General features: G+C 42.5%; 37 protein-coding genes, 2 tRNA genes and 1 pseudogene. 13 read left to right on the top strand and 27 right to left on the bottom strand.

Features of this window, described 5'->3' with window-relative positions; all coding sequences use genetic code 11:
• A partial coding sequence (locus tag T489_RS13880; RefSeq protein WP_051622154.1) for a transposase domain-containing protein occupies positions 1-243 on the top strand: 243 nt, incomplete at its 5' end.
• A gap of 256 nt (positions 244-499) precedes the next feature.
• Here T489_RS13880 and T489_RS13875 read toward each other — a convergent pair.
• The 7 genes from T489_RS13875 to T489_RS0112605 all read right to left on the bottom strand — a co-directional run bounded on the left by T489_RS13875 (position 500) and on the right by T489_RS0112605 (position 7,701).
• Positions 500-1,369, bottom strand: a complete 870-nt coding sequence (locus tag T489_RS13875) for a YecA/YgfB family protein (protein WP_037320169.1) — start codon at positions 1,367-1,369, stop codon at positions 500-502.
• An 8-nt stretch (positions 1,370-1,377) separates the two neighbouring features.
• The gene (locus T489_RS0112635) at positions 1,378-1,863 is read right to left on the bottom strand and encodes a hypothetical protein (RefSeq protein ID WP_031580364.1); all 486 of its coding nucleotides are present in this window, start codon (positions 1,861-1,863) and stop codon (positions 1,378-1,380) included.
• A 737-nt stretch (positions 1,864-2,600) separates the two neighbouring features.
• Complete coding sequence (locus T489_RS0112630; protein ID WP_031580363.1) at positions 2,601-5,159, bottom strand: HD domain-containing protein; 2,559 nt, start codon at positions 5,157-5,159, stop codon at positions 2,601-2,603.
• A 625-nt stretch (positions 5,160-5,784) separates the two neighbouring features.
• Positions 5,785-6,174, bottom strand: a complete 390-nt coding sequence (locus T489_RS0112620) for a hypothetical protein (protein WP_031580362.1) — start codon at positions 6,172-6,174, stop codon at positions 5,785-5,787.
• Positions 6,167-6,397, bottom strand: coding sequence for a hypothetical protein (locus T489_RS0112615; protein ID WP_157608275.1), 231 nt, complete (start codon positions 6,395-6,397; stop codon positions 6,167-6,169). The genes T489_RS0112620 and T489_RS0112615 overlap by 8 nt, the downstream gene beginning before the upstream one ends.
• A 62-nt stretch (positions 6,398-6,459) precedes the next feature.
• Positions 6,460-7,155, bottom strand: a complete 696-nt coding sequence (locus tag T489_RS0112610; protein WP_198020488.1) for a S1 family peptidase — start codon at positions 7,153-7,155, stop codon at positions 6,460-6,462.
• A 366-nt stretch (positions 7,156-7,521) separates the two neighbouring features.
• Positions 7,522-7,701 carry a hypothetical protein gene (locus T489_RS0112605; protein WP_031580358.1) on the bottom strand — a complete coding sequence of 60 codons (180 nt, stop codon included), beginning with the start codon at positions 7,699-7,701 and terminating at the stop codon, positions 7,522-7,524.
• A 227-nt stretch (positions 7,702-7,928) separates the two neighbouring features.
• On the opposite strand from T489_RS0112605, the gene T489_RS0112600 reads away from it, so the two are divergent.
• A complete protein-coding gene (locus tag T489_RS0112600; protein ID WP_051622149.1) occupies positions 7,929-9,488 on the top strand; it encodes a glycoside hydrolase family 36 protein in 1,560 nt (519 codons plus the stop codon).
• A 29-nt stretch (positions 9,489-9,517) separates the two neighbouring features.
• On the opposite strand, the gene T489_RS15565 is transcribed toward T489_RS0112600, so the two are convergent.
• The gene (locus T489_RS15565; RefSeq protein ID WP_232218328.1) at positions 9,518-9,838 is read right to left on the bottom strand and encodes an excisionase; all 321 of its coding nucleotides are present in this window, start codon (positions 9,836-9,838) and stop codon (positions 9,518-9,520) included.
• A 423-nt stretch (positions 9,839-10,261) separates the two neighbouring features.
• Between T489_RS15565 and T489_RS0112590 the strand changes: the two genes are divergently transcribed.
• A complete protein-coding gene (locus T489_RS0112590; protein ID WP_084155531.1) occupies positions 10,262-12,034 on the top strand; it encodes an AAA family ATPase in 1,773 nt (590 codons plus the stop codon).
• Positions 12,035-12,121: 87 nt separating this feature from the next.
• On the opposite strand, the gene T489_RS0112585 is transcribed toward T489_RS0112590, so the two are convergent.
• The 11 genes from T489_RS0112585 to yfcE all read right to left on the bottom strand — a co-directional run bounded on the left by T489_RS0112585 (position 12,122) and on the right by yfcE (position 28,896).
• Positions 12,122-12,298, bottom strand: a complete 177-nt coding sequence (locus T489_RS0112585) for a DNA polymerase I (RefSeq protein ID WP_232218326.1) — start codon at positions 12,296-12,298, stop codon at positions 12,122-12,124.
• 53 nt (positions 12,299-12,351) lie between these two features.
• On the bottom strand, positions 12,352-14,187 hold the full coding sequence (locus tag T489_RS15725) for a PKD domain-containing protein (protein ID WP_031580353.1): 1,836 nt from the start codon (positions 14,185-14,187) through the stop codon (positions 12,352-12,354).
• 51 nt (positions 14,188-14,238) lie between these two features.
• Positions 14,239-18,765 carry an alpha-amylase family glycosyl hydrolase gene (locus T489_RS14510; RefSeq protein ID WP_051622145.1) on the bottom strand — a complete coding sequence of 1,509 codons (4,527 nt, stop codon included), beginning with the start codon at positions 18,763-18,765 and terminating at the stop codon, positions 14,239-14,241.
• Between the two features lie 1,413 nt (positions 18,766-20,178).
• On the bottom strand, positions 20,179-20,967 hold the full coding sequence (truA, locus tag T489_RS0112565; protein ID WP_031580350.1) for a tRNA pseudouridine(38-40) synthase TruA: 789 nt from the start codon (positions 20,965-20,967) through the stop codon (positions 20,179-20,181).
• Positions 20,968-21,203: 236 nt separating this feature from the next.
• Positions 21,204-22,550, bottom strand: a complete 1,347-nt coding sequence (locus T489_RS0112555) for a hypothetical protein (protein ID WP_051622143.1) — start codon at positions 22,548-22,550, stop codon at positions 21,204-21,206.
• 280 nt (positions 22,551-22,830) lie between these two features.
• On the bottom strand, positions 22,831-23,415 hold the full coding sequence (locus tag T489_RS0112550; protein ID WP_031580348.1) for a GtrA family protein: 585 nt from the start codon (positions 23,413-23,415) through the stop codon (positions 22,831-22,833).
• 23 nt (positions 23,416-23,438) lie between these two features.
• On the bottom strand, positions 23,439-24,464 hold the full coding sequence (locus T489_RS0112545; protein ID WP_031580347.1) for a glycosyltransferase family 2 protein: 1,026 nt from the start codon (positions 24,462-24,464) through the stop codon (positions 23,439-23,441).
• Positions 24,465-24,567: 103 nt separating this feature from the next.
• Complete coding sequence (locus T489_RS14505) at positions 24,568-25,191, bottom strand: hypothetical protein (protein ID WP_031580346.1); 624 nt, start codon at positions 25,189-25,191, stop codon at positions 24,568-24,570.
• Positions 25,192-25,395: 204 nt separating this feature from the next.
• Complete coding sequence (folE, locus tag T489_RS0112535; protein ID WP_031580345.1) at positions 25,396-26,043, bottom strand: GTP cyclohydrolase I FolE; 648 nt, start codon at positions 26,041-26,043, stop codon at positions 25,396-25,398.
• A gap of 359 nt (positions 26,044-26,402) precedes the next feature.
• Positions 26,403-28,247, bottom strand: a complete 1,845-nt coding sequence (locus T489_RS0112525; protein ID WP_031580343.1) for an ABC transporter ATP-binding protein — start codon at positions 28,245-28,247, stop codon at positions 26,403-26,405.
• 94 nt (positions 28,248-28,341) lie between these two features.
• Positions 28,342-28,896, bottom strand: coding sequence for a phosphodiesterase (yfcE, locus tag T489_RS0112520; RefSeq protein WP_031580342.1), 555 nt, complete (start codon positions 28,894-28,896; stop codon positions 28,342-28,344).
• Positions 28,897-29,235: 339 nt separating this feature from the next.
• Here yfcE and T489_RS0112515 point away from each other — a divergent pair.
• Positions 29,236-29,312, top strand: a tRNA-Met gene (locus T489_RS0112515).
• A 398-nt stretch (positions 29,313-29,710) separates the two neighbouring features.
• Positions 29,711-29,787: transfer RNA gene (locus T489_RS0112510), tRNA-Met, on the top strand.
• Between the two features lie 100 nt (positions 29,788-29,887).
• On the opposite strand, the gene T489_RS0112505 is transcribed toward T489_RS0112510, so the two are convergent.
• Both T489_RS0112505 and T489_RS13865 read right to left on the bottom strand, forming a co-directional pair.
• Positions 29,888-30,772 (bottom strand): IS3 family transposase, encoded by an 885-nt coding sequence (locus tag T489_RS0112505; RefSeq protein WP_232218329.1) that lies wholly within the window; start codon positions 30,770-30,772, stop codon positions 29,888-29,890.
• 14 nt (positions 30,773-30,786) lie between these two features.
• Positions 30,787-30,978, bottom strand: a pseudogene (locus T489_RS13865) (transposase); the annotation flags it as partial.
• 540 nt (positions 30,979-31,518) lie between these two features.
• Between T489_RS13865 and T489_RS0112495 the strand changes: the two are divergent.
• Positions 31,519-31,755, top strand: coding sequence for a hypothetical protein (locus T489_RS0112495; protein WP_157608274.1), 237 nt, complete (start codon positions 31,519-31,521; stop codon positions 31,753-31,755).
• 204 nt (positions 31,756-31,959) lie between these two features.
• Here the strand turns inward: T489_RS0112495 and T489_RS0112490 are convergent, their stop codons facing one another.
• A complete protein-coding gene (locus tag T489_RS0112490) occupies positions 31,960-33,060 on the bottom strand; it encodes an FAD-binding protein (protein ID WP_037320159.1) in 1,101 nt (366 codons plus the stop codon).
• A 1,159-nt stretch (positions 33,061-34,219) separates the two neighbouring features.
• Between T489_RS0112490 and T489_RS0112470 the strand changes: the two genes are divergently transcribed.
• On the top strand, positions 34,220-35,155 hold the full coding sequence (locus tag T489_RS0112470; protein WP_031580338.1) for a hypothetical protein: 936 nt from the start codon (positions 34,220-34,222) through the stop codon (positions 35,153-35,155).
• A gap of 133 nt (positions 35,156-35,288) precedes the next feature.
• Here the strand turns inward: T489_RS0112470 and T489_RS0112465 are convergent, their stop codons facing one another.
• The 4 genes from T489_RS0112465 to T489_RS0112450 are packed head-to-tail and all read right to left on the bottom strand — an operon-like array spanning position 35,289 to position 37,105.
• Entirely contained in the window at positions 35,289-35,798 is a 510-nt protein-coding gene (locus tag T489_RS0112465) for a GNAT family N-acetyltransferase (RefSeq protein ID WP_031580336.1), read from the bottom strand.
• A gap of 26 nt (positions 35,799-35,824) precedes the next feature.
• The gene (locus tag T489_RS0112460; RefSeq protein ID WP_037320175.1) at positions 35,825-36,346 is read right to left on the bottom strand and encodes a flavodoxin; all 522 of its coding nucleotides are present in this window, start codon (positions 36,344-36,346) and stop codon (positions 35,825-35,827) included.
• Between the two features lie 42 nt (positions 36,347-36,388).
• A complete protein-coding gene (locus T489_RS0112455; RefSeq protein WP_031580334.1) occupies positions 36,389-36,736 on the bottom strand; it encodes a hypothetical protein in 348 nt (115 codons plus the stop codon).
• Between the two features lie 57 nt (positions 36,737-36,793).
• The gene (locus T489_RS0112450; RefSeq protein ID WP_031580333.1) at positions 36,794-37,105 is read right to left on the bottom strand and encodes a hypothetical protein; all 312 of its coding nucleotides are present in this window, start codon (positions 37,103-37,105) and stop codon (positions 36,794-36,796) included.
• A gap of 254 nt (positions 37,106-37,359) precedes the next feature.
• Between T489_RS0112450 and T489_RS0112445 the strand changes: the two genes are divergently transcribed.
• The 4 genes from T489_RS0112445 to T489_RS0112430 all read left to right on the top strand — a co-directional run bounded on the left by T489_RS0112445 (position 37,360) and on the right by T489_RS0112430 (position 41,738).
• Entirely contained in the window at positions 37,360-39,000 is a 1,641-nt protein-coding gene (locus T489_RS0112445; protein ID WP_031580332.1) for a chorismate-binding protein, read from the top strand.
• Complete coding sequence (locus T489_RS0112440; protein ID WP_031580331.1) at positions 38,994-39,554, top strand: anthranilate synthase component II; 561 nt, start codon at positions 38,994-38,996, stop codon at positions 39,552-39,554. The genes T489_RS0112445 and T489_RS0112440 overlap by 7 nt, the downstream gene beginning before the upstream one ends.
• A gap of 93 nt (positions 39,555-39,647) precedes the next feature.
• Complete coding sequence (gene nudC, locus T489_RS0112435; RefSeq protein ID WP_031580330.1) at positions 39,648-40,517, top strand: NAD(+) diphosphatase; 870 nt, start codon at positions 39,648-39,650, stop codon at positions 40,515-40,517.
• Positions 40,518-40,781: 264 nt separating this feature from the next.
• Positions 40,782-41,738 carry a DMT family transporter gene (locus T489_RS0112430; RefSeq protein ID WP_051622136.1) on the top strand — a complete coding sequence of 319 codons (957 nt, stop codon included), beginning with the start codon at positions 40,782-40,784 and terminating at the stop codon, positions 41,736-41,738.
• A gap of 158 nt (positions 41,739-41,896) precedes the next feature.
• Here T489_RS0112430 and T489_RS0112425 read toward each other — a convergent pair whose 3' ends face one another.
• A complete protein-coding gene (locus tag T489_RS0112425; protein ID WP_031580328.1) occupies positions 41,897-43,897 on the bottom strand; it encodes a 2-isopropylmalate synthase in 2,001 nt (666 codons plus the stop codon).
• Positions 43,898-45,157: 1,260 nt separating this feature from the next.
• On the opposite strand from T489_RS0112425, the gene T489_RS0112410 reads away from it, so the two are divergent.
• Both T489_RS0112410 and T489_RS0112405 read left to right on the top strand, forming a co-directional pair.
• Entirely contained in the window at positions 45,158-45,493 is a 336-nt protein-coding gene (locus T489_RS0112410) for a hypothetical protein (RefSeq protein ID WP_031580326.1), read from the top strand.
• A 114-nt stretch (positions 45,494-45,607) separates the two neighbouring features.
• Complete coding sequence (locus tag T489_RS0112405; RefSeq protein ID WP_031580325.1) at positions 45,608-46,801, top strand: zinc ribbon domain-containing protein; 1,194 nt, start codon at positions 45,608-45,610, stop codon at positions 46,799-46,801.
• Positions 46,802-47,544: the final 743 nt, after the last annotated feature.

Genomic DNA, 47,544 nt, shown 5'->3' with positions numbered 1-47,544 from the left:
TTCACGGAGAACGGAGCCGATGTCAGTGCCGGATACTACACAATCATCCAGACAGCGATAGCCAACGGTCTGGCTCCGTACAAATATCTTGAATGGCTTCTTACGGAAATCAGTTCGGTAAGACCGAAGAACGTACTCAGCAACATGAGTCATCTTCTGCCGTGGTCAGACAAGGTTCCCGCATACTGCAGGTCAAATAATCTGGAAGACCTGCGTAAGGCTGAAACAGCTTCCGAGGACTAAACCTTTACAATATCAAAAACTCACTGTGGTAGTAGCACAGTGAGCTTCAATTTTAAATAACCCTATTTGCTTACACGCATACGTTATATTCCTGAAGAAGCTGCTGAATGATCTGACGTTTCCCCTCAGTCATTTGGATTCGGTGGACGTTCTTCTTTTCTTTAACCATAATGAAAAACTCCTGATTATATAAGTTAAATTATATCTCAGGAGTTTTTACGATATTTTTTGCTATACGTAATTTACAGAGTTTGGTTCACACGCCAAAAAAGTGTAATCTAATTTTATACTCAGGTTTAACAATATAGTTAATATATTTGAGAAACATTTCTTTTCCACAACATTTTTTGAATTTTAAGCCACTTCCACATGGACATTTTTCGTTTCTTTTTGTTATACATCCTTTTGATATATATTTATATTGTGGATTAATTTTAAACATTTGAAAATAAGGCAGACCTAGTTTTAAGAATTCATCTATTTTTTTAAATTTTTCAACTTCTGTTATGCTTTCTTCAATAAACTCAAGAACACACCTTTTATTTTCAGGGTGAGTGACAATACTTATAGCGGACAATGTTTTTATTTCCTCAATATGAGCTCTAGCAATTTTTCCCCAATACAGATTTCCTTTAATATGATCACACTCTAGATTCTGCATTGATTTTCCACAAATAGAACATTTTGATTTTTCAATTACAATTTCCGGACTTGCAAAAAATGTATATGGGTACAGTGATTCATACACTAATAACAGTTTTAATATCTCGGTTACTTCCAATCGTTCTTCTGCAAAACGCCCTATATGACGAACGTCATCAATGCAATCTTGCAAAAGCACCCATGAATTTGCATAATTTTTCTTCTTTAATGCATTAAAGTATAACATTAAATGACAGAACAACATGAAATAACATTTAAACACATAATTTGAGTTTGCTAATTGTTCATCATTGTTTTGCTTTGAAAATGACTCAATTTCATTAAAAGCCACTTGACAAGATTCAAATTCTTTAAACGCATCGTCAAAATTATTTAATAATAGTCGTTCCTTTAGGCAATTTAATTGTTTAAAAATATAGGTTACCTGACGAAGTTCGCGATGTTTAATAAAATATTGTAACATTATGAAACTCACATTTTATTCAAATCAATTTTATCAAAAGACTTTTTAAATGCTTTGGCATCTCCATTATAGTGTAATGATTTATTTTTCCCTTTTGATTTTATAATAAATGTCATATCAACTTTGGCATCTTCATTTTCACGCCCTTTCATTCTATCATGTATGTAGTTTGCAGCCATACTTACTGCCAACGGGAGTAAAACATTGGAACTAACCCAAATGATAGGCATCCAAATATCAAAGGAATGAAGTGAAAGTTCACTTACATCGCCACTATCCAAAAGCTTATAAGAATGATTAAAATCTTTTTGCCTGCAATATTTTATAAAATTAACAGATTCCTTAGCATAATAACATGAACCATCTGTATATTTACTAGGTATCGCAATAAAGTCAATATTATCTATATTGTTTTTAATTTCTGGTGATAGTGGTTGATTCAATTCAAATAAATTGGATAATTCGATATCAGTATCTTTTATGTATAATCCCATATATATCTCTCTATTCTTTGCCAATTATCAATCAAAAATAATAAAGGTAGCCTTTTAGGTGGTTTATATCTAATAATTTGTTTCTAATATAAACTCATTTATATTTCAGTATAAACAAATATGCAGTACATCTGAAATTGTTAATTCAAAATCATTATCTTAAAAAAGGTTGGCTTGAGTAATGTAGTTTTAATAAAGTTCTCAAATAAATCAATTATTTACCCTAAGTTAATACTAATTGCGCACCAATCATATAATTTTATTTAACGAATCTTCATCATACACAACATAAATAATAATTAATTTTTTGATTATATCTTTAATTATTGTATTGATAGCAAAATACTATTCTTATATCGATACCTTCTAATTTGCATTGCAAGAACTTTTTGCACAAATTTGATAAGGTGGAATGCTTTCATATATCCTAACCACTCGTGATCATGTTCAATCTGTTCCAAAAGATATTCACGTCAGAGGTTCTTATCATTTGGAGGATATTAAATAAATATCGATGTTCATGTTAGTTTGGGTTCTGTACTATGTGCCAGTTGTCCCGTTTAGTAATCAGGTTTGGATATATTCATTTAGCTGTTCTCCCTTTTTAAATAATTTTCTACCTTTTCTTTGAGTCTGAGCTATTATTTCTTATCATGGTTGTGATGGCCACAGGATGGTTCTCATGTCCTTATGTACAATGCCAGAAAGGATAAGTTAAATGACTAAACTCATTCATTTCATTTTGAAAACGTTAAAACTAGAGCTTTTCTTTTTCCTTCAAAACGCGAAACTGTTTTATTGTCTTCTTCAGATGAAGATACTTTGAATCCCAAGTCATTACATACTTTATTAATACACCACAGCAAGTTTGTATGAAAATTTGTATCATCTTGTTTGACACTTAAGAATCCGCTATTCATTATCGGAATAAATAGTGTCTCATCTTTTGACACTTGTTGAATACTACGTTCTACATCCAAAAAGTTATCTGCTCTGCTATTGCTGCTTATTGAAGATAAACCAATGATGAATTTCTTATTATCCTCGGCTAAATTAACAATCAATTCCTTAAAATTGCACCGTAAATAATTACTACTATCACCATCAAAAACCAACATCAACATGTCATCTGTCATATCTATACCGTATTTTCCTAGTACGTATGGCAAAAATAGTCTATCATTATCAGAAAGCGAGCCATTTTTTAGAATACATAATTGTTCATTCGCCCACCTAGAAAGGTTTATGTTTCCAACTTTAGCGTCTCTTCTTGCTGTGTCTGTTTCATATATCAAGCAACCAACATAATCACTATTACCACAATCAATGTTTGATAGACCACCTACAGAAGAAATATCAAAGTATGAAGACTGATTATTCCAAAATGTATTTATTGCGGCGATACCATAAAATGAGCCATCAATATCAATTCTTCTGAGCCTCTGATAGTTTGCCTCTATATATGCCAAATATGAATTGCTATCTCTATATCTAGCATAAGTTATATCTTTTAACCATTCTTTTAATTCATCACTTCCTTCACGAATTTTATTTATATCTAAATGAACTCTTGTTTCCTCGTTTCCTAGTTCTTTATAATAAACATCAACATCAATTCCTGCAGCAATACGTGAAATTATTGAAGCATATGGAACGTCAAATGAAATCGATCCTATAACAGATGGCTTCATAGTATATTTCTTTTTCCACTCAACTTTTTGAGGATCTAAGAGAAATCTTACTATCGTTGATGTGTTAGATACTCCTCTCTTATGTGAAACAATCGGGCTTAAACATAATCCATTCAAAAATTTAAGCACTATATTATCATTTAGTGATAAATCAAATTTTCTACTTTCAACAATTACGATTTTTGCTACCATAAATATGGAGTAGAACCCTATTCCAAATTGACCAACAGATTTAAAACCAGACGAATTCAATCCAGAATATTCCTGTTTGGATAAGTCCGAGGACCAAAAACTACAACCAAAATTTAAAAAATAGTCCTTTATGGTTGATATTGACATTCCCACGCCATCGTCGATAACCGAAATCCATGTTCCGTCTTCTTTTTCTTCTATTTCTATGAGAATTTTTCCATTAAAATCACCATCTATATATCGTCTTGCAACTATTGCATCCCTTGAATTCTGTATTAGTTCTCGAAGCACTATCTCTAGTTTGTGCTCTTTTCCATACAGTTTTTCTCCTCCAAGATTTTTTATTAGTTTCTCAACATTGCTAATATGAACAAATGCATCGTATGGCTCCCAACCTTCTGTTTTAATATACTTTCTCAATTCCTCTTTTGAATCTGCCCCGCTAACACCCTTCGCTTGAAATTCATCAATACTCTTTTTTTTCAATAATTCATTAGACGTCTTAAGTTCATGATCCAAAATACGAACTACATCGTACGCAACATTCCATGCTGCGAAATCTTCTTCTTTAAAATTTATATTAGACTTTATAATTAGCTTTTCTTTATCGCCTAAATCTATATCAATTTGAGAAAGTCTATTTTGCGCGACCCAATGATTTTTTGAAACTCCATTCAGTTTTAACAATCTTAGTAAATAGTCTGGAGCTCTCCCATCATCAATATGTCCTGCATCAGCACATCTTAATATACATGCAAGTTTTAAGGGATTTATTCTCCATTCATTCGGATATTCGGATGTCGGTGGTACCTGTATATCAAATTTCTTATCCACATCTTCAATATTCCAATGGTGACTTCCTGCTATTTGACTAATAATCGTTCCATAATGTTCACGAAGTGACTCATTCTCTATCAAATAAAAACTTGAGCCATCACTCCTTTTAAATAACTGATTATGCAAATCCTCAGCTTTTTTGGCATGTAATAATCTAATTGCCATAAAATCTGTTTCAAACAGTTTTTCATTTTCTTCTAACGAATCGTCTTTTCGGTAATCTTCATAATAATCTTTCCATTCTTTTAAGGATCTCAAATGCTTAATACCACCTATAGCATCATAAGATAAAACTGCATCATGCATAAGAAATGCACAACCAAGGACAAACGCTTCTAATGGAGAAACAGGGTATTTATCACCTACAATTACACTTGCCACTTGCCAAAGTCCATCAGCATGAGTTATGTCATGTACTGTAAGATTAGGAAAATCATCACGTATCTTTTTCAAAACGAAGCTGGCATTTTCTCGTGATTGAATAAACGCAGATTTTAATTTTTCTCTAAGATTAATATGACCATAGTTTTCATTTGCGATTGATTCTTTCCATAATTGCGTATCTTGAAAATTCATCTTTCTCACAGCCTTATACTATTACAATAATTCTACTCGATTATGTGATTTATATTTCACTATGTCCAGAGTCTACGCATGAATAATTGCTTTACCTCCAAAAACGATATTATTCTTAACCATAACAAAATTATTTATATTAAAAATATATTGTGCAACAGAGTCCAAATACATAAAAATTCCTTAACGTATAAAAATAATAACTAAACTTAATCCTCTGCTATTAAATTTTATATTTTGCCACGGGACATAAATGTAAACAATTAGCAAATTTTTCATTATCTTTCAATTATTTAGTTATCATAAAGGTGTATAGTTGTATCGTCGATAAAGAATGGTCTGACTGTAAGTGATTTGTCTTAGGTATTTACAACTATTCTGCCCATCGTATTTCTTTTAACCTTTACATATCAAGGGGGAGGATATACATTTCAACTCGTATCAAAGTCAGCGTAATACTAGATATAACAGATGCTTTTGGCAGTGTGAATTCAATTATTGTTATCAATTTTATCTTGCTTCACAAAATAATCAAGCAACCTTGGTCTTTTAGTTTCTCGTAATAAGATTTAATTACAATAATTAGCATAAAAACCGTTAAAACCAGCTTAAAAACTATATACAGCTAATCAAACAAATCATCCGAGTCCTCTTCGTCCTGAATTCTTCTCCGGAGCTTTTCATAATATGCTTTTACATTGTTGTATTCCTGCATCATGAAGAAGTCATCAGACTCTACCAAACGTCTTACATTCGGGAATTTTTCCGGATGCTGACGAACGGCACTTATAGGAAGCTCAACTCCCATGTAGACATCAGTTCCCGTAGGATCACACGGAACGCAAAGCTCTGTGTAGATTTCCTTATTCAATGCTTCAATGGAAATATCAACGTCACCAGAATAAACCACTCGGTCTAACAAATCCGGTTTAATCAGATTATGAATTTTTTCGTACAGAAACGGTTTCGAATATCCCGAAGGAGGGCAATCCAGGTTGGTGGCGCAGTCATACATAGTACAGATATCCAAAAACCGACTCGAGGAATGACCAGTATGCCTCTCTGCCTTTTCCGGCCAGAAGCTTTTCGAGATACGGCATAAAGATAAAACGCTCCACCTTATTTGGAATCATGTCGTAAAGCATGTCAAAGGTCTTGTCATAGTTACGGGCACCATTGGTATCAAAGAACTTGCCCACGTTGATAAGCTTAGTATCAAACCCCGATGCAAAATACACCGCCGTGAAATACTCCTGGAAGGAACGGTGTATGAAGTAATATTTCTCTCCCTCCTTGTACATTATACCGAAAGATTTTTTAGTATTGATTCAAAAGCAAGTAATTCTCTGGCATGTATAGCTACGCCTAAATTATTTGGGATTTTAGATTCTGCTTTTACTGTTTTTGTCGCCGGAATATCAACAATTTTTAAATCTCCCGAAATAGAGTGCTGGGCAGTAGCATAAACTATTCCGACTAATTTTAGTCTAGAACCTGGAATTAATGCATTGTTTTGATAGTAATACCCCTCATTAAATATAAAGACAGGTGAACCACTAGAACCAGGAAAAATAGCAGCATCTATAAGAAATATTGGTTTGTTTTGAAAATTATATTGCAATGCCGTAGCAGTTATTCCTTTTCTTACTATCGGTTTGTTGTTATGAAAATCCCAAATACCATCGGGATAACCGATAACAGTAATATCTTCTATATTTGAAAAAGAAGTTATTATTTCCTGTTGATTTGGTATATAACTCTTTGATAATGCTGCACGAAGTAGTTGTTTATGTGAGTTTTCTGCTTGTTTACATAGGTTTGCTATTGGCATAATAGCTAAATCGATATTTTGTTTTGGATGCAATATCCATTGAGATTCAAAATTATCTATTGTTATTGAGATATGCTCTTTATTTTGATTTGAAGAATCAATCGAAGAGAAACACAAAGTACCTGTGATAGAATCTTTAATTACATGCTTGTTTGTAACAATCACTGGTATATGCTCACCTGCGGTCTGGTCTTCACAAAAGTTGAAAAAGTGCAATATGTAGTATTTTTGTACACTCTTTTCTATTTTTACCTGATCATAAATTCTTGTTGTAGCGGATCAGGTTTTCAACCAGACGGATCATTTTTTCGTGGATGATGGCGGATCGTATTTTCTAAATTTCAAGGATCGGATTTTCCACAGTGGCGGATCAGCCTCATGAGAAACCGGTGAAATAAAAAAAACTGCCTGAGATTTCTCAAACAGTTAACATCTATCTGTGGCTGGTGTCACAGCCAAGTTAGTTTGTCATCAAAACAGTCCACTAAATTGTCAAATTCTCAGCTCTAAAATTTTCCTGAGTAAAAGATCCTAATTTTGCCAGTTGTTGTTGCTCTCTTCCTTTGTCAAAACCTTCTGATTTATAACAATAGTTCCCTTCTTTCTGATTTTGCCATTTTCCCTGTAAGAGATACCTGGTACCTTAGCGTATTTATAGTTACCTTTGGTCTGAAAAGATAATTTTATACCTGATGAAGTTGTCTCTGTCATAATGTAGTTACCAAATACGTTGGTATAACTACATTATGACAAAATTCAGGTGTACAATAAAGGGGTAATGTTTGGAAAACCAAGGTATAATAAGGAAAAAGGAGTAGCACTGTGCTACTCCTCACGAATTGTAGTTACCAAAAACTACAGGGAATTTAGGCTTAACAATATGAATTAATTTGTCTGCATCCCCTATCTCTCGTTGTTATCAAATAGAGGATTTTCTTATGAATAACATAATTGAAGACATATCAGATATCTTATCAGACAATAATTTTAGCTTTGATATTGATAATAACGAATTTATTTTTGATGAATTTAATGTTAAACAATCTGAATTAGTGCTTTTTAAAACAAAAGTTACTGATCCTAACACTCCATTTTACGCAGAAGGTTTTCAAATGCTCTGTTGTTATAGTGGAACCTTTGCTAATCCAACTTGTATTGCTAGATGTCCTGACAATTCATCAGTATATAGAATAACAAATGATCTTGGATACACAACTGTTTATAACTATATTGCATATAAATCAAATAACAGTTGGATTTTAGTTGGATTCTCTACTTGTAATAAGTTTCAAGGTTTCTTTAGAGTATATCCAGATGGAACTTTAGAAGCGGTAATGGACACTGAAAATTTTAAAGGATATAGTTCTCTCGAAAATCTTGTAATTATTGAAGACACCTCTTTATTTGCGATAAAATGCAAATTTGCTAAATATATAAACAACAATCTTTCCATTCAGATTCCTAATAAAACTCCAACAGGCTGGTGTTCATGGTATAGCTATTATGCGGATGTAAACGAGCAATTAGTAATTCAAAACCTTAATGAATTAAAAAATTTTGATTCTTTAGACTATCTACTAATAGATGATGGTTACCAAAACCACATGGGAGATTGGCTAGACTTTTCTGCATCCAAATTTTCATTAGGCTTAGAGGAGCTTGTCCATAAAATTAACAATACTGGAAAGAAAGCTGCTATATGGATAGCCCCTTTTATTTGTTCCACTGAATCATCAATTTTTAAAAACCACCAAGATTGGCTAGTAAAAGATAAAAATGGAAATCCTCTTTGCTCCTCAACTGTAACCTACGAAGGATGGAGAGAAGCACCTTGGTATATGTTAGATTTTAGTAATCCTGAAGTTTGTGAATATATCTATAATGTTGTAACCTTCTTTTATAAAAAGCTTAACATCACCTACTTTAAACTTGATGCCTTATATTGGGGAGCTATTAAAGGTAGTTACTTTAAATATAATCAAACAAGAATTCAAAATTACCGAAAATGTCTTGAAATCTTTAGGAAAGCCACAGATAACAAAGCATATATTCTTGGTTGCAACGCACCAATGTGGCCATCTATAGGTCTTGTCCATGGAATGAGATGTGCTGATGATGTTGAAAGAAATAAACAACGCTACACCCTAAACTTTCATGTTTTATTACACAGACTATGGATGTCTAGAATGCTTTGGCACGTAGATCCCGATTGTATATGCATAAAAGATATAACTAATCAGTCGTGTTCCCCTGAAATATATAATTACCATTTTAGTGGAATGCAATTATTCACAGACATTATTATGCTTGGAGATCCTTTATCCTCATATTCAGAGGAAGATAAACTAAAAATTGAGAAATTAATACTTAGCGCCAAGACCATTAATATTGAAGAACAAAGCGATGATTTAAAGCAAGTTGTATTTACAACTAATGATCAGAAATTCCGCATTACATTTGATTTAGTTAATCATTCTTGTGATGTTGTTAAAATATAAAAAAAAGCATGCCCGGGATCTTTAGAAATTCAAAATAATTTCTGTTCAGTTTGATCTTCATGAATTACGGTGCAGCGGATAATCTGAACTAAAAGAATCAATTTCCGGCCTTCATAAAATTTTACAGTTCTTTTTTTGTGGCCGTACCTGACGGAAAAGTTACCGATGTTGCACTCAGCAAGACGTCTCAGTCTCTTAACGCCAATGTGGAAATACTGACCTGCCTCGTTAAGTGATAAGGTGTAACGCTGATTCATCGGGATCTCATTCTTTCTTGAGCCGTCCTGTTCCGTTACGGTATTCTGATTATTTAATTCCATTGAATTGCCTCCGATATAGGTTTTAAACATTAAAATTTCCTCCTTCGATTGACTGTATAGTCCCGTACAATTTCGGGTATAGCAACTACTTAATCCAGACAAAATGCCAGATGCATCAAATAGTTGGAGAGAACAATAAATCGCTTCCTGCCACGCATAACCGCGATAAGCCAAAAAACGTTGTTTTCACTATGTAGCCACGGCAGAGGGGAAAATCTGACGTTTTTGAAAAAATTTTTTGTAAAAAGTTAAGTGTTGATATTTTGGACGTGTCATCGATAGATACTTTATGCTTATATTCTTATCAAAAAGTAAGATGTTGGCGGTTGACGATTAAGTACGTTATGGGATAATGACAGTGATAGAGCCTTTCTGCGCTTCAATCACTTCGTGAACAGCGGACCGGGGAAAGGCCTTTTTAGAGGTGATGGTCAGATTCAGAGGTGGAACGGTATTTTGAAGTATATTGGTATCGGAACTGAATTTTTTCATGAGCTTATTGAAAATAACTGCTATTACGTAGATAAGACTCCGCTCATCAGAACCGTGTTTAAGGAATCAGCTACCAATGCCTTTCTCATTATGAGACCGAGACGTTTTGGTAAAACGCTTACCATGTCCACCTTCTATGACTTTCTTTTTCTGAATATCGAAAATCCCGGTGATGTGTCACTTCAGGAGAAATGGTTCAAGGACACCAAGATCTTTGAGGACAAGGAATTCTGCAGTGAATACATGGGGAAGTTTCCGGTAATCTTTATGTCTTTTAAAACCATCGTTCATCAGAATTTTAATGATGCGTATAATCAGTTTGCTACTCTGATATACAGATTGGCACTGCAGTTTGAATATCTGTCTGCCAGTAAGGAATTATCCGACAAACAGAAAGAACAGTATGCCAATCTGAGTAATTATGAAAAGCTTACAGACAGAACCAATAAATCTTATCTGACCGGATCCCTTCAGACGCTTTCCTGTCTTCTCGAAGCACATCATAAGATAAAACCGATAATTCTGATTGACGAATATGATGTGCCTATTGCCAAAGCAGCTTATCATGGCTACTACGATGAAATGATAGATCTTATCAGTCCTTTTTATAACGACACCTTAAAAACAAATACGTATCTGGGCAGAGCAGTGCTTACCGGATGTTTAAGGGCGGCAAAGGAAAGTATTTTCACCGGGCTCAATAATCTCATGGTATGCTCGATTCTTGATTCCGGAAAAAAAGACATATCCCAGGGAATCGGTTTTACCAAAGAAGAGACTCACGAAGTTTTGTCATATTACGGTTTCACTGACTATTATGATGAAGTAAAAAATAATTACGACGGATACCATTTCGGAACAACTCACATGTACTGCCCATGGGATGTAATGTCCTTCTGCAATGACAATTATGAAAAGCTGAGTGAAAACAAAAACCTAATTCAGGCCGGCAACTATTGGATAAATACCAGCGGTAACGATGTTATCGAAGAATTCATGGGCTTTATCGAGCCTGAAGACGTTGATCTGATGCAGGACCTTCTGGATGGTAAATCAATAACCGCAGAAGTAAGAGCGGCGCTGTGCTACGGTGATTTGCAGAACCATGACATAAATGACTTCTGGACTCTGCTGCTTTATACCGGGTATCTCACCTTTGATCCTACATACCGTTCATCAAAAAAGAATGAATACAGCCTGTACATTCCTAATGAAGAAATAAGAGACTGTTTCAGAGATAAAATTCTTGCGTTTTTTAAGACCAATTCCGTCATGAAAACAAGCACAGGTGAACTGGTAAAAGTTTTGTTTGAAGGTGATGCCGAAAAAGTTCAGGATAACCTTAACACGCTCCTTGGCAAATACGTTTCAATCAGAGATTTTTCAGTCAATGCTCCGAAGGAAAACTACTATCACGGCTTCATGAACGGATTATTGGTAAACGGCACGTCTCTCATTGCAGAGCAGAAATCCAATTTTGAGTCAGGAAACGGCTATATCGATTTGATAATCAAGTCTCTAAAGAACAGAGGCGTTATCGTAATTATGGAACTTAAGCAGACTTCAGATGAAAACGAAGATAAAGTGCTTATTGCTCAGGATGCCGTTGAGCAGATAATTCAAAAGAAATATGCCGATCCGTATATTAAAAGGAATGACATAAAAGCAGTTCTTACATATGGCATATGCTTCTGTAAAAAAGAATGTGCTGTTGTAGGGAAAAAGCTGAAATAAAATGTTCAATCATGGCAATCGAGTCAAAGACAACTTGATCGGTAGTGACCGACCAAGTTACCGACTAAGATCTCGATTAAGTGATTGTTAATCTTTCTTATAGAACTCGGTGATGTAGCCTGCAGCATCAAGAATGAGCCCGTCAGCCCATGGTGGTGTACGTCCCATCTGTTCACATACAGCATCGAGGCTCATTCGAGGATTGGCTTCAATAACTAGCTCATCGTGAATATGCACGCAGTTCATCTCGTGTGGACAGCTCACAAAAAAAAAACCGGGCACGCCCGGTTTTTAACTGGAATTATGATTAGGTGACCTTAAAGGGTACAGTCAAGTTTGACATCATCAGGATCCTTTATCGTAATGCTGACTGATTTTGATCCGGATTTTGTCCCGTCACTAACAGTCAGAACCACTGTATATGTCCCGAATTCAGTATAGGTGTGAGAAGGATTCTTTTCAGTAGATGAGGCTCCGTCTCCGAAGTTCCACATATATGAAATACCATCATCACCGTCATCTGACTTAACGGTAAACTGTACTGTTCCGTTATCCTTAATTTCATATGAGAAATCCACGGAAGGAAAAGGTCCCGGATCAGGACTGACGCTGACGTGAATGCTCTCGGTTACCGCATCTGAACATTCCTTACCGTCACATGCTGTCAGAGAAACCCTGTAATCACCGGATACCGCATACTGATGGCGTGGTGATAATTCCACTGATTCCGCCCCGTCTCCAAAATTCCATCTGTAGCTGAGTACATCTCCGGCATCCGGATCAGTTGACTCATTTTTAAATTCTACCAGACCGCCTGATAAATCATTGACGGTGAATTTGGCGACTGGAGGATTGTTCGGTTCCGGAGGCAGAGGTCCCGTTATAAAAATATTCATTTTCTTTACATCCTCATACTCCTTATCCTTTACCGTCAGTTTAACGGTAAAGGTACTGACGGATTCGTAGGTATGAACAGGATCCTGCTCCTGAGATGTTGTTCCGTCACCGAAATCCCACAAATAGCTGAGAACGTCTCCGTCAGGATCAGATGAGGCATTGATGAATGAAACTTTCAGCCCGTCAGTACTCACAATGAATTCGGCAACAGGCGGATGATTGCCGGGCTGAGGATTATCCTCACAGCTTACGGCAACATTTCTGGAAGTCTCATTCTTAAGAACAGAGTCGGTAACTACAAGTGTAACTCCGTATGTTCCCGACTTCATGTAATCATGAACCGGATTCTTCTCGGTAGATGTCTGACCGTCACCGAACTTCCAGACATAACTTAAAGTCTTTCCTTCAGCTGCAGTGGATTTATTGGTAAAGGTTACTGAACACTTATCCGTAACATAATCAAAACCGGCTGCAGGATACGGGCCGGGCGCAGGTTCCGGAATCAAATCATGGAACGGACTGGAAGTATCGTCGGCTCTGTAATTCTCAAGAACCTTCTCTACTATGGCATCATAATCACCAGACTGATTCACGGCTTCGGCAAGAACCTTATAGGCATTACGGATCAGTGTTCTGAGCAGAACTCTGTCAAGATTATCGGTATCCTTTGAACCGAAACCCAGTCCTGAAAATGAATTCAGCAGGACTTTAAGCACGGCGGAACCGTTTGGATCAAGTGCTGCGAAGTCAGTGTTTTCAGGAGCACCGATGGTATCTGCAAAATCGCTCTGTCCCAGAATTCTCTGAATATTGGAAACGGCATTAAGTTCCAGTGGAGTATAAACAACCTTTCCGTTATTTTCAGACTTTGTTTTCTGTCTGTTAAGCTGATACTTCAGTACTTCCTCGGTTGATCCGTCAGTCGGATAGGCAAGCACGATACCGCCCTGCGCGGTCTCCCTGCTGACCGTACCGGTATTCCATTCAATAAGGGCGAAACCTCCGGCATCCGTCTGACGTTCAGTAGCCTCACCTGCACATGAATTATCGAGATCTGTATCCAGACAAACCGTATATACGGATGAACCGGCAGACTGTAATGCCTTTGCGGAAGTCTGGTTCAACTGGCCGTTTACATGAACCTCCAGTGAATATTCGGTAACGTCACCGGGTTCCTGAGATGATGAACCGCCGCCGCAGGCAGTAACTGCTGCTGATGTCAGAAGTGCGACGGTTAACTTGTTAAGATTAAACATTTTTTACCTCTTTAAAAAGCCGGAGGATATTCCCCCGACTGTTTTTGTGTATTACTGTCTGTACCAGATGGTTACAGCTGAGCCTTCAGCAACACTGGTTCCCTGAGTACCGTCTCCATTGACCGTTACTCCGTGAACCTTCTTTGACCATCCGTCAACACCGGATATTTCAATGTTGTTACCGCTGTTGATAACCATCTTGATGGTGTTCCATGAATCACCTACGGCTCCGCCGTTGATGGTAACAACAACCGCACCGTTAACATCCTCACCGGTTATGTTCTGCTCAATCTGCTCCCTGGTGGTCATACGGAATGCAGGATGAGCCCTGCGCATGGCAATCATATCCCTGTAGTAATTGAAGGTACTCATGTTCTGAGACTTAAGATTCCAGTCTATATCATTGGATCCGTCCGTACTGTTATATGAATTTTCATTCATATTCTTGGTACGTCCGAATTCATCACCTTCATGAAGGAACGGAATACCCTGACTGACTAAAACCACCCCGTTACCATATGACTGCAGACGTTTGGCGTAGTCACCGGAAATTCCCATTTTGGTAATCTTATCAGCCCAGATTAAATTATCGTGAGCGGTAATGTACTGAACAGCCTGTTCAGGATCTGCCGCAAACAGCGGAGTCCAGGTATTGGTGCTGTTGCCTACACCTCCCTTAATACCGGCCATTACGCAACCAAAGTTTCCATCAACATCACCAACGTCAGAATAAGTTTGGTTGAAGAGGAAGCCGCCTGCCGCACTGTCACTGCTGCCCTTGAGACATTCACGGTATTTACCGTTAAACACGCCCACGTGACCGCTTGCGGCATTTCTGATTGTTCCAAGTCTCACACGGGTGCTTTCTGAAGGATCGGTGGCATAACCGTTCCACGGTTCACCGTAAATCAGGAAATTACGGCCGGGATACTTGTTGTTCAGGTATTCACCCCATTCTTTGAAATTATCGACATCAAAAATACCGACCAGGTCAAAACGGAAGCCGTCGATATTGTATTCGGAAGCCCAGTACTCAAGTGAATCACGGATGAAACGGCTTACCATGGCATTCTTCGGATCGGTGGAGTTACTGCAGCCTGACAGGTCAATTGCAGTATAGTACTTACCGGTAATTCTGCCGAATACGTCCTTGCTGTAGGTATGGTTATATACCACATCCATAATTACACGAATGCCGTTTTTGTGGAATTCATTAACCATGGTCTTGAATTCCTTAACCTTCTGCTTGTAGTTTTCAGAACCGAATACGGAAGTGTAGCGATCTTCAGGAACGTTGAAGTTTACGGGATCATAACCCCAGTTGTAGCATGATGAATCCTGTGAATCCACATCTGAACAGGTTCCGAAATCATATACAGGCATAAGCTGAACATGAGTTATTCCGAGTTCCTTAAGGTGATCAATACCTGTTTTCTGCCCCCCGGCATTTGTTGTTCCGGTTTCAACCATGCCTAAATAACGGCCACGGTTTTCATCGGAAACTCCGGAACTTCTGTCGATGGTAAAGTCACGTACATGAACTTCATAAAGTACGGCATCCTCTCTGTTCCTGAATTCAGGACGCGGAGCCCAGCCGTCCTTCAGATCGGTATCACGCATGTTCATAACAATATTCTTATTGCTGCCTGCGGCAAAACCTTCTCCCTTATAGTCGGTTTTAGGCACCATTTTGCCGTACGGATCGCGGACATCACTGCCGTTTACCTTAAACTGATATTCCTTTCCGTCAAGATCACCGTCAACAGTTACTTCATAAACATCGGTATATCCGCTGATATTGGTCCTGCTCATCGCATATGTCTGACCGTCAACGGTTACGCTTACGTTGGCTGAATCAGGAGACCAGATTCTGAAAACAGTGGCTGATTTGGTATATTCGGCACCGAGGAACGGATATGCATAGTCACTGTTCTGACAGTTACCGGTTGTTCCGTCGGTATCACAGTACTTTCTGGTATCGGATGCACACTGTGAAGGATCCTTTTCACAGGGATCCTCCTCGCACAGTGAAGGATTTTCAGCACACGGATCCGGCACGCAGCCGTCGGAATCCGAATCACAGTCCTGGTGCACATCAGTTACACTGAGAACCCTGGTCTCTTCATTGAAACTGATAATATAATTTCCTGCCGGAAGGGTTATAAAGCCGCCTGAAGCAGTCAGAGCCTCACCTGCACTGCCGCCGAGGAAAATACACTGATCCCTGGATAACGGCAGTGCTTCAAGCTTGAATTTGGTGGTATCACTGAATTCAAATGTTCCCTCCCATTCTGAAGCTCTGCCGCTTTTTGCAAGTAAATCAGTCCCGTAATTATTGTGGGAACCTCTCAGGGCAACCTTTGCGTATTTACCCGGAACAGTCACTGTTACGTCCTGAGTATGAGTATCTGTATTACCGGCTGAATCCGTAACCTTTAAGGTAACCGTATATTTACCTGCAGCCTCATAAGTCACGTCCGGAGATTTTTCAGCAGAGGTCATGCCGTTACCGAAATTCCAGCTGTAGGTCAGCTCATCATCTTCAGGATCGGTTGAAGTATTGTCAAAGGAAACAGAGAGACCGTTAACCGTCGAAGTGAATGATGCGACAGGAGGCTGATTGCCGCCGGCCTGAGTGAAGGAGTACTCCATGGTTCTGTCATTGATGGAAAGAATATAATTTCCCACCAATGAAACCGGTTCATCTCCGGTGGCTGATGTATTTACGGCAAGTCTGCCGGCAACTCCGGATGAACCGTAAACGGTACCGTCCCATGAACAGCCGTCGGTAACCTTAAAGCGCTGAGCGCCGTCGGTATCCCCCTTGCCGTCAAGAGTAAGGCCAAGGGTCCAGAAACCTGTTTTACGGTTATAGGTCAGAGGTTCCTGAGTCCACTTGTTTGAAGTGCCTACGTAACAGAGTTTACCCTTTGTCTGCTCAATATCAGCCTGACAGCCGGCATCATTCGGATTCAGGACACAGGCGCATTCTTCATTTGATGAATGAGAATTACACCAGCTTACGCACACCCCGTTAACCGTAGTTTCATCCTTACATACGCAGGCTGCTCCTGTCGGATCGCTTTCGCACGGAGAAACGCCCTTTCCGCACCACTGTTCATCGGTACAGATAGCCACGGCCGTTTTGGCCGGTATGGTAAAGGTAACCTTTCCGCCGCTTACGGTAACATCAGAGCCGCATGGATTGTTCTTAGGATCCGGTGCTCCCAGGATATCGCAGTACTCTCCGTCAGGTACTTCAACCGTGAAGGTATGGGTTACGGCATTACCGGTGGTATTCTGAGCGTAGAACCCCCTGCTTCCTCTGTTAAACCATAAAGCTCCGTCATCAAAACCCTTGGATGTAACTCCGGTACCTCTGGTGGCTCTGGCAAATCTCGGAGAATTGAGAACAAACGGTACACGGTGCTGACACAGCCAGCCGCCTTCACAGCGGGGCGCCCCCTGCGGACCCGCCTGGTCATGGGTATCATCGCTTATACGGAAACCGTTGTCGTCTTTTACCGGGAACTGATATCCGGAATAAATCTGTCTTACCTTGCCTAAAGGCCATACGACGAGCCATGACTGGGCCAGATGATAATCAGGATTGTTCTGAGACTTGATTGAATAACTGCCCGCAGATGCACGGCCCCATTCATCATCATGATTATTAATAAATACTTCCGCGTCTTCGGCATCAACATGAGACAGTCCGAAAGTAAGCGCCTTGGCATAACCGCTGCCGTTGAATGTTTCCTTGATTCTGTCAACATAACTGAAATCAGTTACTACGGCATTATCAATCCAGGCATACTTGTCCGGCTGAATGTCATCAGCCTCATTGCCGGGATTGCCGATAACCTCCATGTAAATCGGAGGTCTCTTTCCGGCTTTGGCCGCGGTTTTTTCCATAATGGCATTGATGTCATCGTATTTGATGTGTTTTGCGGCGTCTATACGGAAGCCGTATATTCCCATGTCCAGAAGACTGACGAAGTAATCAGCTATCTTATCCTGAGTACTGCTGTTATCCGTTGCATGATCCGGCATACCGCTCAGATCGCAGTTTCTGACTATCCATGCATTGTCATAACGGTTTCCGATGGAGCAGTTGTTGTGATGGAAGTCCTCACTTGTAAATCCGTCCGGATAGTTATAGGCACTGAAGGAGGAACCGCCGGTACTGACGCCGTCACTTGCTCTCTGATTGATTACGGCATCGGCAAACACCCTGACACCTGCATCGTTACAGGTCTTTATCAGGGCTTTAAGCTGCTGTTCACTGCCTGCGGTGGTATTAAAATTCTTGAAATTTACCGGCTGGTATATTCCCCACCATTTACCGTCAACCTTCTTATGCTCCGCCGCCTGGGAAATCTGCACACCGTCGAATCCGGCAGGTCCGAGATACTCAGTACATTCTTTTGCTATATTTTCATAAGTCCACTGAAACGGCTGAATTATAACCATTTCACCTTCATAATTCCTGGCATGGGCCACGTTTGCGGCCAGTGCCAGTACAGCAGAAGACACGGCAAAACTGAGAAGTTTTACCTTAAAATTATTTAAGATCATTAATAATTACTCCGTCTATCCTTAAACAAAAAGAAAAATTGATGAATATCAAACAAAATCTCCACTTTTTTACATCAATTTAACTTTTTACGTTTTTAAGATAGCATAAAACGTTTTCATGAATATTGATCTGTATCGCATTAATTTTAGACAAATCAAAAGATTTTAGTACATTTTCAGCCGTAATATACTAATTTAACATATTTTTGAAGGCTTATTGATATAAATAATATATAATCACTGATATGATTTCACTTTATTTTTACACGCGTTAAATCATGTGTTTCAGATCATGATTCTACAGTGAAAAATATTATCAGAATGGATAAAAATTCAGCAGACCGCACAAAAACTCTTCAAAAAAAAAGCTGTTTCACCTATTGATTATTAAAAATAATTAAACTCGAAAAAATAAAAAATATTCGTCATAATTCCGTCTGCGTACCTTTGAACATAAAAACTTTTTCTGTACAGATTTTGAACAGTGCAGACATGCGGCATGATGCTGATGTCATGAAAACGCTTTTATCAAAATTATTATTTTTATATATTTATTTCATATTTAAAAATATATAATCGTGATGATTCAATTTTTTCTGATGAAAATCCCCTGCTTCCCGCGGTTTCTGCTGGAGTACCGGAGCTGTTTCGGCATAACGGCGTATCAGGTATGTTTTTCCATGCTTACGTATCATGTCAGGTATAAGTTTCAATCCCGGTGACCGGGAAGGTGAATAATGAGAAGGGGGAAAAAGCCTTTATTTTCAGGGGATTGAGAGTATTTCCCTCAGCGTCCCGTCCTCCGCTGGGAGATGAGGTTCCGGCACTCCGGCATTCAGCAGACCGGACTGTGCGGAAGAACCATACGTTTGTGTTTTTACGTATCCGGCAGGGACAGAGATTATTTCTGTCGGAAACATGTTTCGGAATTCTGCGGATACGGTACTGCCGTTTTTTTTTCAAAAGCAGTGCCGTTTTTCTGATTTTTTTTCGGGAAAGCTCGTAAACCGGATGTGAAAACGCCTGTTTCAGGCAGCGTTCGAGATGTTTACGGGGACTGCATAAAAGAATAAATTTTATCAATATCGATTTTTAAAATTCGTGCTCCGGATTCGTAAAAAATCGTATTTTTATCAATATTTTTTGAGATGTATCAAGGTTTTAGGCTTATTCACACTTTTGGGGTATAAAGTTGTGAATTAAAATAAATCAAGCTTTTTTATTATTTTTTCGTTCAAAAATACACCAATCAGACATTTTTTTAGCTAACTTTTTCATCACTGTCTGAAACCGGCTGTGGTTAACTTTTTACGTACCTGTAACTCCGGTGGCCGGTTCAGGCAGTGATTTATAACATTATCATAAATGTGATTAAACTGTGTAAAGCCCTTCCGGGCCTTGATTTAAGCTCGTTTACAGAAGAAGGAACGGACCGAGATTGGTGTTTTTCGGCATACCGAAATCCTCTGGATAAGTCACATCCACAAGATAAAGTCCGTCCGGCTGGGCGGTAGGCCCCGCCTTGGTTCTGTCCAGACCGGCAAACACTTCAGCCATCCATTCCACCGGCTGTCTTTCATACCCCACCTCAAGCAGGGAGCCCACGATGTTTCTGACCATGTGGAGCAGAAACGCGTTGGCGGTTATGTCGACAATCACGTAGTCCCCGATGCGGCTTACCTCAACTCTGTGAACATTGCGCCAGGGAGTTCTGCTTTCGCATCCTGCCGCCCTGAAGCTGGTAAAGTCATGTTCGCCGACAAGACACTGAGCCGCCTCGTGCATGGCCTTTTCATTAAGAATGCCGTGATAGTAGTGGGACACCTTTCCGGAAAGAATTCCGGGACGGCTGCGGTTGTTGAGAATGACGTAACGATAGCGTCTCGCCGTTGCCGAAAATCTTGCATGAAAATCATCGGTGGTCTGCTTCACCCATTTGACGCTGATATCCTCAGGCAGAAAAACGTTGGTTCCCAGCATCCAGGCATGTTCCGGCCTTACCGCGTCCGTCATGAAGTTTACCACCTGTCCGGTAGCGTGAACACCGGCATCGGTACGCCCGGCGCAGAAGGTTTCAATTTCGGTTCCGGCCACTCTGCTTAAGGCCTTCTCAATTCTTTCCTGAACGCTGTCAAAGTTTTTCTGACGCTGAAACCCCTTATATGCCTGTCCGTTGTACTCTATTCCCAGAGCTATGTTCATTACAGAAATCCTTTTGATGATTATCATGTTAGCCGAAAAAGGCTGAAATTACCGGCTAAATATACCACAAAAACCGGCAACAACAAACCGGCAGAAACATTATGACGGGAACATTACAGCCTGATATCAGGCCGGCTGATAAAAATGTTCCGTCATCACATTAAAAAACAGGGGCTTTTCAGAACATCTGAAAAGCCCCCTGTCAGATCAATAACACCTGAAAGTCCGTCTGCAGATTAAATCACGAAGAACTTGTAGTGTCCCCACGCCATGGCAAAGAACACGCTGAACAGGGCAAACACCACCGGCAGAAGACATCTTGCCGTACTGCTGTTTCTGGCAATGAGCGTAAAGGTCAGCAGACACGGAAGCATGCAGAACATGTATCTCGGGAAGGCGTTAACCCCGGTCATTATCGGAATCAGAATGCTGATGGCGAAATAAAGAGCCTCGGCATAGTACTTTTTCCTGAACAGGTACCATACGAGCGGCAGACTCAGGATAATCACGATACTGAAGTATTCCTTGTAGCCGCCGGTCATCAGCCCGTCTATCACGTATTTTACCGGATTTCCCATGGAACGTCCCCACGCCCACTGGATGTGCATGAAGGCAAAGCTGTCACCGGTAAGGTTATACAGATAGTTCTGATAAATGAACATAGGCAGAGGCACGCACATGATACCGAGTATCAGCTTCAGATTGTTTCTGTTGAAGGTAAAGAGATTTCTGAATCCGTATTCCATGATTCCTGCAAGAAGCAGCGGGAACACGAACATCACGCCCACGTTTCTGGTGGCCGTCATGCCCATGGCCACAAGCCCAGCCATCAGAAAGTTCTTTCTGCTGAGGAAGGTAAACGCCAGAATGGAGAATACCAGGAAAAGACTCTCGGAGTAAGGAGCCATGAAGTAGATTGAATACGGCAGGAAACAGAGCAGCACGGTGGAAATGTCACGTGCCGGACGTGAAAAACCAAGCACCTTCAGATAGTTGTTCCAGAGGAACAGCGCCAGAAGGAAAGCCAGATTGCTCACGGCAAGCAGCCCCGCCAGATAATTCTCGCCGAATACCATGGCAGCCAGACGGCCGGTCATCGGATACCCCGGCAGGAAAGCCCAGTTGGCGGCGTGTCCCGTAGTAAGATTCTGCGGAACCGGAGCGTAGCCGTCGCGGGCCACGGTTTCAAACCAGCCGCAGTCGAACTGACACATGATGTTCATGGTGTCGGTCACCATACTGCTGAATACCGGTTCGTGGATATAATTGATTTCCGGAGGATAATGCACGTTCCCCAGATAGATAATGGAAAACAGCACCAGTCTGGACAGTAAAAAGAGCAGAATAATCCATAAGGACTCGCTTACCCTTCTGTTCAGAATGTCTGTTCTGAAAAATCTTCCCCAGCTGAATCCCCTGTTGAGATTATCCGGGGATGAAGTCTGATCCTTTCCGGAAAACACACCGGAATAACTGTTTTTTGTATAAGAACAATCCCATGTTCTGTTCCACCCGTACACGGGAGTGGAAACCGCCCTGGAATTACTTCTGTATGTTTTTTCATTATTTATATTATTATGCATGTCAATGAGCCGGTTTTACACTTCTACCACTTCAAGTCTAATATCACGCCCGGAACATGCCGGAACGCTACAGGTTTATCTTATTCATTATGTATGTATAACGTTTTTATGAATACCGATAAACAATGTTCTCTTGTCTTTATTGTTATTTGTTATTATCCGAAACTTTATTTTTATCTAATCTTTTATTGCCGTTATCTGCAGATACTCTTCCGCGGTTCTTTACGGATAACGGTTTTATATGTCCGTCCGACACGGATTCGGACACATTCGCAGTTTTTTATCTGTCTTTCACGCCGCTTAATCCGTCGCCGTTCCGACTCTTTTCCGGGAGATCATCCTCCCCGATGTCCCTGGCCTTGCTGAAAACCCAGAACTTTGAACCAGCATATGTCGATGCTGTAACAATCACCATGGCGGTGATTACCGGAACGTATCCGTACAGACCAAGGCCGTTCTTCATCAGATTTATCAGCAGAGCCCTTAAGAACAGAGTGGCCACCGACAGAATCATCAGTCTGATGAAAACTGAAGCCGAGCCCTTCTTTCTGAAGGTTACCCTGGTGTGACCGAAGAAGGACACCAGGAAGGCAGTGGAAAAACTTACTGCCGATACAATCTCTTCAAAATAGGTGCCTACGCTCCCGCAGAGACCTGCCGCATCATATGAGATGCCGGCCAATCCCGCCAGCATTCCCAGAAAAGAGCCGACGCCTTCAGGCTTTACCACCTGAAACATCAGAACGGTCACGGCCAGATCCACCAGAGTCGCGAGACCGCCGATAAACGCGAATCTGACGATTCTCCAGAATTCCCCGCTTCTCAGAATGGCGGCTATTCCGCCGTTACTCATGGTTAAGCTCATTGCCTGTCTCCGAAATAATGCGGCTACTGTCTGCTTTCGTTGATGTCCGCAGCTTCTTCCGACAGTTCAACTTCCTTTGTCTCGCCGTGGCTTACGGAAGATTTGGAGTTGCGGTAGATATTTTCCAGAATATATACCGGTCTGTTCTTGACCTCGATAAATATACGGGATACGTATTCACCGAGAATACCGATGGAAATCAGCTGTACGGAGCCCAGGAACAGGATGGCGCACATGGTTGAAGCATAGCCCGGAACGTTATTACCGAGAATCAGGGTCTTGCTGATGATGTATACCATGTAGCAGGAAGCGATTACCGCCAGCACCCCGCCGATATAGCTCCATATTCTGAGAGGCATGCTGGAGAAGCTCACGATACCGTCGAGAGCGAAATTCCACAGCTTCCAGTAATTGAACTTGGAGGAACCCTCATGTCTTTCCGGTCTTTCATAAGGAATGCCGTAGGATGAGAAACCGGCCCAGGCGAAGATGCCCTTCATAAATCTGTTTCTTTCAGGGAGCTGATTTATGGCATCGATAACCCTGCGGTCAATCAGACGGAAGTCCCCCGCATTCACCGGAATGTGCACCTTGTTGGTCATCACGTTGAACACTCTGTAGAAGGCGCCTGCGGTGAGTCTCTTTAAAGGAGTATCCTGAGAACGGTCAACCCTGATGCCGTATACCATGTCGTATCCCTTGTCCAGCCAGGCCTTCACGAATTCGATAATCAGTTCCGGAGGGTCCTGAAGATCCACGTCGATAGGAATCACCGCGTCGCCTGAGGCATGCCTGAGACCTGCGGTCATGGCAGCTTCCTTGCCGAAGTTGCGTGAAAGGTTAACCAGAGCCACGCGGGAATCCCTGGCGATCAGCTTTTTGATAATCTGTACGGTATCATCCTTGCTGCCGTCATTCACGAACAGGATTTCGTAGTGACCTTCAATTTCATGAAGAGTTCTGGTAACTTCATCGTAGAAACTGTTTATTGATTCATGTTCGTTGTAAACAGGAACCAGCAGAGTTATAAAATAATTATTTCTGTCCATTTTTTTATGCCAAAAAAACAAAAAACACCGAATCAGTGACTTACCGTCGCCTCCGGCTTAAATCCGAACCTTAAAAATCCGGATTTTCCAAAAACATCATCCGTTACCGGACTTCAGGTTCCGGATAATCTTCAACAGTTATTCTGCTCAGGCTGTACTGTCCGTAGTATTCCGGAACTGATTTTTTTGCGGTTATGGCCAGAGCGTAGATGCTTACAGGCAGAGAGGTGCTTACGGGCACGCGGTTTACCGTTCCCGGATTGTCGTCTATGAACTCCGGTTCAACGGGAATGTAAATCTCATAGCTGCCGGGTTCATCCAGATAGGCGGTTGAATGACTTCCGACCGTAATCATGGTATGCCCCATTTCCGACTTCAGACGGAAATACACGTAAAGTCTGTCCGGGTTCTTGTACATCTTGAAGATAAGAGCCGTACTGTCGCTGAAGTTCATGCCTGAACCGTCACTTTCCGGAGCTGAAACACCGCTCTTTTCCAGAAAGTACGGACGTTCAATGGTAGTGTCATATACATGACCGGGAATAACATACATGCTCTGATACTTGTTCCAGAATCTCAGCTTCTTGTCCAGATAATAGTACCTGTAGGAATCGGATACCTTTCTGTGACGGTTCAGATCAAGTACATACACGTAATACAGCCCCATGGCCAGTATCACGATGAGCATCCCGGCCGCATAAAGGAAACCGGTCTTTTTATTTTTCATACACGTAAATCCAAATGTTCCGCCTGTACCATGTTCCGTTTTTTCTTATAAACACACGTCGGAACTCTCATGCAGGTCTTTCTTCTTATAAACTATCGTAAATAGCCACAGACCTCTCGGGGCTGTGGCAGTTCATAGTCTTTATTATTCTTTAATTTATTGTTTTTATGATTATTTCGTCTTCGCCGGATTCATGACCTGGCATCAGTCGGTCAGGAATTCATGACGGGAAGCCTGATTAAATTTAAAGTAACCGCCCAGTGCAGTTGTGGTGGTTTCGCTTGTGGCATCCTGCACCCCGCGTGACTTGACACAGTAGTGAGTTGCGGTAATGGTAACGGCCACATTCTGAGTATCAAGCAGGGTCTGAAGCGCAACAAGAATCTGCTGGGTCAGACGTTCCTGAACCTGCGGTCTGCGGGCAAAGAACTGTACAATACGATTGATTTTGGAAAGACCGATAATTTTTCTTGAAGGCAGATAAGCCACCTTGGCCTTACCGTCAATGGTTACAAAATGATGTTCGCAGGTACTGGTAAGGGTGATATTGCTTACCTTTACCATTTCATCGACCTTCATCTTGTTGTCAATAACGGTGATTGAAGGAAAGTTGGCATAATCAAGACCGGAAAAAATTTCATTCACGTACATTTTGGCTATACGGTATGGAGTGCGGTTTAAGCTGTCGTCAGAACGATCGAGACCAAGGATGTCCATTACGGCACCCATGTGCTTTTCAATTTCGGCTCTCTGTTCGTCATGAGACATTTCAACTGGGATACGCGGAGTTTCAAGCCCCTGTGCTATAAGGGCATCACGTACCATTGCAGCTTCTTTGCTTATTTCACTCATCTCAGTCTCCGAAGTTATCGTTTTAAAACTGGTGTTATTGTACTCCAAAACAGGAAGCATTTCACAATTTTTTATAGAACCTGAAAGATAACAAATAAATCATCTTCAAGTGTTGTAAAACAAGGAAAAATCAATATGAATCTTTTAAATATTCAGCAGCCGTTTTCACGACATGCGGTACTTCTTTATCCATCAGCGGACATCAGTGATTACGAGGGAATTCCATTTCCGCGTCACAGAGACAGAACACCGCCGTACCGCAGGCATTGGTCCGAAACGCGGTTCAGACTGTCAGAGCCTCAATGACTGATTTCTGACAGGAAAAAGAACAAGCGATTCTCAGTGCGGTTCCGAAAAAATCATTTAAGGCCGAGGAAACCGTCGGTCTGCTTCTGCCAGAGACGGGCATAAACCCCCTTCTTCTCCAGAAGTTCCCTGTGTGTCCCCTGCTCGATGATTTCCCCGCCTGACAGAACGATAAGACGATCCATGGAGGCAATTGTTGAAAGTCTGTGGGCTATGGCGATAACGGTTCTGTTTTCCATAAGTCCTTCCAGATTGTCTTTAATGGCGGCCTCCACTTCAGAATCAAGAGCGGATGTGGCCTCATCCAGAATCAGAATAGGCGCGTTTTTAAGAATCACGCGGGCAATGGCTATTCTCTGGCGCTGTCCGCCCGAAAGTCTTACGCCGCGTTCGCCCACCTGAGTGTCAAAACCGCTGTTGCCCTGAGAGTCGCTCAGAAGCTCGATAAAATCCGTGGCTCTGGCCTGATCGGCGGCGGCTCTGACCAGTACCTCAAGCTCCTCGCCCTTGGTATCGGCCGATCTGCCGTAGGAAATGTTGTCCCTGACGGAACGGTGAAGCAGAGAGGTATCCTGAGTCACCATGGCTACCGACTGGTGAAGCTCGTCCTGAGACATGTTTCTGATATCAACACCGTCAATGGTTATGGAGCCAGAATTAACCTCGTAAAGCCTCAAGAGCAGGTTCACCAGAGTTGATTTACCGCTGCCTGAAGGTCCGACGATACCGATGCGCTCACCTTTTCTGATGTGCAGATTGAGACCGTTGAACACCCTGACCTTCGGATTGTAGGCAAACACCACGTCCTTAAAACAGATGTCGCCGTTAAGATTGTTTGATTTCACAGGTGTTTCCGGATCATTTATGTCTATAGGACGGGAAAGAGCCTCGATACCGTTGAGAACATTACCGACATTTTCAAAAAGCATGCCCACTTCCCACATCACCCACTGGGAAAGATTGGCTGTCCTTATGGCAAGTCCCAGAGACACGGCAACGGCTCCGACCGGCACGACCCCCTGAGACCAGAGTCTTACGGAAGCCAGAACCAGGGCAGAGATCAGCAGATAGTTGATAATCTGCACACTGACATTGAATCTTGTAACCATGCGCATCATGCCGTATTCGGAATCGACGCATGCCTGCATGTTTCCGCGGGCATAGGATTCCTCGCGGGAATACTGGGAAAAGAGCTTCACGGTCTGGATGTTGGCATAGCTGTCCACGATACCGCCCACCATCAGGGATCTCTTTTCGGCATTGTCATTGCTTAAACGGCTGAGGCGGGGAATGAAGTAATACATCAGGAAGAGATAAACGGTGAACCAGACCAGCATTATCAGCATGAGATAAAGGTCGGTTTCGGCCAGAACCGCCATCATGGTGACAAAATACACCAGAATATGCACGATGACGTTGGCAAACTTGAGTACGGTGTCCCTCAGACTGAGTGCGGTCTGCATCAGTTTCTGGGATACCCTTCCGGAAAACTCCTCCGCAAAATACGAAAGACTCTGTCTCAGGAGATAACGGTGCATCCTGTAGCGCATGCGCATCGGGAAATTGACTCGTACGGTCTGATTAAGAAGGAGAGCATGCAGGGTAATGCAGGCCGGAAGCAGAATCAGGGTCATGGTACCGAACAGAATGAACACGCCCCGGTGTTCGGCAAAGACGGCTCCGGGTTCAGTTTCTGAAAGGATATCCACGAAAAGACCGATGAAATAGAAGAGAAAGGCCTCCCCCGCTCCGATGACGGCAGCCAGTACGGAGATTACCAGAAGGAACCATCTGATGTCTCTGGCAAAAAACCAGACAAACCTGAAAAAACCTCTTGGCGGTTTTTCCACCGGATCTTCTGAAAACGGAGATATTAACTTCTCAAAAAAATTAAACACTTCTCAGCCTTCCATAATCATTTCATCAGCCTGCCGTCTCCGGCAGTTCATCTCAAATCCGCAGCCGTCAGCTTTCCGTCTGCGGCATGGATTTTCAGAATCTGATTTCCTCAACAACGTTATTGTTCAGATCCCTTAACGAAATTCCGTTATCGTCAATCACCGCCATGCTCCTGTCGCTGCCCCCGCGCGGAAAGGTTATGGATCCGGGATTGAGAATGTAAATGCCTCCGCGACTCTTTTTGAGTACCGGACAGTGCGTATGACCGCTCATGAAGATGTCTCCTTCTCCAAGACCGATGTACTCGGCATCGGTTTCGTCATAGCGGTGTCCGTGAGTCATGAAAGCCTTGCGTCCGTTGATGACCAGGGTATTGTAGGTGGCGTCTATCGGAAATTCCAGCAGATTGGAGTCCACCTCGCTGTCACAGTTGCCTCTCACGGCAATAATCTTTTCCTTTACCGAATTCAGCAGTTTTACGATATACATCGGATCATAATCTGACGGCAGTCCGTTGCGGGGACCGTGGTTCAGAAAATCCCCCAGAAAAATCAGAAAATCGGCATTATTGGCCTCAGCCACCTTCAGCGCCATTTCCAGATTGTCGGCATTACCGTGAACGTCGGATATCACTGCGTATGTAGTCATCTTGTAAATCTCCTCATATCGTCCGGTTAATTATAGCTTATTTGTAAAAATTTGCCGTCTGAATATGCTGATTTTATCAAAGAAAAAAAATTATAAAGAAATTCCTTAATTCAAAAGGAAATTGTCTGAAAACAGAGATTGCTTTACCGGACAGCCGGATTCATTTTACGCCACTCCGACAGGTGCCACACCTGTCATAACATCTGAAACACCTGCAAATTGTACACATCATGTTCAGATTGCTCAAATATAAGGCGTTTAAGCACCAGAACGGACTTTTTTTTCTAAATGGGTTGCAATTAGGTTTTTTTGTGTTAACATTATGCCTGTTTCGTTTAACGCGGGGTGGAGCAGTCTGGTAGCTCGTCGGGCTCATAACCCGAAGGTCGTTGGTTCAAATCCGGCCCCCGCAACCATCTGTCTCAGCGACAGTCCGGATTATCAACAGAATCTCACTTTTAGTATCAGGTTATTCACAATATTACTGACAGCTGTCATTTATCATTTTCCGTCCCGGTGCATAACGTTTTTTCATGTGTCCCTGTATCTCTTTCCGGAAATGTTCTCAGACTGAGAACCTGCCCAGTCCTGTAGATAAGTATGGTGTCTGCGGATGAACTTCAACTGAGTAATAAAAACACATTCTGAATCTTTGACGATCCTGACTGATTATTTCTGTTTTCCCGTTTCGCCCAAGCCTTGAATACCAGTGTTTTCGTATAAAAAATCGGCAAAAATACATAAATTCGGATTTTTTTTTATAATTTCTTGCAAATACAGAAAAAAGTGTTATTATAAGCACACTTCAGTTTGACGCGGGGTGGAGCAGTCTGGTAGCTCGTCGGGCTCATAACCCGAAGGTCGTTGGTTCAAATCCGGCCCCCGCAACCATCTTTATTGAAATCCCCTTTTAATCCTTTGAAAATCCCCATGCGGGATGGAACAGATGTTAGATAGCGGAATAATTTATCCCCTAAGATGTTGCCTAAAATCAATATGAAACCCTGTTTCTGTATTGATAAGGAGACAGCATCCCCAATGATGAATGCGGTCTGAAGCCATTATAATACGAAATCCAGTTGATTATCTTCTTTATTCCTTCACTTTGTGACGAGAATTTTCTGTTTACAGGTAAACACTCCCGCTTTAATGTGGCCCAGAATGATTCTGCTACCGCATTGTCCCAACATTGGCCTCTTCTGCTCATTGAACATCTGCCCCCCTTGGATTTCAGAAGTTCCTGAAATTGGTAAGAGCAATATTGAGAACCCTGGTCATAATGAAAGATCTTGCCTACAGTCGGTTTTTCTTCCTTAACGGCCATCAGTAAGGCACCACAAATCAAGTCAGTATCCATGGTTGCACCAAACTTATAGCCGACGAGACAGCGGGAACATAAATCTACGACTGAGGCCAGATAAAGCCAGCCTTCATCCGTAGGTATGTATGTAATATCACCACACCATGCTTCGTTTACTTTGAATGAATTGAATTCCCTGTTTACCAGATTTTCTGCCATGGCAAGGTTATGATTACTGTCCGTAGTAACGACGTACTTACGGTGGTATTTATGGTAGAAGCCGTTTTTTCTCATTATCGAAACAAGACGTTTATGAGAAACCTTAAAGCCTTTTCTGTTCAATTCATGGTGCAGCCTTACTGCACCGGGAACCTCACCATTTGAGGCCCTAACAACTTCTTTAACAGCAATGACAACTTCAAACTCAGTATGAATTACACCATCCCGATGTTCTTTGTCGTCATCATTTAACCATTTATAAAAGCCACTGACACTGATTTCCAACAGTTCAACCGCTCTTCTGATGGTTATGTTGGTACCTCTGCCTATCAGCCTGTCGTCTTTGCATTTCTTTATGAATGCGTACTTTGCTACAGGCTCTTTGCAAAGAACGCTGCAGCTTTTTTTAGGAATTCATTCTCCGCCTTTGCTTTTGCCAATTCTTTCTTTAAGCGGATGATTTCCCCAACTTCTGAAATCTGTTCACTGCTCATATTGTTTTTGGCTCTAATGCACCATCTGCTTAATGTTTGAGCATTGATCCCTAATTCTTTTGCCACCTCTGAGTAACTCCTGAATTAACTCTGTCAACAGCTGTTTTAATAAATTCCTGTGAATAATGGTTTTTCTTTTTCATAATTGTCCCTCTATTCAATATTTTAATATAAAGGGATAATTAATTCCGCTAAGTGATCCTTAGTTCAAGCATGACTGCTTCACTGCATTCCGCTCAACACGTTTATTAAGTCAGGTTGGGATTAAACTCTTTAATGACGGTGGTTATCTTCTCACTCTCACGAATCATGATGATTGTTACATTAACGCTCCGGCTCATGGCAAACAGAGCTCTTTCAATTTACAAACATTAATCTAATCACATACATAGAAATATTAATTGCGATTTATTTGTAATCTATTACAGCATTGATTATAATTTAATCAGAATCTCTATTGTTTGGTACAGGGTTATAAATACGCCCCAGGAATTATTAACAGTGACAGAGGTATGGGACATGATCGGATTAATACTGTTTATAATCATAATATCTCTAATTCTTCTATTCATTTCATGGATAATGTCAAGTCCGGAGGGAATTTGTACCGTGGTTACTATGCTTATAGGCACCCCGCTGTACCTGATATGCGGTAAGGACGTCGGGTTTGAGGCATGCGTCATAATATCCATGATGGGACTAATCGGATTATTCTCAGTTATTGTCCTGATACTCTGGATAGTGGAAAAGATATTCATACCGTTGTGGAACTGGTTCTGTGATATAAACGGATGGAAAAAACGCAAGTTTACCAAGAAGGATCCTTTTGGCTTAGATGCTTTATAAAGAGAAAACCCATCCGGCTCCGTGTTTAGACAGGTAATGCGGTGAGTTAACCAAACTCCGTAAATTGCATGTATCTTAAAATGTCTGAAAAACTCCCGGTACATAATTTAACAAATAAAATCGGGAGGTTGTCATTCGGTTAAAGAAAATCGTCCTGATTCCTCACGCCCTAATCCCGTGCTGTTTATTTTAAGGATAACAGCCTTACTCAGCTTTGCCGTTCTTTCCTGTTTTTCCCGGTTTAGCGGTAATCATGCTGATGGCACCCAATCCTGAAAGCATAATGACTCTTCGCAGAAATGCTCCCATGATAAAATGCCTCTTTATCATTTTTACGGCAAGTTTAAGTCTCAGGGAAAAGACTGCTTTTCTGTAATCCTTTACCGATACCTGCTTTTGATGGTTAAACAGCTCTCCGAGCTTATAGGCACTTTCAATGGCGTAACTTATCCCCTCAAGGGATGACGGGCTGATGAAGCCCGCAGCCTCACCTATAAGAAAACAGTTATCCCGGCCATAGCATAACTGCTTAAGGGATGAAGGACTCAGCACCAGACAGGCTTCGGTCTTTACCGGATTGTCGAACTCATAACCGTAAGCTTTAAGCCTGCGTTTCATCTCTTCAAATTTTTCCCGGGCATGTTTCATTGGATAGGCTCCCCCGAAAACATAATACTCATTCTTATTGAGTCCCCAGGCATAGCTGTCGGTAAGGTCTCCGTCAAAAATCAGAGAATAAGACGGATCCCCTGCTCTGGCAGGAAACCACTGCTGTATGGACATGTAGGTTTTAATTCGGTGTTCGGGGAACAGGAATTTTCTTACCATTGAGCCGGCACCGTCAGCACCGATAACATATTTTGCCCTATATTTTATTTCCTGATGATTCTCGAGGACGGTGATTTCGTAGCAGTCGTCTGTTTTTACCAGAGACCTGCATAAAACGGAATCGTGTATGTCGACATATTCTGGAATCATGGACTTAAGCCACAGGTCAAAACGGTGCCTGTCCATGTTTATGTAGAGCCTGCGATAATTCCTGACACTGTCATGTTTAAGATCAATGACCTTTGCTGAAAACAACTGGGTAACCAGAACATCGTCGGGAAGAGTCAGACCGTATTTGGCAAAGCATTCCTGCCCGTAGTGTGAAAGCATTCCGGCACACGGTTTTTTAAAGCTGGCTTCTCCGTCATTCTTCTTATCAAAAGCTATGATTTTAAGATTATCGGGAAGTAGTCTTGCCAGGGTGGACCCCGCAGGTCCCAAACCTATAATGGCAATGTCATATAATGGCTGCTCCAATTTAAAGTCCTGTTATGTTTGCGTAATTTCCAGCATAAGCCCGCGAAGGTAACCCGACCACGGAAAAGTGCGAAGCCTGTTATGGCAGAAGCATTCTCGGGTAATACTCCATTCTACCATTAAAAAACGCACCGGGATGCGGACATAGCAAAACGACCTGTACACTACTGATTATTTTTAGGATTTCATTTGCTCTCTTTATGGCAAAGGTTCAAAACTTATAACCTAATCCAAAGCATGTCCAGAAAAGCTACTACTCATGACAACATCATGATTGAGATATTCTTTGGAAGAATGAAAGTTGAAATGTTTTATGGAAAAGAAAGAGGCTTTTATGCCTGAAATCCGGAAAACAGCAGTATGCATTCTGCGGATAGAACCGGCGTGACTCATCCGTTTATGGTAAAAAAGCCGGAAAATGAACCTGAAGATAAAGCAGAGCATTAACATAACACTGCCTGCACTGCAGACTGACCGCCCAACCGAATTTTCCTTACGGACATGAAAGACTGTTAAAGAGAGCCGCGGATCTCCGGAAAATACTACTACGCACAATGGAAATCGGCGCAGCTCCCTTTAAATTTCAGGTGCTGCCAAAGACCTCAGGCAGAAGAAACAGCTCCGCAAACCTGAAGCCCGCATGCTTCATTACTGAATAACCGGCATATACGTTCTGCCGTGACATTCCGGAAACGGAACCGCATCATGTTCAGAAAGCGGCTGAATCAGTCCGGGTATAAACCGGTTCAAAGTCAGAAAACGTGGCAGAACCAGATTAAAATATAAAGCCGCCTGAAAAACAGCAGCGATACAATAAAAAAACCGGGGAAAACAGCGGTACCAAGGAGAGTATCGGAGAGGATACCGCCTTTCCCCTTGACTCTTTATTCTATGAAAAATCACCTGCCGTTTTTTGCAAAAAACGTATCAAATGGCCTTATTAAATATTAAATTTATCCTTGAATTTTCAGGCATTTACGTAAAAACAGCCTTCTCTTCCGACAGTCTTTCTGACGAAACACCTGTTCTTCTGAATAACCGTATCCGGTTATCATAAAATCCTCACGGATAAAAACGCATGTTTATTCCGGAATGAGATGTCTATATAATGAGGTCTCGGCTCTGAGAAACAGAATACGGCGGACGGAGGAACATATATATGGAAGAACTTATCAGCTATTCATGCGTGGCGATCATTACGGCCTGTGTAACCATGTATGCCGTTTATCAGTATGAAAAAAAGCAAGGACTGGAAACGGATAAGGCCATCGAAAAAATCACAGCCGGAGAGTATTACGGCTCGGAAGAATGGCAGAAGAAGTTTGAACTTTATCAGCAGCGTGATTTCTTTCAGAAAGGCGATGAGACTCCTCTGAAACAGGTTCTCAGAAGTCTGGTGCCGGCCAACCGCAAATTCTCTGAAAAATCCATCACCGCCTGCTTTATCGGAGCTGCTGCCGGAGTTTTTCTGGCGATATCATTAAAAACCTCCCTGTTCTGCGTACCTCCTCTCATGCTGTTTTGCACCTTTGTCGGATACAGGCTGTTCATGGCATTCAAAAGACTCGGAGACATCATCACTTCTTCCGCATACGTGGAATGGCTGGAAAACATGTACCGCGGGAATGACGGACATCTGAATCCGAAGGAAATCGAAAGAGCCTACAAAAAAGGCAGATACATTCAGAACAAGAATTCCTTTTTCTGCTTCGGCGACGGAATCATCATTTTCGGAGATCAGACAGGAATCATGGCTGTCACCTCAGACAGTCTTCTTGACGTCTCAAGAGTTGCGGGAAAACGCAGAATATACGACAGCTCGGTTGCCGGACTCAGCAGCTGGAAAAAATTCTATGACATCGGAAGACTGTCTTTCTCAATTGATCTGCACTTATCCGTAACGGATGCGAAAAGCAGCCCACTGCCGGCAGACTGGAAAGGACTTATCGATAAATCCTCAGGAACCGGGACCATCAATCTGGAATTCAATGAGTTTCAGGTGGAAATGATTATGGCTGAATTCTGCAGAAGACAAAAACTGTCATATGAAGATTCTCTGAAAAAGATTGAAGTTCGCAATTTTGACAAAGACTGAGGCTTCATCGTAAATATGAACCATGAAGAAATGACGAAGGATACGTCATAACGGATGGAAACACTGTATAAAACCGGGATGTACGATGAATTTCACAGTACGCCTCCATTTTTTAAGAAAACAGCAGTTTAGATTAATCGGTACATCTGTACTCCATGATGTAGTCATCCATGACATAGCCGCTGCCGATATCGGTAACAGTGGCATCAGTTTTTCTGAAGTTCAGCTTTTCATATGCTCTGATGGCATTGACGTTACCTTTGTAAACCGTAAGAACAATACGGTCGTAACCGTGTTTTTTCGCAAAATCCACTATAAAGGGAAAGGCTCGGGTGGCGACATGCTGATGTCGGAAGTCCTTCAGAATATAGAGTTTGGAAAGAAACAGATAACCGTCACGGCAGCTGAGTCCGGTATATCCGGCGCGATTACCGTCCGCAACTATGTAGAAATAGCTGTACTTCTCTGATTCGACCTGTCTTTTCATGGCCTCTTTCGACTGAAATTTTTCAATCATGTATTCAGCCTGACCTTCAGGAAGAATGGAAGTCCAGTATTCTCTCCATATTGAAGCCGCAAATTCAGCCATTTCAGCTATATTCAGATCGGTATTTTCCACCGGTTCCAGAACAATATCATTCATAATCACCGCCTTGTCCATCGCCACAACTATTCTTTCAGAGAGGATTCTATCCAGTTTCTGATGATATCCTGAGATTCCTCCACGTGACCGCCGTAAACCGCAAGTCCTGGTTTAACATCGGCACCTGCACAGATCTTTTTCAGATCATCTTCCGAGCGGCCGAGTCCTGAACCTTCATGGGTCATCAGCGGATAAACCTTCTTTCCGTTCCAGTCCAGTTTTTCCAGCTGTGAAAACACGGCCATCGGATAGGTTGACCACCAGCACGGACCGCATACGAAGATATTGTCATAACCGCTGATGTCGGCAAGATAATTCCTGAGCTCCGGACGAAGAGCAGCCTTCTTTTCAATCTTTGCCTCTTCGGTGCATTCGTAATAATCCGTGCTGTATTCCTTAACGGTTTCAATTCTGAACACGTCCGCATCAATAACGTTGAGGATGAAATCAACGGCCACCTCGGTATTCCCCCTGTCAATGTACCTGACTTCACCTGACACGTAGTTTAATCCGGCACGGGAATAAAAAATCACAAGATTCTTTGACACAAGCTTCTCCTTCAGATAATTCATAAATCCAATAAAAGATTCTCACCTGACTTCATATAAATTTAACATAACCATGATGAATATACTCAAAACATCGATAATGACGTGTTCCATGTGTTTCGCATTTCTCAAAAACGCAGGATTTGCTTCTTCTGATTTCTTTGCGGAATCACCTGCTTGTTTTATCGCCTCCGCTGATGCAGTAAAACCATCAGTTATATCTTTGCCTACTTTATCAGCCTGTCTGGATAAATCTGTAAAATCAGAATTTATATTTACGACTGTCGAACTAACATCATGCTGAACGTTGTATATCGTTTGACTGATCTCTGAAATTGACTGAATAAAATTTCCAGTATTTGCACCTATACTAACATACGCTTCAGCCATTACCGTTCTCCCAATAAAAAAGCCCGCCGAAGCGAGCTTATAAACAAAATCTGAATTCTAGTATACCGCAGTTATGTGAAACACTTTCTTAAATATACGCCACAACCATGCATAGAAATGTCGCGACCAATACAATCCAACTAAAGAGAAAAACAGAAACTCATGAAACCAGAACTCATATGGTCCACAACTATCTAAAAAAGCTTTAGGGTTTTGATCAAAGACCGCAATACCATATATATACGCAAGAAACATTCCGATACAAGTCCATGCAGGGAAGTCGATTATAAATCTGACTAGCCTATCCACAAAGTTTGCTTCTTTCTCAGAAATACCGCCAAAGATTGGTGCAGGAACAAACATTGTCATACCCTACTCCTAAAAACTAAATCACCTTAATTAAATTATATATAAAAATTAAGGCGATTCAATAATTTTCGGCTATTTTTTCATCTTTCCCGGCGTTGGTCCGGTCTTCACCGTTTCTCTCAAAAATAATTGCCTGTTTCAGGCTGTTTTTTCACATATCCGTAATACTGTGTTGTACAATAACCACGCTGTTTTAAAGCAGAGAATCATGCAGACAGCAAAAGCAGAAGTCATAGAATAACTAAACAAAAAAAATGCAAATATACGCTGATAAATACTTTTCGGATCCGGATGAAATAATTGAAATCTTCAGTCCGGATGATGTGAAAAAAGCACTGGACAGGGTCGAAGCCCTGCAGAAGGACGGATACTGGCTGCTGGGATACATGAGATACGACCTCATGAACCGGAGCCGCGAAGGAATGCCTCTGGTCTACTTTGAAGCCTGGAGAAAGCAGCCGCGGAATCTCCGCGAAGCGGATTTCTCCCGCGAAAACGCTGACGCCGCTCAGAAAAACGGCTGTTCCGACATGCCTCCGGGAATTTTTCTCAGGCCGTTAATCAGTCGCGAAGAATACGAAAGGAAAATTGAATTCATTAAGGAAAAGATACTTGACGGCATCACCTACGAAGTCAACTATACATATCCTTCTCTTCTTGAAACCAACCTTTCCGATAACGAACTGTACGAATATCTGCTCCCTAAACAGAAAACCCCGTACAATGCCTTCATCAGAAACAGACATGAAACCGTCATGTCCTTCTCCCCCGAACTTTTCTTTAAAATCAGGGGCCGAAACATTCTCACCAAACCGATGAAGGGAACCGTAAGACGCGGAGATACTCCCGAGGAGGACGCACGTCACCGTGAATTTCTGGCCACCGACACCAAAAACAGAGCCGAAAACATCATGATCGTGGATCTGCTCCGCAATGATCTGGGAATTGTGGCAAAAGACGGCACCGTAAAGGCAGACAGACTGTTTGAAGTTGAAGAGCACCCTACTCTCTTTCAGATGACCTCCGAAATATCGGCGGAACTCCGTGACGACGTGACTCTTTATGACGTGATTAAGGCCATCTATCCCTGCGGTTCCATAACCGGAGCTCCCAAGGTATCAACCATGAGGGTGATTGCCGAAGCCGAACCGTACAGCCGCGACGTCTACTGCGGAGCCATCGCCTTCATTCACGGAGACGAGGCCGTATTCTCGGTACCTATCAGAATACTGCAGAAGCGTCATGACGAAAAATGTTTCAGATATTTCGCGGGGGGAGCCATCACCTATGATTCAACCGCCGGGGATGAATGGAACGAAACCATAACCAAGGCAGGATTCCTGCGGACTGATTTTTCCCTGATTGAAACCGGCACCGGAGACCGTGATCTTCATCTTAAGAGACTCAGAAAATCCGCGGACGAGCTGGGCTTTAAATGGAATGCCGGACTTGATGATTTTGAATTTCCGGAAGGCATCGTCACCCGCATAGAACTGTTCCGTGACGGTCACTATGCCGTCACCACCAGAAACATTCCGGCCCCGGCCCTGAAACCGAAGGTCGTCATAAAGGGACACGTTGATTCACGCAATCCGTTCCTCTACCACAAGACCACGGTAAGAAGTCCTTATCCGAAGGAGTTCTTTGAGGAAATACGCGTCAATGAAAGAAATGAAATCACCGAGGGCACCTACACCAACGTGGCGGTGAGAATCGGCACCGAAATGTTCACTCCGCCGCCTGCCTGCGGTCTTCTCAACGGCGTGATGCGTCAGAAGCTTCTTGCCGAAGGAAAGCTTAAGGAAAGAATTCTCCATCCAGAGGATCTCATGAAAGCAGATGCGGTATTCTGCATGAATTCAGTAAGAGGAATCTTTGAGGTGGAAATATGCTAGTTATCGATAATTACGATTCCTTCACCTACAACATTGTCCAGTACCTGAAGATTCTGGGCGAACATCCGGTGGTAATTAAAAACGACGAGCTCACCATGGAGGAAATCGCAGAACTCTCTTTCAGCAGAATCATCATTTCTCCGGGCTGGGGTTCACCTGAAAATTCAGGCATCAGCATGGAGGTTATCGACCGCTACAAAGATACACACCCGATCTTCGGTATCTGTCTCGGCATGCAGTGCATCGCCGAATTCTTCGGAGCGGATGTCACCAGAGCTCCGTACCCGTGTCACGGCAAGAATTCGGATGTGTTCTTCGAGCCTGATTTCAGACTTTTTCAGGGGTTCAGACAGGGCTTCAGCGCCACCAGATATCATTCGCTGATGGTCACAAGTCCTTCAGAGGACACCGAAATCACGGCCAGAACCGAAGACGGCATTCCGATGGCCCTGAAAATCAGGAATCGCCGGATATACGGAGTGCAGTTCCATCCGGAAGCCATTCTTACGGAAAACGGCCTCGACATATTCAGAAACTTTATTGAACTCTGTTAGGACGGTTATAATAATCACGGCGGATGAGAACACCGGCGGAATAAAGACGCACCGGCGCATCATACCCCGGCATGATTTGGAGAGGAGCGGAAGATGCTGCAGGATATAGGCGAACATATTTTCAGAAACGAATACACTCTCAGAAGAAAACCTGAGGACGGCGATTACGTTCTGGCTTTCCGGGACAGAAGCGTCTATATCAGGGGCAACGGCGCCGGCGAGAAGCTGGAACTGCCGGAAGCCTGCCTGTTCGATAAAAGCCTTCTGCTCTATCTTTTCTCCATAGACTGCAGAGCATACTATCTCTTTACAGGCGATGCCGGCACTCTGAGTCTTGACGGCTTCTCCTGGCAGAGCAATACCGTGCTGAGATCCGACAATCCGCGCATCACCTGCTTTGCGGGTTTTACCGCCTACCACCTCTACAGCTGGTATGCAGGCAACCGCTTCTGCGGCAGGTGCGGACATGAAACGGTTCATTCCTCTAAGGAAAGAGCCCTTACCTGCCCTCACTGCGGAAACGTCATCTACCCGAAAATAGCTCCTGCCGTAATCGTGGGAATCACTGACGGAAACCGCATTCTGGTGACGCGATACAAAGACAGACCGTACAGGGGCCTTGCCCTCATCGCCGGATTCTGCGAAATAGGTGAAACTCCTGAACAGACCGCCTGCCGTGAAGCCATGGAGGAAGTCGGTCTTAAAATCAAGGATCTCAGATACTGCGGTTCTCAGCCCTGGGGACTCGACAGCAACATACTTTTCGGATTCATGGCCAGAGTTGACGGAGATACGACAATCATACGTGATGAAAATGAACTGGCCGAGGCCTTCTGGATATCCCGCGATGAACTTACCGAACCGGACTCCACCATATCTCTGACCAAAACCATGATTAACAGCTTCAAGCTTCACGGATTCAGTTTTGCAAACCTTACGGAACATCCTGAAAAACAGCCGTAATTCATCTGAAAAAACGGTGCGTGAAGAGTTTCCGGTCTCCGGCAGGCTTCGACTGGCGCCCTGCAAGGAATTATAATCACTTATATTCAGGCTGCACTGTTGACGATACCTGTTTTCTCTACTAAAGTAACCGGAGGGACGCCCTGTTTTTACGGAGACGAAAGCCTTCCGGAAAAACATGTAAAAAACATAAATAAAAACATATAACGTGCAGCCGCTCCCGCTGCGACACAGACTGAACAATAACAGAAGAATGCACAGACTATGAAAGAATTACCGATTAATGCCGACAGGCTGTCAGGGCATCTGGCAGCCTTTACCACCGTATCCGTATGGAGCGTGACCTACATATCCACCAAGGTGCTGCTTACGGATTTCACTCCGCTTGAAGTCCTCTTCATCAGATTTTTCATCGCGATTTTTGTCCTGAAGCTCATCTCCTTCAGGAGCGTGGGGTTCAGAAAATCTGAACAGCTCTATTTTGCCCTGGCGGGTTTTACAGGGCCCTTTCTCTACTTTCTGGTGGAAAACATCGCCCTGCTCTATACCACCGCGGTTAATGTAGGCATTATTCTGACCATTACTCCGATGTTCACCGCCATAGTCACCAACCTGTTCTACAAGGATGAAAGAAAACTGGATTTCTGGTTCTATCTGGGATTCTTCGCCGCGGTCGGAGGCATTGTCCTTCTCAGTGTAAAGGGCTCCGCCAATCTGTCATTCAATCCGCTGGGTGACTTTCTGTCAGTCTCCGCGGGTATTGTCTGGGCCGTGTATTCGGTATTCACCAGAAAGATAAACTCCTTCGGCTACAGCACTCCGGCGGTTACCCGAAGATCCTTTGAGTACGGTATCATCTACATGATTCCGCTGATGTTCCTGACCGACTTCTGCATTGAACCGGAGAATCTCATCAAACCGCTGAATCTGGGAAATCTGGTATTTCTGGGCTTTATAGCATCGGCTGCAAGCTTTACCTTCTGGAACTATTCGGTAAAAAAAATCGGAGCCGTAACCTCCATTATCTACATCTACATCACTCCTGTCATGTCAGCTCTGGCCGCAGATTTCTTCCTGGGAGAAAAGCTGTCGCTCCTCGGCTGGATTGCCTGTCTGATTACCACACTGGGACTCTTTATTTCTCAGGGTGGACCGAAGTTCATTCTGAAAAAACTGACACGAAACAGCGGAAACGGCAGTTCCGGACGGCAGAACGCATAGGACTCCTGCATATCGTGTCAGACGGTTACCAGGTATAGAACTTCCTGCCGGATTTCAGACAGGATTTAGGAAAAAGAGCTTCATCCGGAAAACATGAAGGGCGGAACCTTAAGTTCCGCCCTTCGCTTTTTTCCGCATCAGATGATTATGCGTATCTGCTACTTGATGCTCTGATTAAGATTTCTGTACTGCATCGGAGTCATTTCAAAGAACTTCTTGAATACCCTGATAAAGTGCTCGACATTCGGATAACCGATGGCGTATGAAATGTTTTCAACCGTCATGTTGCCGTTCTTAAGCAGAGTCTTGGCCTTCTTCAGACGGATTGAGGTAAGGTGCTCACCGAAGGTCTTTCCTGACTTGTCCTTGATGTACTTTGAAATGTACGGAGCGGACAGCTGGAAGTATTCGGCCATGTCTTCAAGAGTGATTTCCTGATACTTCGCCTGAATATAGTTAATCATGGCAATCAGTCTGTCATCCTTGACAATGCTGTTGTTCTGCAGTTCGGGAAGCTTGTTTACCGCAACCACCAGAGCGTTTATTGAAGCCTTGATGATGTCTTCGTCAAGACCTGCACCCCAGTAGCTTACGCCGTTGCAGAGGATTCCCACATAGGCCATGGCCTTTGAGGAGGTTCCCTTGGAGATGGCGTGTTCCTCGTAAACAGACAGTTCATAGCTGATACCGAAATACTGCTTGATGGTGTTGCTTACCGCATCAAGTCTGCCGTTGCCGTTGGCATCAACCACGGTCTTCTTGTCACCGCAGCAGATGATGGTTTCAGCCATGATGCCGTCATTCTGCTTGAAGTGGCTTTCGGAAATGTGGAAATTAGGCGTGTAGTTGATGTAGTGCTCGGCAAAGATGTCATATACGAGCTGAGGAGAAAGTTCCTTGTGACGTTCGTCGGACACCTGCTTAACGGCATACCCTACCTCTTCCCTCATCTTCATCGGAATGTTCAGAGAGAAGTTATGGGAAAGAATATAGGCCACACCGCCCTTTCCTGACTGGCTGTTGATTCTGATAACGTCTGAATCATAGGTTCTGCCCACGTCAACAGGATCGATTGGAAGATAAGGAACGTCCCAGATCTTCTGCTTCTTTTCCTCACGCCAGTTCATGCCTTTGGCAATGGCATCCTGGTGAGAACCGCTGAAGGCGGTGAACACCAGATCACCGCCGTAAGGCTGTCTCTGGTAAACGTGCATGCCGGTAAGCTTCTCGTACACTTCCCTGATGTGAGGCATGTTGGAGAAGTCCAGTCCCGGATCAATACCGTATGAGAACATGTTCATGGCAACGGTAATGATGTCCACGTTACCGGTTCTTTCACCGTTACCGAACAGAGTACCTTCGATTCTGTCGGCACCTGCAAGCAGACCGAGTTCGGCATCGGCAACGCCGCAGCCGCGGTCATTGTGGGGATGAAGACTCAGAACCACGCTGTCACGGTACTTGAGATTCTTGGAGAGATATTCAATCTGGGTTGCAAATACGTGAGGCATTGCGGTTTCAACGGTTGCAGGAATGTTGATGATAGCCTTGCGTTCACTGTTCGGCTGCCATACGTCAAGCACCGCGTTGCACACTTCGAGAGCATAATCCACTTCGGTACCGTGAAAGCTTTCAGGACTGTATTCAAAAGAGAAATGTCCTTCGGTTTCATCCGCAAGCTTCCTGAGCAGTCTGGCGCCGTCGATGGCAAGCTGCTTGATCTGTTCCCTGTCCTTTCTGAACACCTGTTCGCGCTGAGCGACTGAAGTTGAGTTGTACAGATGAACAACAGCGTGAGGAGCTCCTCTTAATGCTTCAAAGGTCTTTTTGATGATGTGTTCTCTTGCCTGGGTAAGAACCTGAATGGTCACGTCATCGGGAATCATGTCTCTTTCAATAAGAGCTCTCAGGAACAGAAATTCAGTTTCTGAAGCAGCCGGGAATCCCACCTCGATTTCCTTGAATCCGATGTCCACGAGCATTTTGAAGAATTCGAGCTTTTCATCAAGTCCCATAGGTTCGATTAACGCCTGATTACCGTCACGCAGGTCAACCGAGCACCATACCGGAACCCTGTCGATATGATCCTTTTTCACCCAGTCATAGGTTGCCACAGGCGGCATGAAATACTGACGTGAGTATTTGTCAAAATTCTTCATTATGTTCTCCTTTGTCCGGTGAGCGGAAATCCGTTCTACTTCCGCTTTTATTACCGGCTTTTCGGTTAGTGTGGATAACAGTCTGTTTTTTGATGATAAATTATATTTATAACTGCAAACAAAATTTACCATTAAAATAAATCAATACATTTGACTTTATTTTATCACTAAAAAAACAGTTTACAATGATTATATTTAATCTATTTGACTGATATTTTTTAATATTCGAATTTTTTTAACCTGTTACCGGGATTTTTTGGGCTACAGCTGTTTTAAGGAAGCGATTTTCTGTTTCTGGGGCAGGTTCTGTTTTTTTGTTTTTTTGTTTTTTTGTTTTTTGTTTTTTGTTTTTTGTTTTTTTAAGAAAATGCAGTCAGTGTTTTCTTCAGTTTCCTTCCTTTTTCTCCGGAAGCCGGCGCAAAAAAAGCTGTTCCGCCAAAGAAAACCGTGAATGAAAAATTGTGTCATCATTACGATTCATATCTGATTGCGGGATCCCTCCGGGAAAATCCATGCCACTCGTTGTCAGGCTGTTATCAGAATGCCTGCAGCCAGGATATCTCAAGGTATCAAAGGCTGAAAATGCGGGCGGGATGTACGGGGACGCTGCGGCCCGCACTTTTACGAAAGCGCATAAGACAGCTTAAACGCGAAACTTCATATGGTTCTTACAGAACCTTTTTTCCAAACGGATGGTAATGTCATTTCTATTCATTGTTTTTCCTACTGAATTGTATTGACCGGAACAGCCTTACGGCGGGAGTTTTCCGAAATACTGTCGGCAGACCTCCGGGTCAGCCGGCAGTATCCGGTATTACGCTGTAGTTTCTCAAACAGCACTTCCTGCTAAAAAATGAAACGATCAGGTTCCCTAACCTGACCTGCGGTCGCTATACCACCATTAAATTCACATGGTTCCTCTCTTTCTCCTTTGCCTGAATCATGAAGTCATCAGAACATAAAAAAGACATCGTGTCCGTTTTGTGCAGAAATATCTCCGCAGTTCAGTCACACCATACAGCAGGCTTACAGGATACTGATTACTGTCATCAGGGCAGGAAAACACTGTCCTCTTTCTCCATGACGACCGCGGTTACTGAAATCATTCAGACAGGCTTACGAAATATTCCGCACCGCTTCACGAATTGTCCCGGTTTGTGTGGCAGATTTACTGCGGTGCTTTACAATTAATCATGGAAGGCTGTTTTTAAGAAATCTCAATCAGTCCGCCCGACCGGACACAATGTAAGGAGAACAGTCATGAATGCAGCTGGCGGAATTACCCCTGCATTAGCCGTCTTCGGCTTATTTGTAATCATGGGAATCCACAACGGTTTGAAAGGCAATAAATTCTTCAATATTTCATACCTCATAACGGTAGGCATAATTCTTCTGCTTTTATGCATAAGTTTCGGTTACAGCCTGTCCTGCTACTACGATGAAATTGGACAGGGACTTACTGTTACCGATACCCCTGAAAAATCCGGACATGATTTCGGAATGAGTCTTATCGGGCTGGTATCACTTTCCATCGTATATGCGGTTCCCTATACATTTTTCTATCTCATAAAAGGCAGACGCGTAAAATACAGATAATGCCGTTGCCTGTGAATGACTGCTGACCGGAGTCATGCCGTCATTCACATAGTCAGTCCGAAAGACTGAAGATAACCCCGGGATGCGTTTTTACATTCTTAGAAGGAGCGGTTTATGAAATGTCCTTTCTGTAATCATGAAATCAGTGACGGTGCGAAATTCTGTCCTGACTGCGGTAAAGCTCTTCCGCATGACCGCCCTTCCGAAAACGACAAACCGGAAAATCCGGCCGATTCCTGCAGTGAAGAAAACGCGTCAGATGTAAAATCATCTGCCGGGGTTTCCGTGAATTTTCAGAAAAAAGAAAAGCCGGACAGCATAAGTCAGGATGAATCATGTCAGAAGAACGGGGATCCGGAGCTTAAGGAGACCGTCAGAAGACTGGACAGAATGAACCTCATGCAGATTGTCTGTCTCATAGCCCTGCTGATTCCGGGAGTAAACATTGCGGGACTGATACTGCTTCTGATTATCATCATCAGATCATTCGACCTGTCCGCCAGGACAGGCAGGGTTTTACGCAGATTCGGGTATGAAAAATATGCCCGGATTTCAGACGGCATAAAAACCAAATGCACGATTATACTGCTGTCCACCGTGCTTCTGATAACTGCAGGATGTATGGCTTTTACCGGATTATGTCATCTGTCAATTCCCCAGACAACACTGGCTGTTATCACCGGTGTCATCATGATGATTATTGCCACCAATCTTGAACTCTACTGTTTCATCCGTCTCTATACCATAATGAACGTGATGGATGCGATTGTATGCAACAGAAAGCATCCTGAAAAACCGGGATTCGGTATGGCCGTTACAGTAATGGTGACTGTCTGTCTGTTTATGATTCTGATCTCCGGAGTTGCAATTACAATCGGTATGCCCGTATATATACAGTATATAAAAAACAATATTTTTACTGATATGATGATGCAGGCCAATAATGTCAAACGGAATGCTTTAATCTGCGTGGCTGAATACGAGTACCGGGACTTTGCAGAAATATGTGATAATACCCGGGATTATGCTGAAGGATTCGGATGGAAACTCTATCCTCCGCATCAGTATGCAACAGAATACGTTGATTCAATTGAGGTTACTTCCGCTAGTGCCGATAAAAGCAGAAACGGTTACCCGGAAATAAAGGTTACGGTCAATGCCAGCAGGAAGTATTTTTCAGCAGCTCATCCAAAAATCACTTATGTGGGAACAGTCATCGACGATGACATAATATGGAAACTGGACGTAAAGGAAACCACCATACTGCCGAATGTAGCTTCTCCATGGTCAGTCTGGGATATCCGCTGATGCATGTGAGCATGAGTTGCCATAAAAGAAAAATCGTCACCTTCCGGCAGTGTTCCGGTTAATCATCAGATGACTGCGGAATATGATTATTTATCCTTAGTACTGCCGTTCATACTGCTGCCTGGGATAACAGCTCTCCGTTATGACAGATGACGGTAATGAAGTGCTCACCTCTCCGCCTGCATTCACCGGCTTCAGTCAGACTGAGAAAAGATTTCTGTCTGATTAGGTCAGAATTTTGAAGATTCTCAGCCTAAAAATATTTCGCAGTTCAAATAAATTATGCGGGATAACTGCCTAAAAACAATGCTTATGCTAATGTGTCATCTGAAACAGACATCAGTAAAATCCGCCTTGAAACCTTTCAATAACAATAAAGACGAAAGATTCAGACCTAGAGATACGGAATTTAATAAAATCCGCCAACAGTTATCATAACAGTGGCGGCTGAAAGAATCACATTTAACAGACAATAACTGATTAACGATTCCAGACTTTTCTACAGCTACTACCCGATATTCCAAGTAAAAAAAAGACATGTTAAAACAAATAAACCTAATGAGTTAGGACCACTTTACATCTTTACATGTATATCATGTGATAATCCTGAATTAATTTGGTTCAGCCTATACTTTTATTCAACGCATAAAAATAGTATTTATTTTGAATTATTTTTGATTTATACAGTTTTTTCTGTTTCATTATCCGCAGAAACTGCTTATAATTTGTGTTCACGTACCATA

The organism is Ruminobacter sp. RM87 (assembly GCF_000701925.1).
Lineage (GTDB): Bacteria > Pseudomonadota > Gammaproteobacteria > Enterobacterales > Succinivibrionaceae > Ruminobacter > Ruminobacter amylophilus.
This window is presented reverse-complemented; position numbering and strand designations above follow the sequence as displayed.

Coding starts and splice junctions, on each gene's coding strand:
- T489_RS0112635 (WP_031580364.1), bottom strand. CDS start 1,863: ATGGGATTATACATAAAAGATACTGATATCGAATTATCCAATTTATTT.
- T489_RS13875 (WP_037320169.1), bottom strand. CDS start 1,369: ATGTTACAATATTTTATTAAACATCGCGAACTTCGTCAGGTAACCTAT.
- T489_RS0112545 (WP_031580347.1), bottom strand. CDS start 24,464: ATGGACAGAAATAATTATTTTATAACTCTGCTGGTTCCTGTTTACAAC.
- T489_RS0112600 (WP_051622149.1), top strand. CDS start 7,929: ATGAATAACATAATTGAAGACATATCAGATATCTTATCAGACAATAAT.
- T489_RS0112405 (WP_031580325.1), top strand. CDS start 45,608: ATGAAATGTCCTTTCTGTAATCATGAAATCAGTGACGGTGCGAAATTC.
- T489_RS0112440 (WP_031580331.1), top strand. CDS start 38,994: ATGCTAGTTATCGATAATTACGATTCCTTCACCTACAACATTGTCCAG.
- yfcE (WP_031580342.1), bottom strand. CDS start 28,896: ATGACTACATACGCAGTGATATCCGACGTTCACGGTAATGCCGACAAT.
- T489_RS0112470 (WP_031580338.1), top strand. CDS start 34,220: ATGGAAGAACTTATCAGCTATTCATGCGTGGCGATCATTACGGCCTGT.
- T489_RS0112445 (WP_031580332.1), top strand. CDS start 37,360: ATGCAAATATACGCTGATAAATACTTTTCGGATCCGGATGAAATAATT.
- T489_RS0112630 (WP_031580363.1), bottom strand. CDS start 5,159: ATGAATTTTCAAGATACGCAATTATGGAAAGAATCAATCGCAAATGAA.
- T489_RS0112430 (WP_051622136.1), top strand. CDS start 40,782: ATGAAAGAATTACCGATTAATGCCGACAGGCTGTCAGGGCATCTGGCA.
- T489_RS15725 (WP_031580353.1), bottom strand. CDS start 14,187: ATGTTTAATCTTAACAAGTTAACCGTCGCACTTCTGACATCAGCAGCA.
- T489_RS0112465 (WP_031580336.1), bottom strand. CDS start 35,798: ATGAATGATATTGTTCTGGAACCGGTGGAAAATACCGATCTGAATATA.
- T489_RS0112550 (WP_031580348.1), bottom strand. CDS start 23,415: ATGAGCTTAACCATGAGTAACGGCGGAATAGCCGCCATTCTGAGAAGC.
- T489_RS0112555 (WP_051622143.1), bottom strand. CDS start 22,550: ATGCATAATAATATAAATAATGAAAAAACATACAGAAGTAATTCCAGG.
- T489_RS0112450 (WP_031580333.1), bottom strand. CDS start 37,105: ATGACAATGTTTGTTCCTGCACCAATCTTTGGCGGTATTTCTGAGAAA.
- truA (WP_031580350.1), bottom strand. CDS start 20,967: ATGAACATAGCTCTGGGAATAGAGTACAACGGACAGGCATATAAGGGG.
- T489_RS0112455 (WP_031580334.1), bottom strand. CDS start 36,736: ATGGCTGAAGCGTATGTTAGTATAGGTGCAAATACTGGAAATTTTATT.
- T489_RS0112410 (WP_031580326.1), top strand. CDS start 45,158: ATGAATGCAGCTGGCGGAATTACCCCTGCATTAGCCGTCTTCGGCTTA.
- T489_RS14505 (WP_031580346.1), bottom strand. CDS start 25,191: ATGAAAAATAAAAAGACCGGTTTCCTTTATGCGGCCGGGATGCTCATC.
- T489_RS0112605 (WP_031580358.1), bottom strand. CDS start 7,701: ATGACAGAGACAACTTCATCAGGTATAAAATTATCTTTTCAGACCAAA.
- T489_RS0112425 (WP_031580328.1), bottom strand. CDS start 43,897: ATGAAGAATTTTGACAAATACTCACGTCAGTATTTCATGCCGCCTGTG.
- T489_RS14510 (WP_051622145.1), bottom strand. CDS start 18,765: ATGATCTTAAATAATTTTAAGGTAAAACTTCTCAGTTTTGCCGTGTCT.
- T489_RS0112620 (WP_031580362.1), bottom strand. CDS start 6,174: ATGTATGACTGCGCCACCAACCTGGATTGCCCTCCTTCGGGATATTCG.
- T489_RS15565 (WP_232218328.1), bottom strand. CDS start 9,838: ATGTTTAAAACCTATATCGGAGGCAATTCAATGGAATTAAATAATCAG.
- nudC (WP_031580330.1), top strand. CDS start 39,648: ATGCTGCAGGATATAGGCGAACATATTTTCAGAAACGAATACACTCTC.
- folE (WP_031580345.1), bottom strand. CDS start 26,043: ATGAGTGAAATAAGCAAAGAAGCTGCAATGGTACGTGATGCCCTTATA.